This window comes from Bdellovibrio bacteriovorus (genome assembly GCF_001592755.1).
Classification (GTDB): Bacteria; Bdellovibrionota; Bdellovibrionia; order Bdellovibrionales; family Bdellovibrionaceae; genus Bdellovibrio; species Bdellovibrio bacteriovorus_E.
Genome location: NZ_LUKF01000003.1, coordinates 169,567 through 226,481, shown reverse-complemented (window position 1 = coordinate 226,481; position 56,915 = coordinate 169,567). Strand labels below are relative to the sequence as shown.

The following is a 56,915-nucleotide window of genomic DNA, read 5'->3' as shown; positions in this document are numbered from 1 at the left end:
TTCCGTCACTGGGGGAAGCGTTCCCATGACCACGTTCCATTCGACAATCGAAAGGCCCGAGCGTGTCAAACGTGTCGTACCGCCGACGGCGATAATAAGAAGTAAACCAATAATTCCCCAAAAAAGAACACATCTTGCCCTGCGATCCATGCGGAAGCCTAAAAACCTTTAACAAAATAAAAAAAAGTGAAAAATATGAACAATACGAAAGACAGTGGAAGAATCCATTCCTTTTTCGTAAATCCATGAAATAAGTTAAGATCACCATGGCCTTGGTGAAGCTCAGAATGAGAGCGGCCTGAAGGCTGGAAAAGGCTAACATTAGCACCAAGGAGAAAAGTAAAATGACTAATGCAATATAATTCATGATGTGGCTCCATAGAAAAAGACAGGAAAAATCAAAATCCACGCAAGGTCACACATATGCCAAAAAAGCACGCCTGATTCGTAATCTTTAACAGAAAGTTCCGGCAGATCTTGTTTTGGAAAAGATCGTGCGAACAAATAGACCAATAGTCCCACGCCAACAACTACATGAGCGAAATGAAACACCATCGTGAGCCAATAGTATTGCCAGAAATCGTTGGCGACAAAGTCATTACCTCGCGACCATTGTTGACGGAAATCTTGCCACTTATGAAAAAGAAAATAAATTCCCATAAAGGCGGCCAGAAGCAGATGAACACGGGCTCGTGATCTTTTATTTAAATGAAAGTAGCGGATTCCTTCCGCCGCAAAGAAACCGCCTATAAGCAAGCACATGGTGGATACTAATCCATGTGTCAGGCTTAGATTGGCCTGACCATTTAAAAACTCCTCCGAATTTTTACTTTGATAAAGAAGGAACGCACCTAGAATCCCTATGAAAACAATCAGCTCGTTGACAACGATAAGCCACATTAAAACCGAGCCTGGCAGGCGATCTAAGCTGTACTTCCTCATACGACACCCCTTCGTGGTGAGATGAAACCTAACACGGGGATAGACCTGGTTGTTATGAGAAATGTCATAACGGTCTTTGCGCGGAAGGCGTATTTATAGCCGTATGCAAAACCTAATTGAATTACCTGAATACGCCAAAAAGTTAGATGAAAATCATCCTGTTCGAATTTATTTAGATGAAAATCATTATTTAAGAAACATTCTGATGGGGTTGTCTGAAGCCGATCCTGAAAAGGACTTTCCATCTTTTTTTAATTTATTCAATCAAGCCGCCCAGGTGGATATTCGTTACGTTCGGAAAGAAAACCAGCTCTTTCCTTTTCTGGAAAAGAAGGGATGGCTGGGGCCTAGTCACGGGATGTGGAGTTTTCACGACCAAATCCGGCAACAAATTCGCGATATTCGCGCAAAGATAGAAAAGAAAGAAATAAAAGATTTAAAAAACGACGTCGTGCTATTGGTCAGCGAAATGGGTCGCATGATTCAGATCGAAGAATCACGGCTATTCCCCATTTCGCTGGATATCTTAAGTGAAGAAGACTGGAAGATGGCGGCCTTGGGCGAAGAAGAAATCGGATGGATGCATAAAAAATCCCTTTCATCCTCGACGGCAGCAAACGCACCGGAACGGGCTATCATAAACCCCCTGGATGCGGGAACGTTGAAAATGAATGAAGGGTCTTTAAGTTTGGAGCAAATTAATTTGCTTTTACAAACCATGCCCATCGATCTGACCTATGTCGACGAAAATGACAAAGTTCTTTTCTATAACCGCGGAGAAGAAAGAGTTTTTCCTCGAAGCGCTGGTGTGATCGGGCGCGAGGTGGGGTTTTGTCATCCGCCGAAAAGTGTCGGCACGGTCTTAAAAATCTTGGAAGAGTTTAAATCAGGTCGACAGAGCACCGCCGAGTTTTGGATTAACTATCGCGGCCGCACGATTCACATTCGTTACTTTGCTGTGCGCGATGCGAACCAAAAATATCGTGGCGTCATTGAGCTTTCCCAAGACATCACGGATATCAAGAATATTCAGGGCGAAAGACGACTTTTGGAGTGGGAAACTTAGTTTGCACGCTCATTCCTAAGATTTGGGTTCGTTATGATGAATGTCATAACCGTGTTTTAAAGAAAGTGACAAGTTGGCTTCAGAGTCACTTATAAAAGTTGCCGACTAAGAAAGGAAAACCATGTTAACGAAATCAGGTGCGAAAGCCTTCTTCCTATTAGGAACAGGACTTTGTTCATTGGCCTTTGTTCTGTTAACCATTGATACATTTCACCGCATTCCCGCTCAGACCAACGAAGATCAAATTACTGAGTCCGTAAAAAAAGGGAAAGACCTTTGGGAGCATAACAACTGCATGGGTTGTCACACCCTTTTTGGTGAGGGCGCCTACTATGCTCCAGAGCTCACGAAGGTTTATCAGCGAAGGGGAGAAATCTTCATTCGTCAGATGCTGAAAGACCCGCGTGCCATGTATCCGAACGATCGCAAAATGCAACAGTATCATTTTACTGAAGACGAGATCAATTCTTTGGTGGCATTTCTGAAATGGTCTGGAGAAGTGAATTTAAATGGCTTCCCGGCGGATCCTCCATTGGCGCCTAAAAAAACAGAAGGCGTGGGTCCGGCTGATCTCGCGACTCACGTTTTACCGAAACCAGAAATATTCCAACAGATGTGCACGGCTTGCCATACTTTGAGTGGAGCCGGGGGAAGTGTGGGACCGGCCCTTGACGGCATCGGCAATCGTAAGGACACGGCGTGGTTGAAATCTTGGATCAAAGATCCGAAGGCGGTGAAGGCGGATACGACAATGCCGACGCTTCCTTTGACGGATGCACAGTTAGAAGAAGTCGTACAGTTCCTATCCAGTCAGAAATAAAGAAGGTTGTTATGAAATTTAAATCGCAAAAAATTGCCTATTTGTTCTTTGCAACTTGTATGCTCTTATTCAGTTTACAACTTGTCTATGGCTTCATTATGGGATTTGCCCATATGGGGCTGGATGTCTTGCATGATTGGATTCCTTTTCATGCTGCCAGAGCCACGCATACAAATCTTTTGGTGATGTGGCTGTTAGCGGGTTTCATGGGTGCCGCTTATTGGATCGTGCCCGAAGAATCAGACCGAGAAATTATTTTTCCAAAGCTCGCGGTCGTGCAATGGGCCGCTTTAGTGATTGTCGGGGTTACGGCCATCATCGGTTTCCATTTTAACTGGTGGGAAGGGCGTAAGTTTTTAGAGATCCCGCGACCCCTCGATTATTTAGTGGTTGTAGATGTGCTTCTCTTCATTTTCTTAATTGGCGGCACTATATGGAAGTCTAAAAGATATACGACGACCTCGATGGTTCTTTTTTTCGGCCTGTTGATGGCGGCTCTTTTGTATCTGCCCGGAATGATTCCCACGATAAATCAGACTGTCGACTCTTATTGGAGATGGTGGGTCGTACATCTTTGGGTGGAAGGTGTTTGGGAGCTTATCATGGGGGCGATTATGTCCTACCTGTTAATCAAGCTGACAGGTGTCGATCGCGAAGTGATTGAAAAATGGTTGTATGTGATTGTGGGTTTTACGTTTCTATCGGGAATTTTAGGAACGGGTCACCATTACTACTACATTGGTACGCCAAAATATTGGCTGATGATTGGTGGATTGTTCAGTGCCTTAGAGCCGGTCGCGTTTCTGGGAATGGCAATGTATGCCATCGTGATGGCTCGTAAAGGCGGACGCAACAATACCAATCGCATAGCTTTAGCTTGGACCGTGGGAACGGGGGTGATGTCGTTTGTTGGAGCAGGTTTTTTGGGATTTGCCCATACGCTACCTCAAGTAAATATGTACACTCACGGGACGCTGGTCACAGCAATGCATGGCCATTTAGCATTTTGGGGTGCTTATGCGATGTTGATTTTAGCAATCATCGCTTATGCCATGCCGGTGATGACGGGGCGTAAACTTTCCGACTCCGGCATGAACACTTTTGCTTTTTGGACATCGAATATCGGCATGACGGCCATGACGGTCGCGTTCGGTATTGCGGGTGTGACTCAAGTCGTTCTGGAAAGACGCATGGGAATGGATTTCTTGGCCGTACAAAAAGAGGTCGAGGTGCATTTCTTGGGGTTGGTGATGGCAGCGACACTGTTTACGGTCGGTATCATTGCTTATATCTGGAACTTCGTTAAGTTTGGTCTGCCCTCAGATGAGGTGTTAATTGAAAGAAAATAAACTTTTCTATCATCCTCGGGATCGAGAAATTGAATTCTTTGAAAAAGCTTACAAACTTTCTTGGCCTCTTTTGCTTAAGGGGCCAACGGGTTGTGGAAAGTCCCGCTTCGTTCAGTACATGGCAGAAAAAGTCGGACGACCGCTGATAGAAGTAGCTTGTCATGAAGAAACATCCGCCACGGATTTGGTAGGACGATACATCTTAAAAGGCGGGGAGACCTTCTGGCAAGATGGTCCGTTGGTGAAGGCCTTGCGCGATGGCGCCATTCTGTATCTGGATGAAGTGGCCGAGGCGCGTGAGGATATCATCGTGGCCCTTCATCCGGTGTTAGATCATCGTCGCACTCTTTTTATTGATAAAACGCGTGAAACCTTGCATGCCAGTCCCGGCTTTATGATCGTCGCTAGTTACAATCCTCATTATCAAAGTCATTTAAAGGAACTGAAGCCGTCGACGAAGCAAAGATTCATGGCACTTTCATTCGATTATCCCCGAGAAGACGATGAAGTCGAGATTGTGCATAAAGAAAGTGGACTAGAAAAAACTCAAGTTGAAAAGCTGGTTCGTTTTTCCGCAAAAGTTCGAAGCTTGGACCATCTCGATTTGCGAGAAACAGTTTCCACTCGCTTAATCATTGCGGCGGCAGCACTTATCAAAGAAGGAGCCCCGAGAAGAGCGTCGGTGGACTGTGGGATCATTCAAGCCCTTACAGATGAATCTGAAACCGTCGAAGCGCTGCGCGAAGCCGCGGCTCTTTATTTTTAGGTGATTTATGGGATGGGACGAAGGCCTTTTTGGATTCTTCTACAAACGCTATGAATCTTCCGTAGAAGCTCTTAAAGGTCCATCTCTGTCTTTGGAAAATTTGAAATTTCGCTTAGAAATTTTGGCTAGTTTCAATTGGGGACAATCCGTCCAGATCATTTCTGTGGATGACGCCGCTTTTTTCGATGGTCATCGTCTTTATCTGCCTGAAAAAGTCTACTCAAAAAAAGGCAGCTCCGCCTGTGAAACCTACTATCTCTTTTCGACTTTGTTATTAACGGCCCCTATTCATAACTACGAATCCTTAAACGATGTCTTGATTTTTTTGAATTCACGATATCCCGGGTTTGAATCTCTTCAAGATCAAGCGCATCGCTACTTTCCAGAATACTTTGCAGAGGGTGTTTCAAAATCGTCTTTGGGGCCGTGGGGGGGACGCGACTTTACCAAAGAAGACACCAGGGCATTGCCGGTTGAAGGTAGGATGCAAGTTCTTTCCGAAGAAAAAACTTCAGCGCATGAAAGCGTTCGGATGAAGCGAACGCGAAAACTGCAAAAACTTAATGAGTTCAACAACGAACAAGATGAAAATCCTTTGGTCCACGCTTTCGAAAAAGTTTTTACTTTAGATCAATTTAAGGGAGGACGTAAAAAAGTCGATTCCAGCGATGATTTAGACGAACATAAAAATGCTCTGACCGAACTGAAAGTGGACTCAACGGTTCATTCAGAACAATCCAGCCGTGCGTACTTAAGGGTGGACCTGCAAGAAGGGTTGGAAAACATTTCAACTTCGGAGCCGACCCTGAATGCCCAAATTCATCTCTACCCAGAGTGGAATTATCGCCATCACACTTTCAAAAAAGACTGGGTTCAGCTATTTGAATGTGGACCGCAAAAAGAAGGTGAAAAAAGCGTCAATTCGCCGGAAATGAATACGGAAGAAAAGAAAGTGTGCGGCATATTGAAGAATCGATTTGTAATTGATTTGAATCAACGGCTTTTAAAACGCGGCATTGTAGAAGGAAATGAGATCGATATCGATAGACTCGTGGATTTCCAGGTAGATCGTTTCATTGGTGAAACACCTCAGGAAAAAGTCTATCAGAATAAGGAGCTTGCACGAAGTGATAGCGCCATACTGATCTTAGTGGATCGCAGTCTTTCTACTGATTCCTGGGTGGGAGACCATCGGGTTTTGGATATGGAGCTGTCATGTTTAAAGATACTTGCGAACCTGCTACCGGAGTTGCCGGTGACTTGGGGAGCGGCAAGCTTTTATTCGAACACGCGACGAGAGGTGCACTTTGATTGGCTTCGCCCAATGTCGAATAAATCGACTGAATTTGCGGGCCTTGATGATATCCGACCTACAGGCTCGACACGACTAGGGCCGGTGATACGGCACGCGGTAGAGGTCTTCTCGAAGATCAAGTCGAGAAGAAAGATGGTGCTTTTTTTATCTGATTTAAAACCGACTGATTTTGACTTTTATGAAGGAGTTTACGGAGTGAGCGACTTCAGAAAGGCCGTCAGCGAAGCACGGTCAGAAGGAATCGGCTTCCACATGCTGGGTTTTTCATCAGATTCCCTGGATGCGGTAAAAAAATATTTTTCGGTTGATGAGTATGAATGTATCGCCGATCCGACGAAAACCAAAGAAGCCCTTTGGCGTTGGTTGAAAAAGAGGACACTTTAATTCAACAACGCACCGTGCTTCCTGCGATAGAGGTCCTTTATGGAAGCACATTTAGAAGAGCTCAAACGATTCGAACAGTTTCAGGGATTTGGCGACAACGTGGTCCGCTATCTTTGCGAAGGGGGCCGGGTCACATTCAATCAACACCGCGATGTTTTATTTCATTTTGAAGAGCAGGCTCACTATTTTGGAATTGTTTTGAGTGGGGCGTATAAGCTGTGTCGTCCTTCTTTAGGAGGCAGTGATTCGATTGTGCAAGTCGTTCTGCCTGGCGATATCGTGGGTGCTTTAATCATGTGCAATCCGAAGCCGATTTATCCTGTTTCTGTAGTTTCTATGGGACCGTCTCGATTTTTAAAAATACCCAAAGATGTGTATCCCACGGCTTGGCAAATGAATGCGGCCGTCGCTAGTCGTGTGCAAGAATTATTAGGTAGAAGAATGCAGCAGATGCACATGCACAAAGTTTTAATGCGGTCTCATTTATCGGTGCGTTTAGCTCAACTGCTTTTAGATTTAATGGATCAGGTTTCGACCGAAGGTGTGCATAAACTAAAAGTTCCAGTGACTCGTCAAGAAATGGCCGACGTTTTAGGTGTCACCGTAGAATCGGTGATCAGAACGATGAGTCCATGGTCTAAAGAAGGAGTCATTCAAACCACTGAACAGTATATGCAAATTCTTCGTGTGGATGTCTTAGTGAAGATCACCCTCGGGGCGACCTAGCAAACAGTCATCAAAGTTTTAAAAGCTCCTCGGCAATCAGGGTCGGAGCCGTCTTAAGAGGCTCGGTGCAGTGGCCGCTCGCGGTGCAGACTCGGGTCTTTTCACGAAGTATAACGCGACTCCATTTTCCGTCAGCCCCTTCGACCTTCACTTGGTAATAGCGACGTTGCGGATGCAGATAATCGCCGATGCTTTGAGGTTCTTTTAAATATTTTAAAAGTTTTTGAGTTGTGGTTTTGCAATCTGACGTCGAAATCTTCTTTAAGAGTCCTGCTTTCTTAAGATGGCATTCTTTTCCATCAAAAGTAAATTCGAGATAAGATTCCGCTTTTTTGCTAGGTTCAATTTTGCGAACTTCAATCTGAAAAGGAGATTGAGCAAATGAAAGCAACGAAGAGAATAACACAGCTATTACTGTGTGCATGAAAGTCCCTTTGAAAGCTTTGCCGCGTATCCCGGCGCATGGTTGAGTACACAATCCAATGTCGAGTGGCCTGCCGAATGAATAGCGGAAGGGGAGTTAAAGCAAAGTTGCATTGTTAAGTTGGGCATCTCGCTTTCTTTGACCGTAAGCGCGGAAAAAACATCGGCCAGAGCTTCTTCGGTTTTAGAGCCAAAGCAGCTGTCTTTAATGAAGGCATAATCATTGGTGTCAAAGGTTTCTTTTTCCACTTTATTACGCATGCATTGTTTTAATGCCGACGCATTTTTTCCCGCCAACAAGTTATCAATCACCGTATAATTATAGTGTTCAACGGGGTCGTGACCACAAAAGCCTTCATAAGCTCCGTTGGCTGTGGAAAGACTCGTTCCACTTCGTTCGCCAATTTGCAAGCGAACATAGTTGCAAGCGTGTCCCAGTTCGTGGCGGATCGTGTAGTCTAATTCTTGAGTTTCGCCGCGTTTATATTTCCCGAGGCTGATATAACCAGAATATATTTTCCCAGGATTGAAATCGGAATAAGTTGCGCGAACCTGTTTTAGAAATTCTGTTTTCTCAGAGGCGGGTGTGTTTGCAAAGACTCCGGCATAATAGCTTTTCGTATAGTTATCTTCATTCACACTGAAATAGGCTTCTGCGGTGCCTGCGCACGGATCGGGAACATTAGGGTCTTTCTCTGCGACAGGGTCGCTGCAGAATTGAAGAGTCGTGGCTTTAAAGGCTTCAAGACAGTGTTTATCGCTTCCACAGCATTGAGAAGCCGTACGATTTTTTACTTCGTTGAATTTTCGTTCGGTATTCTTCAAGTCTTGTACGGTGGCGACCGAAAAACCATTTTTCAGCATCTCGTTGCGTGAAGGGTTTTGATATTTTTCAGAAGACTTGTCCAGTTCGGCCGGTTTTTCTTCCGCAATTTTTTTCCACCAAGATTTTCCATCATCCCACAGGGCTTTGCAGAGAGGTTGATGGACAGGCTTTTGTTTTTTAGAGATTCTTTGCAGATCGGCGCAGAAGTCTTTTTGAGATCCAGAAAGACCTTCTTGGATTTGCTGAAGAGATTGAGTGGCCTCGTTATCCGGTGTGCAATACGAATGGGCCATTGCTAAGTTCAAAAACACTACCAGTGAAATCATATGTTTTTATTCTAGCAAAGTAAGTGCAAAAGTTAAGTCCAGTCGCTGTCTAAATCAGCCGAAGACATTTATTTGGGACTCCTACTTGTTCCAATGCGAGATAGGACCGCCGACACGTACATTGCGTAAATGATGAAGAGCTTAAGGACCATAAAGTGTGGAACCGTCGCTGAAACGACGATTCCACTAGCAAAGATTTTTTAACCGATTTTAAAAAGGTTCGCGATCCAAGCTACTGAAGAAAGGATTGAACCTAAGTAGCTGCGCGGGTTTGCTGGAACGTAACCGCGTTTTCCCTGGATGTGCGTTTCAAAGTGCAAGTGCGGAGCTGTTCCGATACCTGTGTTGCCTGAAAGAGCGATAAGATCACCTTGCTTCACAGATTGTCCCGCTTTGCTTTTAAAACCAGACAAGTGAGCATACAAGGTTTCAAGTTTATTTCCTGGATGAACGACGATGACGTAGTGGCCATAACCTGAAATTCTTTTTGTACGGCGATTTTTCTCTGTGCGAGTCGCTAGAACTTTTCCATCAAGCACGCTGACTACAGAGGTGCCAGTAGCTGCGCGTAGATCAATTCCTTTATGCAAGCGTTTACGTCTTAGAACTGGGTGATTACGCATACCGTATTCACTTGTTACTGTTAAGCAACCACGTCCGCAATTTTTAATCGGGCTGATGACGGTCTGTACGGCCGCTTTTTCAATCACGCCAAATTCAATTCTTTCGGCACGCAGACGATCGACGTATTTAGATAACGAATTCATCGAGTGCAAACGGCCTTCTTGCATAAATTCATTGAAGGATTTAAGAGCATCTGTACCGTTACTTTCTAAAGCACCCGTGACTCTAAGATCGGATAAAGAAAGACAAAGATCTGTGCGATCCATGATCTCGTCAGAGCGAATGTCTTCATCCATCACGTCAACGATGCGAAAGCCGCAGGCAAAACCCGCGCTATTTTTAGTGATCTCCGTTTTTCCTGGAGGAATAAAAGGAAAGCGGATGCGTTCCGGACTACTAGTAGCATCACTCAATGCAGAGTTTATATTGTGAATATCAATAGATATAATGGATTCTTCCGGCAACTCAATCGCCGAGACCAAGGCACGTTTGCCATCCGCAAGCTCCGAAGCTTGGTAAAGATGAATGGCGAGCTTGTTTTCCAAGTAAAGCGTGTCATTGATTTCTTCAAAGGCCTGCGCCAAACCTGGCGTCGCAGTCATTACTAAAAGACTTCCGAGTAACTGTGACAGAAACTTATTTCGCATACGTTCCTCCGATCCACTTTGGCGGAAATGCGAAGAACAGGCCATGATTTGGAGCCTATGAAAGGCCCCTAAAACGATTAAACAAGAAATCGCTGTCTAAGTTTTAGTGAGTTGGCTTCAAAAAATGTCACTGCGGATGCACGGATCCGCAGTCGGTAATGAAGTCTAATTAGCTTAACGGAGTAGGGGCCGGAGTCGGAAGGGGAATGATATCGGGTTCCCCTGGTACCTGCGGAAAGCTTCCGTCCATCCAGGCCTGTTTTGCTTTCTCGATTTTCTCTTTCGATGAAGAAACATAGTTCCAAAAAATATGTCGAGGCTCGGGAAAAGAGTCTCCGCCTAATACGACAACTTGTGTGTCTTCCATTGCTGTGATCTTTAATGACGAATCATGTTCCAAGATCACGAAGTCATCCGGGGCGATTTCTTTTTCTCCCAAAGAAAGTTTTCCTTTGATGATGAAGAACGCAAGTTCCTGAGAGCCCGGATCAAATTCGAAAGTTCCGCCTTTTTTTAACTGCACATCCATAAAGAAAAGTTTTGAATACACATCGACAGGCGATGTTTTTCCGAAAGCGGAGCCCGCGACCAAGCGCACATCCGCATCACCCACCTGAAAGCGAGGAATGTCAGAGGCAGCATGATGCTTGAATGAAGGCTCGCGGTCTTCTTCCGCTAACGGAAGAGCCACCCAAAATTGCAGAAGGTGCAGGCGATGTGCTTTGCCATGAAGTTCTGGTGGCACGCGCTCAGAGTGCGAAATTCCTTTTCCTGCGGTCATCCAATTCACATCCCCTGGAGCAAGGAGTTGTTTATGTCCGAGGCTATCGTGGTGAAGAACCGCGCCTTCAAGCAAATAACTTAAAGTAGAAAGACCGATGTGGGGATGAGGGCGTACTTCCATGCCTTCTCCCGCAGCGAAATCCGTTGCTGGAAAATAGTCGAAAAAAATAAACGGACCAATCATGCGTTTCTTCGCATAAGGCATCAAGCGATGCACAGTGGGGCCACCGAGAGAGACCAAACGGGGAGCAATCTCCATAAGAATATTATTTTGTGTAGAACTCATATTATGTCCCCTTTCAATCTGTGGAAACTCATGATAGCCTTAACCAATTTAGCATGTGAATGAAAATCTAAGGAGTAGCATGAAAACAAAAAAAGAAATCGTCGATAACTGGCTGCCTCGCTACACGGGTGTGCCTTTGAACGAATTTGGTCAGTACATTTTGCTTACGAACTTTGGCAATTACGTGAAGATGTTCGCGGAAAAGTTCGATGTCCCAGTGCGCGGTCTTGATCGCCCGATGCAATCAGCAACAGCCGAAAACATCACTATCTTGAACTTCGGTATGGGCAGTGCCCTTGCCGCAACGTGTATGGATCTTCTAACTGCGGTGAATCCTAAAGCAGCTCTTTTCTTAGGGAAGTGCGGTGGGTTGAAAAAGAAAAACCAATTGGGTGACTTCATTCTGCCAATCGCTGCGATCCGCGGCGAGGGGACAAGTAATGAATATCTTCCAGAAGAGATCCCTGCTTTGCCATCGTTCCGCTTGCAGAAAGCTGTTTCTTCGATGATCGCAAAACATCAGTGCGACTACTGGACAGGCACAGTTTACACGACGAACCGTCGCGTGTGGGAACACGATGAAAATTTCAAAGATTACTTAACTAAAACACGTGCAATGGCCGTGGATATGGAAACGGCGACGATCTTTGTTACGGGGTTCGTGAACGAAATTCCTCGCGGAGCTTTGTTGTTGGTATCAGACAACCCGATGATTCCCGATGGCGTGAAGACAGAAGAGAGTGATAAAAAAGTCACCGCGAATTTTGTCGACAAGCACCTGAACATTGGTATCGATGCTTTGCGCGAGTTGCGTGATTCCGGCGAATCCGTGAAACACTTGCGCTGGGATTGATTTCAAACAAACTCTTGTTCCAGAAATTTTCAAAGTCATGCAGGTCGACTAGCTTCTAGTTTCTAAACGGAGGCAAACTGCATGACTCGCTGGACGATTCTTTTAATCACTTTAATTTCTGTTTCGACTTCTTGGGCTTCTGATTCTTACGAAGTTCAAGCCACTCCTCGGCCGTTGCCGGATGCTCCTTATGAGCCTGGTCCCGATGATCCTATTCGCAGTGAACCGCCTCGCGAAGAATTTATTCCTTACTCACTGGGCACGGGTGATACAGGACGCTTTGGTTCTAAGGATAGCGAGTTTTATCCGCGTTTTGATTTAGCCCGCGTCGTGAGCCTTCGTTTGGTCGGCTCACGCAATGAAATCGATGTGAAAGAAGTGAAAGTTCTTTACGCTGACAATATGGTAGAGAGAAGTTTGTACACGCTTCAGGGAAATTTACGTTCCGGTGCGATCAAAGAAATCGCTTTGGATGGTCGTCCGATTTACCGCATTGATGTCTCTGCCAAGTCCGAGCGTTTCTGGAAAAAGTTAGGGAGTTACCGAGTAGATATCATCGCTGTTCGATGACAAATGCCCAAAGTTTATGCATGAAAATTCGATAGGAAAATAGAAAAAGGCCTCGGTTTCACAGGGGCCTTTTTCATAAATTCACCTTTTTTCACGCAATTAACATGTTGTGTCATTCTGAAATGTGCGATATAACTGGCACCACTTTAATCACTACAACTGAAGTACATTTTGGGGAGGCTCGCTTTGATCAATCCTGGCACTAACATGCAAGCGGAAGAAATCGACTCTGACTTAGACTTGGACCTTGATAACGAAAAAGAGATGAAGAAAACCTCTGCTTTTGAAGCAGATATGGACGAGGACCTTGAGGCAGAAGCTGCTTTAGCTACTATGGCTGGCAACTTATTGATGGAAGGCGAAGAAGACGATACGAACCTGGATGAAATCGAAAATATCTTAGAATTGCCAGACACTGGTTTCCCTAAGTTCACTTTGGCAAAAAATAAAGCTCGTTTCTTAAGAATGGTGAGCTGGTATCGTGGTAAAGAAGAGTGGATTGAAGTTGCTCCTTTGTCAGGCGTAACAAAACTCTTCAAGCAACAAACGAAAGAGTTGGAAGGCATCCGTTCTTCTAAACTTGATTATGAAATGGAACTTGAAACTGGAACTTTGACTCCGTCACAACGTTCATACCGCCGTGACGAACTTAAGATGTGTAAAGTTCAAGAAAAAATGGCTGTTCACTTGATCTCTAAACTTCAAGTGAAAATCAAATCCGGCCGTAGATAATCCGCAGCTGCGGGTTCACTAAAACAACTTAAATTGTTGTAACCATCAAGCCAAGGGTCTCCACCCTTGGCTTTTTTCTTTTATCGCACAGCACACAGACCCGACAGAACTTCCGGATGATTCTCTTTTAGTTTACAGTTTTAAAGTACTCTTAAAGAAGGAAAGGTAGTTCCTATGAAATCTTCTAAAAAGAAATCCCAATCAAGCGCCGTAGCCATTGATATCGGAATCCCAGAAGCTGACAGAATCAAAATCGCAGACGGTCTTTCAAGACTTCTTGCAGACTCTTACACTCTTTATCTAAAAACGCACAACTTCCACTGGAACGTGACAGGTCCGATGTTCCAAACTTTGCATTTGATGTTTGAAACTCAATACACAGAACTAGCTACAGCTGTAGACTTGATCGCAGAAAGAATCCGCTCATTGGGCGTTCCTGCACCGGGCACTTACAAAGAGTTCGCAAAACTAACAAGCATCGAAGAACCAGACGGAGTTCCTTCAGCAAAAGAAATGATCCGCCAATTGGTAGAAGGCCAAGAAGCGGTAGTAAAAACAGCCCGCTCGATCTTCCCGAAAGTAGAAAAAGCAGGGGACGAAGTGAGCGCGGATCTACTAACTCAACGTATGCAACTTCACGAAAAGAACGCGTGGATGCTAAGAAGCTTGTTGGAAGAGTAGTTCTTTAATTCCGGAATTTTGAAAATAAAAAAGCCCTGGGGAATCCTCAGGGCTTTTTCATTTTTGAATCTAGAGCATATACTTAACACCTAACGCAATGGCTTACCGCCACCGTGGAAGTGATTTTGTTTGCGAAAGATAAAGTACGACGCAGTTGCTTACTGCCACGGTGGCAGTGAAATCGTGAACAAAAAGTGGTGGCGCTATTAAATCAGTAGCCATAGTTCACAAATTTGAAAAGCCAACTTAACAATCCCAACGCCGAAGGCATCTGCTAAAAACAAAAAAACAGCAGCCCCAAAACAAATCTTCAAAACGCAGCCCACTCCCACCAAGATAAAATTTTTGAACAGCCTACAAGGTTAAGACACTTCTTGCGTTATTTAGAAGTTGATTACTAACCGGACCCACGTGGCTGGGAACGAATATAGGGGAGGCCCCGCAAAGGTCGGCCTTCGCCGGCGCATGGATGCGCGAACCGCCAAAGGCGGCGGCGACGAGCCAGGAGGGCGTGCCGACCGCCGCGGAGCCACCCCTATATTCGTTCCCAGCCAACCGAAGCCCCGTTTAGAAATCAAGCCCCAAAATAACCCGGCAGAAAGCCCAGTCTTTCCCCCAACTTAAACTGTCTCAAAAAAAAATCGCACCTGGCCCTAAATTCTCAGCGTGATACGCCGATAGGTACAAAGTGAGTCAATTAGCATTGAATAATGTTTCAAAAGGGGAGGATTTAAATGTCACGCACAGTAATGATCGTGGTGAGCGATAACCAGGAAACGATTGAGAACGCAAAGAAGTACTGGGAAACACACGATGTGACAGTTCAAGCCTATTCATCTTCACAATGGAGAGAAGGTCTTGATAATGCATTTTTCAGACAACAACTAGTAGCTGGCGTTCCTGCTTTGATTTCAGGTAACAGCCCAGTAAATTCTGATGCTGGCGGTAACGTAATCCAGTTCCCAACAGCGACAGCAACTTCATCTAGCGTACAAAAAATGGAAGAGCTTGAAGCTCATGCTATCGAAAACGCTATCGTACAATACAAAGGCAACTTGACTGAAGCTGCGAAAGCTTTGGGTATCGGTCGCGCGACTTTGTATCGTAAAGTAAAACAATATCACATCGATCCTTCAGCAGCTCGTAAGAAGAAAGTGGCTGCTTAAGACCCTTTTGAATTGAAAACCGAAGACCGGGTGTTCACACTCGGTCTTTGTTTTTTCGGGGACCTGTCGGAATGAGTCGTGTTCTTGCCATACTTCTAGCACTCAGCTGCGCCTTCGGAGCGTATCATTTCACTTTGCAAAAAAGTTTCGTGAACCCGTATCCCGTGGTTTGTGATTTGGTTTCGTCAAAAATTTTTCTGGAAGATGATCAAGTCAAAAAATGGAACCGCATCTGCCATCGTCGCAGTCGTTTGGTAACGCCGTACTCACCAAAGAAATTAGTCATCAAAGATATCAATAATGTTTTGGGTTTGCTCAACGTTTCTCATCTCGAGGTCTATGACTCTTCTGAAGTGAAGAGTATCTGGAGAGGAGAAGCCCTAGAAACCGGCATCGAATCCGAGTTCGTTGATAGTGAACTTGTGATTTTCAAACTTCATCCCAAATCTCCGGGAGCTTTAGCAGGCCTAAAAAAAGGGGACGTCATTAAAAGTATCAACCGTGAACAACCCAATCCTTGGGAAGCGGCGACCGAGTCGGGTACTTACTTGATAGAAAGAAAAGAGCAAGAAATTGCTTTTGAAATCAAAGCCGCGAACATCGTTCGCAAAGAAGAAGTCAGCTTCGAAGAACTCAAAAACAAGGCGGCCATGATTCAAATTCCTTCTTTCCGCGCCGATTTTTTCGCCGATGAAAAAATTGTGGAACTTCAGAAGAAACTGCAAGACGTAAATCGTCTGGTTGTGGACCTTCGAGGAAACGCCGGCGGCAACTTTGTCGCAGGCTTAAGATTTCTTTCGCTTGTTATGTGTCAGCCAGAAGAAGTGGGTCGCATTGTTCGACCTCGCTTTCCGCAAAATGTGACGGCAGAGCTTCCCGATGATTTGCGCGATGAAAAGCAGCTTGAAATTTTGGACCGCAGTAAAGAAGTGCTTCTAAAAACTTTCAAGCAAGACACTTGCTTCCGCGGGGACATCAAAGTCTTGGTAGATGGAAAGACAGCTTCAGTAGCCGAGATGGTCGCACAAGCTCTTAAAGAGTTTAAAAAAGCCCCCCTTCTAGGAAGCCCCAGTCGAGGTCAAATGCTCGTGGGCGTTTGGTATCCCTTGAATGAAGTAGGACCCGGTGTGGAGATCTCGATCCCGGAGGCTTTGTATCTCAGCCATAACAAGTACAAAATCGAAGGGCAGGGTGTCGAACTGGACAAGGTCCTCTATTACAACTTGAACGAGATGCAGGCAGGAATAGACTCCTGGGTAAAGCGCGCTCTAGATTGAAACTGGCCTTGGAGTTAGTTTTGCGGGTTGGCAGTTAATTTTTTCGTCTTGAAATGAGATGATCATTTTAATACGTCAAACATCTTTTGTTCGGCTGTTCAGCTCTTTTGCAGTGAGAGAGAATAAGATAGACTTATAGTCGGCACAGTCCTCGCACTAATGAGTAATATCATTTTACGAGGGGAAACATTATGAGGAACGCAAGCGTGATTGAATTTCCAAAATCTCAGTCAGTAAGAAAAAGATTGCAGGATAAAGCTCAAGAACAAAAAGCGGTTCTTGTTCTTTCCATCGCTTCCGTACTCATCATGTCTGTTTTCTTAAATCAGTGGTTGGTCCAAGGACCAGAAACTTTAACCACAAATGGCAACCGTGGTGTCGCTAGTATTGAATCTGCGGCGTTAGCGAAAGACGTCAAGTGGGAACAAGACCTCGCGAAGAAACTGGCTTCTGATAAGAACGCCGTTGCGGGAAGTCTTGCGGTCGCTCCGACTCTTCGTGATGAGTTGATTTTTGGATATTTGGAAGGCCGTTACGGCATGAAGCTCGCTCAAGGTAAAATCGAAAGCCTTGAGTTCATTGATGCTCAAGCCGGGGACCAGCCAATGGCGATTTCTGATAAAGCCGAATTCCTAACAAAGTATTCTGAAGCTTTCGGTATTGGTTTTGACCAAGTCAGTTTGGCGCAAAACTCAGCAGAAGGTCCAGTGTACTCTTTGATCTCCGAGAACAAAGAGATCGTCGGCCGCGCCCAATTCGTGACAGACGAACACGGTCGCGTTTCTGCGATCAATTTTACACAATAATTGCTTTAGTCTTTCCTGTCCCAGGCCGATACGATCCTTATGGTATTTCGCGATCTATCGGCTCCACAGTCTACACCTTCATCGAATGAAAAAACCGCGACACCGATTGCTTCGGTGTCGGATCGTTTTATTGCCCTGGTTTTAGATTTTCTGATCTTTTCGCCCGTAATTAGTTTAATTATCGCGGGTTTGGTTCGTCAGACTAAAACATATTTTCTTTTGGATGCCACGTCGGCCGAGGGAATGATCTCTGCCACGCTAGTCATCGCCGTCGCCATTTTCTTTACGTGTTTGCTGCAGGCAGTTTTCTTATACTATTGGCAGGCGACGCCGGGACAGCTTTTCATGCAGATGCGTGTGGTGTCTTTTCCGCATCCTCAGCAGCGTCTTTCGATAAATCAATGTGCGACCCGCGCTTTCTTGTGGTGCACGGGATTCTTGGTTTTAGCTATTCCTTTTTTAGAAATCGTCAGTCATCCGCTTCGTCGCGCTTTCCATGAAAGAGCTTCCGACACAATGGTCATGACACTGAAACATGTTCCTGATGACGGCCCTCATCCTCTTGAATCCAAATTCATCGCTTCTTGGATGCGCATGAGCTTTTTATTTTTGCTTCTTTTCGGCGTGATTGGTTTCTTTAAAACCTATCATTCGCTGCAAACCGGGGAGTACGCTTCTAAAGAGAATCGCACGGTGGCTTTATGTAAAGAAATTAAAAGCGCCGATTTGACGACGTCTTCTAGAATGGATGCGGCTCTTGTACTTTATCTTTTAAATGAAATCTCTCCAGAGTGCCTTAGCAAAGAGGCCGATGTTTCTTTATGGAGTGATCCGGTGTCTTCCCAAGACTTGGCCTATCTCGCAAAATATTTAACAGCGACAGAATCAGAGCAAGAAAAATATTTTGATAAAATCTGCGAAGACTCTTCTTCGCCAACATGTGCGACCGCTCGCTACATGTTAGAAGATGGCGAGAAAGAAGAGTTGGAACATGCAGATCCAAAGCTCTGGATTACGCAGCTTCTTAAATCCGATGAAAAATACGCAGAACAAGATTTCCTAGCCAGTCTTGCTCTCATCGAAGAGCTGCAAAAAGTGCCGGCGCTCAAGTCCGCTTTAGAAAAACGTTTTGTGCGTTCAGTGTGGGGCCTTAACGAAATGGCCTATGCTCATCCGAAAAAGAAGGGTCGCGTTCCTGCAAGCGCCTCTGACGATTCTTTCATTGAGACTTTCAAAGAAAGATACGAGGTTCCATGATCCTTCCGGCGCCTGAAGATTTTCGAAGTTACACACGTTTCCCACTGACGATCACGCTGGTGGTTTTGAACGTATTTATCTTCTTACTGATTTTTAGTGGCGCGCCGAATTCCGTTTCTTCCGCAAATCTTTTGCAGAAAGACGGTCTGACACTCACGGGCCGACTTTATTATCAATATCTGCAAACTCTGCCAGCAGAACTTCTTTATGAAAAGCCGGCGTGGGTGCATGAAGTGACATCGAACAACACCGAGCAATTGGGTGTTTTAGGGGCCTATGCCCTTCGCGACGCTCGCTATTTAGCCACGGCAGAAACTTGGGCCTATAAGGGTGATGAAATTCAAATCAACCAGTGGCGCTCTGACATTCAGCAATTCCGCAAGAAGTATCAAGAACAGTTGTTGTTCCGCTTTGGATTAAGCTCTTACGAAAAAGGCGCTCTATCCTGGGTGACTTACCAGTTTTCTCACTCGAACTGGATTCATTTAATTTCAAACTTGGCTTTTTTAGCTGTGATCGGAATTGCAGTTGAATCCCTTGTCGGAAGTGGAGCCTTGCTCTTTATATATATGATTGGCGGTATCGCGGGTGGAGCTGGATTCTTATTCTCCGAAGCTCATGGAACAGTGCCGATGGTGGGAGCCAGCGCCTCAATCAGTGCGCTTCTCGCATTTTACTGTGTGGCTGAAACTCGCAAACGCATTCGCTTTCTTTATTTTGTTTCGCCCATGCCGGGGCATTACGGCCCGATCTATTTACCAACTTTGCTCATCATCCCTTTATTTCTGATCGTAGACCTTGCTAATTTCTGGTCGACACCAGAAGGCTTAGGGGGAGGGGTGGCTTATGCTGCTCATCTTGGCGGCACATTCTTAGGCGTTCTGGCGGCGCTTCTTTATCGTTGGAAGGCTCCAACGAATTCGGTTTTAACTCAATCCTGACATTGTAATTAATATATAGCCGTTGACAGTTCTATTACGTATGGGACACATTGGGACCCCTAGAGGCTGTAAATCACCCACAAACGAAATGGTGGACCCGAATGAAGCTATTAAAGCTCATTAAGTCAGTGATTGTTCTTACATTATTATCCGTCAGTGTTGCGAATGCGTCGCAAACAACAGTGATCCCGTACTACGGTGAAGAATTTTACCGTGATCTAAAAGCGGGTATCTCGAATAAAGATCTTCAAACAAGATTAAAAGCCGTTCTAAGAAGCTACCACATTCAACGTGCTGGTGCCTTAGACATGATCGTGAAGAGCTGCCAAGTTGGCCAAGGCAAATGCTACGCTCACAGCGCGATCGGTTACGGTGCTGCGAGAGTTTTCTTATTGGGAAACTACTACCTAGTGAAAGACGGCAATAACGGATACGCAGTTCACGATGTTTATTGTGATAAAGATAAAAGACGTGCTGATTTCCGTGGCACTCCTCCAGCTCCCGGTCGCATCCCTGATAATGGCGTGATCAATGTTGAGCATACTTGGCCCCAAAGCCATTTCACGCGCAGATTCCCAGATGAAGTGCAAAAGTCAGATCTTCATCATCTTTTCCCGACAGATTCACAGTTGAATTCCATCCGCGGTAACAATCCATTTGGTGAAGTGACTCAAGATTTGTTGGACTTAAAGTGCCCCGCATCTCGTTACGGTTTGGGAACGGCGGGTTCAGACGAAGTTTTTGAACCGCCAACGGCACACAAGGGGAACGTAGCGCGTGCTTTATTCTACTTCTCGATCCGTTACGATCTTCCAATTGATCAGCGCGAAGAAGTTGTTCTTCGTAAATGGCATAATGAAGACCCGGTTGATGAAGAAGAGATGAGAAGAAACAACGAAATCTTCAAAGCTCAAGCAAACAGAAATCCGTTCATCGATTTCCCAGAGTTGGCTGACAGAATCGCTGACTTCTAACCTGAACATAATAAATTTTTGAATTGCAAAAGCCCGTCGACGACGGGCTTTTCGTTTTTTGCATTCACTTGTTCGAAGAATTCAATAAATTTCTTAAAAAAACTGAAATTAGACTCTTGCAATGCTGAAATTGTTGTGTTGCAATCATTTCTACGGGAGGGGTGATACCACGGAAGGTCTCGGGGAGCATGATGTTCTCACCTCTATTTTTCTTTTATAAATGAATAACCCACGGTAGAAATACCGTGGGTTTTGTTCTTTTTGGGGTCTATTATGAATCAAGGCACAGCTTTAATGATAGTCGATGCTCAGGTGAATATGTTTGATCCGAAAAGACCCGTTTTTGAAGCCGAACATCTGTTGGAGCGCCTTAAAAAGTTGCTTTCATTAGCTCGTGCTTCCGGAACCCAAGTCGTTTTTGTTCAAAATAGTGGCACCGCTGGAGAACCAGATGAACCACGCACGCCAGGCTGGTTGATTCATCCCGAGTTAGAAATCATCGTCGGTGACCTTATCATTCAAAAAACCGAGTGCAACGTTTACGCTGAAAACGATTTAGAAAAACGCCTAAAACAGATGGGAATTAAAAAGCTCATCATCGCAGGTTTGCAGTCCGAATACTGCGTAGTTACGAATTGTGAAAAGTCGCTCGAGGCAGGGTTTGAAGTGATTCTGGTTTCAGATGCCCACAGCACTTATGATTCGACCACTCAAAAAGCCCCGGAAATCATCGCCAGTATCAACGCGAAACTTCGCGATAAAGTCGATCTGTGGCGGGTGGATGACGTCGCTATCTAAGAACAAAAAAAAAAGGCTTCGTATTTCTACGAAGCCTTTTTAGTTTTTTAGAATGTCTTTAAAAAAACTATTCTTCCGCTGGAGCAAAACCACGACGAAGAGTGTTCTCTGTCACGGCCGCTGGCTCCATGTATTGTTTCAAGTAATCAGGGCCACCGGTTTTTGAACCGATACCCGACATTTTGAAACCACCGAAAGGATGACGATCTACCATCGCACCGGTGATGCCACGGTTGATGTACAAGTTACCCACTTCGAATTCTTCTTTCACGCGTGCGATGTTAGCTGGGCTTCTAGAGAAAACACCACCAGTCAAAGCGTACTCTGTGCTATTGGCGATTTCCAAAGCTTGATCCAAGTTTTTCGCACGGATCACCGCCACCACCGGGCCGAAGATTTCATTTTGCGCTAATTTTGAATCACCAGCGACGTCACCGAAGATTGTTGGTGGAACAAAGAAACCGTTCGTCGGCGCTTGGCCTTTGAACAAGAGTTTCTGCGTTTTTTCGTTTTCGGCAATTGTGTTCATGATGCGCTCATGCGCTTCTTGATCCACCACCGGGCCCATATAGGCTTTTGGATTTTCTGCTGCAAGGACAGAGATCGACTTCGCCGCTTCGACCAAACGATCTGTGAAACGATCGTAAACTTCATCAAGAACGATCACACGGCTTGCTGCTGAACACTTCTGACCGCTAAAGCCGAACGCCGAGTACAAGACGCCGTCCACCGCTTCATCAAGATCCGCGTCGTTATCGATGATCACGGCGTTTTTACCGCCCATTTCGATAATGCATCTCTTCACGTGAGTTTGGCCGGGTTGAACATGAGAAGCTCTGTTTAAAATATGAAGACCGACAGCTTTAGAGCCCGTGAACGCGATAGTCGTCGTGAATTTATGGTTCACAATGTGTTCGCCCACTTCTTCACCGAAACCAGGAAGGAAGTTGATAACGCCCGCCGGGAAGCCCGCTTCTTGAACAAGCTTCATCAAGCCATAAGCGACAACCGAAGATTGCTCGGCTGGTTTCATCACCACGGTATTTCCAGTCACCGCCGCTGCTGTCACCATGCCGGCTAAGATCGCCAACGGGAAGTTCCAAGGAGCAATGACCGCCGTCACACCACGAGATTTATAGATGTAGTGAGAAAGTTCTCCTGGCAATCCACCCACGCGCAATGGTTTTTGCAAGTGGCGCATATCGCGAGCGTAGTAACGACAGAAGTCGATGGCTTCTGCGACGTCACCATCGGCTTCGGCCCATGGTTTACCGACTTCCATAACCTGTGTTGCGATCAATTTGAATTTATCGCGAACCATCAGGTCTGCAAGTTTATCAACCAAAGCCGCGCGCTGTTCGCAAGGAACATTCTTCCAAGTTTTGTAAGCCGCTTGCGCTGCTTGCATCGCTTGTTCAGCGTGCTCAATAGAAGCCATATTGATCTTACCGATCACTTGAGAAGATTCAGAAGGATTGACGCGATCGAAGTTTTTATCTGTGCGAACTTCTTTGTTGTTGATCACAACAGGAACATTCACTGGCAAAGATGCTTTCATCTCTGCCAAGGCTTTTAGCATCTTTTCGCGATCCGCCTTAACAGCGAAATCAAGAAGAGGTTCGTTATAGAACTTACCTGGTTTCTTAGGAATGATTGGCGAAGTCGGAGTCAAACCTTGAGCAGGGTCTTTCAAAAGCTCTGCTGTTGTTTTGTTATCGGCGAATTTTCCGCGCAACCAAGATTCGTTGGAAGAGTTCTCAAGCAAACGGCGAACAAGGTACGCCATGCCTGGAATCAATTCACCCACCGGAGCATACTCACGCATGCGGTAACCCATGTCGACGATGGTTTTTTTGATCGGTTCAGCCATTCCGTAAAGCATTTGGAATTCCAAAGCTTCTTTCGGAATATTCAATTTCTCAGCGTAGATCATACAAGCTGCAATAGTTCTTACGTTGTGAGACGCAAAAGCCGGGCGGATGTATTTGATGTTTTCAAGGAAGTATTTCGCGCACACTTCGTAGTTGGCGTCAGACTCTGCTTTGTTCGTGTAAACAGGAACGGGCCAGCCACGTTGTTCAGCTTCAATAGTTTCGTAATCCCAGTAAGCACCTTTCACCAGACGAACCCAGAATGGCGTGCCGCGAGTTTTTGCGAAGTCTGTCAACATTTTGCAGTCTTCGAATGAGTCACGAAGGTAAGCTTGAATCACGATACCGAAGTATTTGTAATTTTTAAATTCAGGCTCGTTAATAAGCTCGGTGAAGACTTCCAAAGTCAGGTGCTTCACAGAGTATTGTTCCATGTCCAGATTGATGAACACGCCTTTTTGCATTCCCAAACGGAACACAGGGCGCATGCGGTCTTTCAAGATTTGCTTAGTTTCATCCCAAGCTGTGTCTTTGATTTGCGAGTAAAGTGCCGTCATTTTCACAGACACGTTTACTTTCGGCATCGAACCTTCATGATCGCGATCAATCTGCGGAACTTCGTCCCACTTCTCGGCGTCTTTTGCGAGCCAGTTCACAAGCTCTACGTATTTGTTCGTGTATTCTTGCGCTTCTTTTTCAGAAAGAATGGCTTCACCCAAGATGTCGACGGTGAAAGTCATTTTGTTTTTGCGCGCTTTTTTTAGTACTGGCAAAGCTTCATCTGGATTTTCACCCGTGATAAACATTTGCGCCATACCAACAACGTTTTTCTTAATCGCACCGGCCATCAGGCCTGGAGCCAAAGAACCCAATCCCAAACCAACGTTGAAAACAGGAGGTAGCTTTCCACCATCTTCAGCGAAATATTCTTTCAAGTGACGAGCAACTTCATCACCTGAGTTGATTGAAGGAAGCACGTCCACAAAGCGGAACATATTCGTTTTGAATTTTTCATTTTTCATACTCCATTCCATGATGGAGCCGTACCAGAAATCTTTTGAGAAAATGGAAGCCTTGGATTGGCCTTCCATGCGCTTCATAATCTCTTCGCCACGCGCGACGATTTGCGATTGGATGTCGTTCATATTTTTACCTCAATGAGAGGGCCGCATATTCCCTCTGTGTAAGTAAAAACTCAAGTAATTTGCAGGAACAAAGTCGGGGAGATTTGATAGAATTGGACCAAGGCGTCATAGAGTGAAAACGCCTTGGATTTATAGCGAATTAAACGACTTTCCAGCTGTGTTTTATCTTTCCTGGAATCTCGGCTTCCAGCAGATCGCCTTTTTTAAAGGCACCCACCCCTGGAGGCGTCCCTGTAAGAAGTAAATCCCCGGGCATGACGGGGAAATGGGTCCGCACGAACTGCAGCAGTTGTTCGAAGCCAAAAATCATTTGGGAGGTGTTGCCTTGTTGGCGAAGTTCGCCATTTACTTTCAGAATAATATCCAGATTTCTCAGTTCTTCGAGATCTGAAACAGGAAAAAACTCAGAAAGCGGGCAGGCTCCTTTAAAACTTTTTGCCAGAGTCCAAGGCTGACCTTTTGCTTTCAACTGATTTTGTTTTTCACGATCCGTAAGATCTAAAGCGATACAAGCCGCATCGATTTGCAAGTTGTCATCAAACTGCAAAGCGAGTTCTGTTTCGTAGTGCAATTCATTTTTCCAAGAAGGCAGATGAAGGTCTTTCGAAGCCAAGGTGGCGCAGCTGCCAGCTTTCAGAAATAGCAAAGGCTCCGTCGGAACTTCGTTCCCCAATTCTTTTGCGTGTTCAGCATAATTACGACCGACAGCCCAAATATTTTGAATCATAAATGCACCTTTTTAAATTCGATAAATTCAAAGACGCCGTCATTTCTCACTTCAAAGCCGACATATTGACACGGGCTCCAGTGCGAATATTCGGAGTCCGAGAAGTCCTTGTCACTGGGAACAACTCCCAAGGCTTCCACCACTAAATCGTAGTGAGAACATAGAAAAACCACGGCTTTTTTATTTTCCGCTAAACGCTCAAAAAGTTTTTCAATACGTGAGCGAAACTCTGACAGGTTTTCATCGCCTTGCTGTTCTAAAAGCTCATCTGTATTTTGTAAGGGAAGATCAAAGTGCTGAGCCAAAGGGCGGAAGGTGCTATGGGTGCGCTTTTTAGGGGACACCCAAAGTTCCGTTGGCGTCGGCAATTCTTTTTTGAGCACCTTGTCGAGAAGTTTTGACGCCTGGGCATGACCCTCTGCTGTCAAATCCGGATCGCCTGAAAAATCCATAGCTTTTTGTGCATGTCTAAAGAGGTAGATCTTCATCGGGGTGCGCTCTCTTATACTTGAATTTATTGGGTGGCCCTGTTACGTTGCGATTTAGTTTTCCACAAGGTCTGGGAGTTTGTCATGAGTAAAGAGCGTGTTCATCGTTTTGTTTCTAAAGATTTAACTGTGCGTATTGCCGCAGTGAACGCGACTGAAGTTGTGAAGCATATGCAAGACCTCCAGCACACGTATCCATTGGCAACAGTAGCGGTGGGCCGCAGCATGGTCGGCGCCATTTTGATGGCGTCACAGTTGAAGGACGGCCAAATGGTAGGGCTTCTTTTCCGTGGGAACGGAGCTTTGCAAAGCGTCTATGCTGAAGCGTCTTATGATGGTCATGTGCGTGGCTACACTCCGAATCCACAGTATCAACCCCCAAGCTATGACAATGGCTTGAGTCTGAAAGAGGCCATTGGTAACGGCACATTGAGTGTGGCTCGTCATCAGCCTTTTCAAAAGCAACCTTTCCACGGAACGGTGGAATTAGTCAGCGGCGAAATCGGGCAAGACATTGCGCACTACTTGCATCAATCGCATCAGATCCGTTCTTTGGTTTCCTTAGGTGTGTACTTAGATACTTTTGGTAAAGTGCAAGCGGCGGGCGGTGTTTTGATTGAAGTCATGCCGGGCGTGGAAGACTCTGTGGTCGAAAGAATTCAGCAGAACTACGAAGACAAAAAGCCTAACATTTCTAAAATGTTGATGGAAGGCGCGACGCCAGAACAATTGGTGGCTCCATTCATGGATGGAATTCCTTTTGAAGAATTGGAGCATGACAAGTCTTTGGAATATTTCTGCCCCTGCACAAAAGATCGCGTCGTGCGCGCTCTTGAAACTTTGGGTGAAGAAGAGCTTCAAGACATGATCAACAAAAATGAAGAAGCCGATGTCACATGTCAGATCTGTGGCAAGCCGTACAAGGTCTCTGTTCCTGAAATTCAAGATATCAAAAATAGAATTCACAAAGAGTCCATGCACTAATTATAAGTGCGAGCGTAGCCAGCGTTCGCACTCTTGTCCGCAGATTTCCAATCACAAATTCTTAGTTGCAAATTCCTAACTCAGAAATCTTCAAGGGCTGTGCTACCACATCCCTAGGAGACTTCTATGGAAAAATATTTTTTATTAGCAGCTTTGTTGGTGGCTTCTGTTTCGGCTTCTGCTGGAAGCTCAAGCTATGTTTGTAAAAATCAGTCGGGCACGGTGATCATGGATGCGATGGCGGCAGGCTTGGATGGTATTATTAATATCTACTACGAGCGCAACGGAAAGAAGCATCACTATCGTGGTGACGTGGCGATAAAACCCGGTTATGCGAAAGACACTCCGCCGGAAAATTTTCTTTTAGCTCTGCCCACAACAAATATAAAAAAAGTGTCTGAGAAGTGTGAACGTATGCACGTGATTCAAGCCGACGGCACTGAGTGCTACGGGCGAGAAGCATGGAATATCGTGACGGAAGTGAACTATCTGATCAGTGCTTCCAATGGCAATGCCGTCTTTACGGATGATAAGTTAGGAGCGGGTTCGCAAGTGGAAGGTAAAACCGAGCAAGGGTATATTCACGATCGCTTTAGCTGCCTTGATGCGGGAGTCACAACGGCTGGAGGCTGTTTTGCCGAACAAGACAGCCAGCTGATTGAGTGGGTAGAAATTCCCTGTAACTAGTGTCAGTCACTTCTTGGCAGGTGTCTAAGTCTTTGACACCTGCTAGGCCCTGTAGTTGAGGCCATACCGGATTCAAAATTGCTTTTCTTAAAGGTATGAGCAAAACCACTTCCCATATTCTTAAAAACCGCGCCCTGCTTTGGCTGGGGATCTTTTGCGGTATGAGCCTGCTAATAGGAGCTTTAAGTTTTGCTTACGAAGTCCATTCAGCAAAGACATCCGTTGAACGCTATGTTGGAATATGGGAAGACGACATTGCGCGCGCCAAGATCTTTCAAGGCGATCCAAGTCTGCAAAATAAGATTCTAAAGCAGCTTAAAGAAGTTCACGCGGCGGTCGGTACGACGGAAGTTCAAAATCCCGAACAGTTGACCTGCACGTTTTCCACAGATGTGCCGATCACTTACAACTCTTTACCATCGGGAAGCATGCGCGTCTGCTTTAGCTCGGTGGATTTGGCTTTGCGTTCCTTACTGTCCCCCGTATTCATGGTTGGAATCCTCTTAAGTTTCTTCTTCATGGGCTTTGCGATTCGTCGCGAATTTTTAAGTCGTTTGCATGAACAAAAGCTTGAGGCAGAGCTGGCTTTGAATAAAGAAATCGCCAGCATCTCACGCCAGGTCGCCCATGATATTCGTGGCCCCTTAATGGCATTAACAACCTTAAGCCGTCTGTCTCACGAGATGAGCTCTGAAAAGAAAGAGCTTTTAAATCTTGCCGTATCCCGCATCGGCGGCATTGCCGAAGACCTTCTTAATAAAGGCAAAAAACAGGAAAAGGCCCTCTCTGCAGAGTCACGCAAAGCGGATGATTTGTCTTTGGTGACCGAGACACTTTTAAAGGAATATCGATTTTCTCATCCAGATGTGACCTTCACCTTGCATAAACATATTCGCAGTTCCGAGGTCCCGGTCGCTTTAGAAGCGATCAAAGTTCAACGCATTCTAAGCAATCTATTAAATAATTCTTTAGAAGCTTTGCCAGCAGTGGAAGCCTCGATCAACCTGACTTTGTTAGAGCGAGATGAACACTGGCTATTGCAAATCATGGATAATGGCAGTGGTATTCCTGAGGAAGTTCTTCCGAAGCTGATGCAAGAAGGCTTTACGCACGGAAAAGAAAATGGTCATGGCTTAGGTCTTTACGACGCTAAAAAAACTTTAGAGTCCATCGGTGGCGAACTGCAATTGCGCTCAAGACTTGGGGTGGGAACGCAAGTGGTTTTACTGTTCCCTAAAAACCCAGAAGCGCAAGCACAGATCTCTTAATTTTCTAATTGGATTCCCAAAACATTTTCAATGGTTTTATCGTAAACGTCTTTTTTGCGGGGTTTCGCCGCACCAGAATCTTTCTTTCTGATAACACCCATCTCTTTGGGAATAGAAACGTAAAGATCTTGAAGGTCACTGCTTACGCGAAGTTCAAATTTGTATTCTTCGTCACGGCAAGTAGCACTGAAGGTCGCCTGTTCAGGCAGTCCTTCCTGCGGAGTCAGTTGCAGCTCGCTGACATTAAGGGTCGTGATTTTCATATTCAGATTTTTCTCGAAAGAATTATCAATATTTTCAATCGCGCAAGGAAACAGTAAAACGGTCGGATTGCCTTTAGAAACTTGAATCACGGCGGGTAGGGCGGAGTTCTGAGTCGCCGAGTTTTCGATTTTCATATCTGAAACCAGAAGCCCCCAAGGGTTTTCCAAAGTTCGTTCTGCGCTTTGCAACTTTAGGATCGTCGTTATATAGAGCTGGCTTTTCGTTGCTTCATCATTTTTGGCAGCCGCCTCTGTGATCTGCAAATGAGTCGTAGCCTTATATCTTCCGTCCTTCAGTCTTTGCAAAGAGACAAGACGACTTAAGTGCGACAGATTTTTCTGCTGGATCTTTTCGCGCAGGCGACTGACTTCGCGCACACGGGTGTCTGCTAAAGGTCCCACCATCAGTGAAGCCAAAGAGGTCTGTGACTGCCAGAAGTTGTTTGAATCGTAGTTATAGTAGCGATCTAAAAACTGGCGCAAGAAAGTGAGCTTTTCCATTTCGCCGACTTGCGTGTTTTGTAAAACACCTTTCGCGGCATCCATGGTGATCGCGACGACGCGCGGATTATTTTTGATTTGCCAATATTTGTAGCTGACGAAGGACGCCCACAGAAAAGTTATTAGAAGTAACGCCGAAAGGATTTTTACTTTCATTGTTCGCTTTTTTCCAAAGGCAGTATTTCAATCATCTGATCACGATGATATTTTTTATTCGGGCCTTCATCCACCCACTGATCGATTTTGTAAAGCTTGATGCGGGCTTTGCCACTTTGGAAGTACTTTTTATCCGCGGGTCCTTTCGTGTCTTTTAATAAGGTCGCGGGGCCATTTTGGAAAAAGTCCAACTGCGCTTTCATTTTCTCATTTTCTAAGCGCATGACTTCTATGTCTTTTTCATCATTGAAGTAATAATTTGCAGCCACGGCGGTCACGACGCCAAGAATTCCACCCCAATACATCGCATGCAGTTCGGGGCGTTCATCTTCGGGAGCCGTCGCTGCACCGATCACCGCACCAACGCCGATACCAATTCCCGTCGTCGCCAAACGACTTTTCTGATTTGTAGAACAGGCTGAAATAAAAAGAGTGAAAGCAAGCAGCGGCAACAAAGATGATTTCATATAGACAAGTCTAAGTTTAAACATCTTAGACTGCAAACACTGGCTTGCTGGCTTTAGGGCTGGAAATTACTTAAGAAGATGCTGGTACAAGGGAAGATACATGTCGTCGTTCATGGGCACTTCCCAGTCTTCGCGACGTGGATGTTCCGTGAATTCGACATTTGCGCCAGAAAGAAGAGCTAACGGACAGCGCTCATTGGCTTCGCCCATCATCAAAACGGCGGCCGCAGCCAGGCTGTCGGCCACATTGATCTTTGTCATCTTCAAAGGACGACCAAAGATGTCTTCTTGCCCGATCATATTGCGAAGAGGTTGAAAACCAGCCAGCGACAAAGTCACTCCGGTGACCCCCAAGCGTAAAGGTCCAGTTCGAGAGTCTGTTAAAAGAACTCCTAAGTCTTTAAGACCTAAGCGTGCACAAAGTGCAGAACGAATTTTCTCAGCGGAAGCAGAGGGGTCTAAGGGATAAAGGATGTAGTCGCCATTTTCAGAATTGGATTCGTCAATACCGGCGGCAGGTAACATAAGACCGTGCTTGATCGTCAAACTGACGCCGTGACCGATTTCTCCCAGGTAGTGATCCGCTTCACGACGAATCAAAGATTTCTTATCGATGTTATCCAGAGACTCAAAGCGATTTTCGGCAATGCTGACGATCTTGGAAGTGATCGCCAGAATTGTTTTTTCTTTCCATAACAGAGGATCGACGGAACGGATGATGAACTCCACTAAGTCATCGCCTTGATGAAAGACGTCAGTTTGAATCGGGGTGATCATCATCGTTTTAGTCACAGTCTTATCCTAGCTTTTGAATAATAGCGTCGGTGAAGGAAACGGTTGTTCCTTTACCACCAAGATCGCCCGTGCGCGCGTTCACATCAGATAATGCTGCAACGAGAGCTTTCATAATGGCATCGGCTTTTGCATTTTCATGAACATGCTGAAGCATCATGACTGCGGACTGAAGCAAAGCCGTTGGATTGGCTTTGTTTTGTCCCGCGATATCCGGTGCTGATCCATGAACCGCTTCGAAGATCGCGGCTTTTTCACCAATGTTCGCGCCTGGAACAACACCTAATCCGCCGACAAGGCCCGCACAAAGATCACTTAAGATATCTCCGTAAAGATTTTCAGTCACGATCACGTCAAACTGTTGAGGCTTCGTCACAAGTTGCATACAAGCATTATCGACGATCACATCTTTGGTTGTGATCTCTGGATATTGCCAACCGACTTCTTGAGCCACTTTCAAGAAAAGACCGTCGGACATTTTCATGATGTTCGCTTTATGAACGATGGCCATGCGATTGCGACCTGTGCGTTGAGCAAGATCATAAGCGTAACGCGCAATACGCTCAGAACCTTTGCGAGTGATGCGCTTAATACTTTCTGCAGTGTCTTCATCGACCATGCGCTCGATACCGGCATACAAGTCTTCCGTGTTTTCACGAACGATCGTCAAATCCACGTCGTTACAAACACAGTTCACACCAGGCAAAGAGCGAACCGGGCGGACGTTCGCGTAAAGATCGAATTTTTGTCTCATCGTCACATTGATAGATTTGTGACCGCCACCGACGGGAGTTGTCGTTGGACCTTTGATCGCCAGTTTATTTGCATTGATTGAATCCACAGTGTTTTGTGGAAGAAGTTCGCCCAAAGTGTGCAAAGCCACTTCGCCGGCTTGATGTTCTTCATATTCAAAAGGAGCTCTAACGTGTTTAAGAACGCGGATCACCTGAGTCATGATCTCAGGACCAATACCATCACCAGGAATCACTGTGAGTTTAGTCATTACCAGAAGCCTTTCTCTTTGATGGCTTAGGTTTTAACACATCCGCGCGCGGACTGGCAGGGGGAGTTTTTAACTCCCTACCAGGGAAGGTAGGATGTGGAGATAAGATGTGAGGGCCGCCAGGATTTCCCGAATGGGTGAGAGCCCGAAGAGTCTCATTTTGAGACTTGTCTTTCCTATAGAGCAATCGCCGGACCAAGTGTTTCGGAGCCCTTTTGCACCACACTTTGCGGCGAAGGGGTGTCAGCTTTCTTTACATGACCAAAGCTCAAAGAATCCAAAGACTTAGGGGGATTTTTGGCCCTTGTCCAGGAACGAGACACTGCGATTTAAACGACGCCTAAAAATGCAGCAGGTTTGAATAGAGAAGGCAAAGCCTTGTCATTCTAGTGACTTAGATGCCGGCAAAGCGTGGAAGCATTGTGGTCCCATCCTTGTAATAGAAACCTTTCGTGGAGGTCGCTCTCATGTTGAAGTGGCTTGGGACCGCGTTGGTCCTTATTACAGTTATATCGATTCAAGCCTGTGCGCCGAAGTCTCAAGAAGACTGCGGTTTCGTGCAAAACGTGTATGGCGAACGCATCTCTTGGAAAAGCGATGTTCCCGTGACGATGTATATCCACGCGCAAGTTCCTGACTCTATGATTCCAGCAATCTTAAAAGCGGCTGATACTTGGGAAAAAACCGCAGGTCGCAAACTCTTTAATATCATCACAAGCACTCGTTACACGGGTCCGATCAATCCTCACAAGGACAGCGTTAACGTGATCTATTTAATGTCTTCTTGGGAGGACAACCGCGCTTCCGAACAAGGTCGCACAAGTGTTTATTGGATCGGGGATCAAATTAAAGAAGCAGATATCCGTCTAAATGCCGCTGATTTCGGATTTTACTGGAACGGTCAAACTCTGACTAGAGCTGCAAAAGCAGATCGTCAGGGCTCAGCTCCAGTCAATATCGAAGCGCTTGTTTTGCACGAAATGGGACACGTTTTGGGCCTGAAGCACAAAGATGGCGCGGGTTCCGTGATGGCAACGTATTTAGCGAGTGGTGACGATCGCGTGAACTTAGCGGGAGCCGATCAAACGGCTCTCCAGTGCGAATACTAAGGCGCTCAGCATTGTAAAAACTTTATGTAAGATTATTTAAGTTGTTGGATTCGAAAAAAGGTAACTAGACTTTGAATTCTGCGCTTCGTGCAGGGTGAAGGAGAGCAAGATGAGAGTGATCACGTTAGATAAAAACGCAAAGGTTGAATCAACTGTGGATTCTTATTTGGGCTCGATGGAAGAATTGTCTCCCATGGTTCACAAGTCTTACCATGAACTTGCGGATACTCCTGTTATCGAAAAAGATTCTTTGGCACAACTTCACGCCAACATCGAAACTTTGACGGATCTTCAAGCGCGTTTGTCTTTCCTTATGCGCGAAGTTCGCTACCTAATGAAAGTGTAGTGAGACTGTTTCTCTCCACCATCGGTGGAAAAATTACGAACTACGAACTTGTGTTAGATGACAGACTCGTAATTAAAAGATCTAATCCTGTTTATGGGAAAAGATCTCGGTGAATTCCGAACTTATATTCAAAGTCATTTCGAAAAATGGGGATTCACGAAAGCTGAATCCGAGATCGGCATCCTAATTCTTCGTGGACTGAGTCTTCGTGAAATCGCCACCCAGCGTGGCACTTCAGAGACGACGACACGTCAACAAGCTCTCAGTCTTTACAAAAAAGCATCGGTCGATGGTCGCCATCAACTTTCCGCATTCTTTTTGGAACAATTGTTAGGTTCGGGTGGGATTAAGCCTTCCGGTCGAAACGGCTGATAGTCCCTTTAGGAATTTGAAACACAACCCAATCGCCTTCGCGCTGACGGGTCATGCCTTCAGTGATAACAGGCTTATCGAACACAAACTCTTCCCGGAAGGTTTGAAAGTTCGAGCTGCTTACTTTCTTGCCGCTGGCTTCATCTTCAAACTTGTCTTTGAAAGAACGTTGCCCCGTGATCGTCGCTTTGTCATTTTGGATAGAAACTTTCACGGCATCTTTTTCGTGTTCCGGAACATAGGCCCTTAAAGTATAGAAATCAGAACTTTCGCTTAGCTGGCTTCCGCGGTCTTCCACTTTGTAGAAAGGATCGCTTTCTTTGTTTGAGTATTGAGTCGCCGCTTTTACAAAATCTTTGCGAGCTTCACCCAATTGGCGCACATAGCGCTGCGTCTGAATGTCCAAAGCTTCGCGTTGGGCATCTTCATTTTTCAAATACACACTTTGAAATCTTTCATTCTGAGTTTTCAGTGTGTCTTCGTTCGCTTTTTTATTATGCATGATGCGTTCAGCGTACTGCTGATTCACGCGTTCTTCTTTTGAAGCCCATTGCTTTTGCTGCTGATCGTAACGTTTGGCAGAGAAGTCATTCAAACGAGTCAGTTTCTTTTGTTGCTGTTCCTGTTCAAACGCGATCTTTTCGTCGCCACGTTTTTGGGTTTGCGCAATTTCTTTTTCATTGCGGGTGCGCACGCGCTCTTGAGCGTATTTTCCGCGCTCCATTTCGTTGTTTAGAACAGCGTCGTTTTGTTCTCGCTGGCGATCCAGGCGCTTTTCGCTGAAGTCATTGATCTGCTGCATGTCGTGATTATATTTTTGTTTTGCACGCGCGATATCTTCGCCACTGCGAGTGCGAACATCTTCAATACGAGCTTGTGAAGAGTTTTCGATTTCCTTCACTTTTTCACGAGCACTGGTCTGCGCTTCGGCGACAGCGATTTGACGTTTTTGACGAGTCTCTGAAAGTTTTTCGTCATAGCCTTTTTGTAAAGACTGAGTGCGAGCGTTGTAGTTCTCCGTCAAACGTTGGCGTTCTTGGGACGCTTCTTCAGCAAGTTCTTTTTGACGATTGCGGATGTGATTCACTGCTGCTTCGTTTTGCTCACTGAGGGCACTTTTCTTTTCAGAATAGTGATCTTTGATATCTTCGAGTTGAGCTTCACCTTGTTTAACGATCTGCTTTTTTTTGCGTGCGTAGTCCGCTTGAAGGTCATTCAATTCGGCTTGTTGGGCTTTGCGCTGTGAACTGTCGATAGAAGACATGCTCACAGTGTATCAAATCAAGACGCATCCATTAAGGTGCAGGATTTTCTTCAGCGGGAATCTGGCCTTTGGGGTTGGGGCAAAGCGCTTGGAAGTCGCCGGTACGGCCATAACAGCGCCACGTATCGATGTAAGTGACCTGCTCATCAGGAGCCACGGTGTAGTAATAGCGATACTGTTCGGGATCGAGGGTGCTTTTAACCAGACGGAAGTCTGTAGCGGGTTTCGTGGGATCTGTGGATACTTTTGAGATCTTCAGCAGAAATACGCGGTACTCAGCCTGAGACAGGCTGGGGCTTAAAAATAAAAAGAAAGCCGATAAGAAAACTCGATATTTCACAAGTCTTCCTATCGGCTTTGCGGTGGGAAACTTTATCAAACTGTCTTTCACCAACCTTACGGTGTCGTGAATTCAATAACCTCACTCAGCGATTTTCCTAAGTCTTCCGAGATACTGACCGCTTGTGCCGTGTAAGTGGTTTGGGATTTTAATCCCGTGACTTGCACAAAGTGGTTGGTTCGTAAGACGTTGTCGGAGTTCGTTAGAATCACTTCTTGAGTTTCTTTATTAATCAATTTCACTTGCGACGTGGCGGCGATGTCAGTGCTCCAGCTAAGCTGCACGCCTTGAGTGATAATCTCTGCCACTTTGAACTTTGTTATCAGTGGATTTGTACCTTCGACACAAGGATTGTAGGCTTCATTTTTGGGAATGAAGAAGTTTTCCTTCTGAACAACCTTCCAGCCACGAGCTAACAAGTCGTTGTAAGCTTGCTGCGGAACAGATCCTTTGTTCGGATCAAAGAAGTGCTCATTGCCGGTCTGACCACAAGCCTCATCTTTTCCGGCGACGGAGGCTTTTCTCCAAAGCAGAACATTTGAGATGTGATAACGGGGACCTTGATAATAAGTGAGTTCCAGAGGCACGGTTTTATCGCGATTCATCGAAATGATTTGCGAAGCGCAGCCCATGCGCGTGGGATGTTCACCGTCGTTATCAATCACGGTGGTTTTTAAAGGACTTTCTAAAGTGCCAGAAAGAATTTTTAGTTTAGATCCGTCATCAGAAAGCAGGGCCAATTCATAGTCGCCCTCTTCGTCGGTTGCAGAAAGTTTTAAGATCGTTTCAAACTTCACACCGAAATTTTCGATCAGCATCGAGCCGGCATCATCTTTTAAAACATCATGTGTTTGCGTCGCAAATCCTTCATGGAACATGCGAGTCGGAACATTGAGATCCGCAAAGAAAAGCTTCTGATCTGATTTTTTAGCAAAGGTCACATAGTCTTCAGATTTATTTAGTAAAGGCATTCCCGGAGCCAAATAATAGAGACTTGCCTTAATACCTTGCTGAAGACTATCGGCAGGAATGCCACCAAAAGGATCGCACACGGTCTTATCCAGAGGATTGGCGTTGACGTCGACTTTCGACATCTTCAATGCGGTCCCACTGCTTTGTGCAGAAACCGAGTTCGCTTCCAATCCGTTTTTCAATCCACAAGATGCAATTCCAAGCTGAAGAGAAACGAGTGCAAGTGTGGTTTGCAATCTCATTGTCATCCCTCCGTGCGAGATGAACCCAGAATACCATTGCGCCAACGCTTTGCATTATTTTTCAAGAATGATGTCGATTTAGAACTCCAAGAGTTCGACAGAAATTAAAACATCGCGATTTTCAGAGGGAAGTCCGTCCAAACTGTCGAAGTTTTCGTCGGGGAAAGGCAGCCGAAAAGGTACCTGCTTCCCTTTGTGTTAAAAAGGGCGCAGGTAATTACCTGCTACCTTTTAGTGTTTGTGTTCGTTATTCGCGCGGACGGTGTTTTCGACGATGTGGAAGTAAGCTCTGACTAGCATTTGGTAGGATTCAGAGTCTAAGGCTTGAAGGTAAGCCATCTTCTCGAAGTATGTTTTTTTTGCGATCAATTCGGTCATGACGTCTTGGACTTTTTTCATCTTGTCGAAGCTGTAAAAGTCTTTGTCGTCTTTCACTTCTTTCAGGACATCCGCGATTTCTTTGTTGTCAAAAAGAACGTGAACACCCATGGCTGAATGAGATAGCAATGCTTCCATTCTTTCCAAACTTGTCTCTTCTATATTGACCAAGCGCGCCTCCTTGCGACGTCTTACTTCCGATGGTGAGGAATAAATCATTCCGTTGCAAGACCAAAAATGAGACTATGACGAACCTCGTCGATCTCACTTTTTTTTAAGTTGTTGGGGATCGTAAATGTTCTGATAATAGAACGTGTGAAGGATGCGAAAGAATATGGCAAAAACTAAATCCCGTGCGAAGAAGAAAACAACAAGTGCCTCTGAAAAAGAGTACATTATCGTCGATGAAGCGGCGGGACTTATTTTTGACTCCGAGGAAGATCTTTACGGCTATTTCCAGTCAGCTATCGATAAACTCGAATCAGAGTACCAATCTTTACGAAGTCCTGACGATTATAATGACGAAGAACAAATTGGCCGAGAGCATTATCTTGAGGCGACGTTGGACGAGCCAGACGAAGTTTGGTTAGACGATAAGACTCTGGAAGAGTTCCCGGTGTATCACTTCATCAAAAATATCGAGCAAGGTGATGAGGCATTTAAGTATGTCGCAGTGGCCTATGTGTCGTCTGAAGACGAATATCCGACGTTTGTTTTTATTCACTTCCCCACAAAAGACAGTCGCGTATGGCAGAACTACCAGCGTGGCGAGATGGCCTACGACAAAAACTTTGAAAGTGTTGCTGAAGGCGCCATCGAAGGCGATGCACTAGGTGAGGGTGATCCATTGGCGATGGGTCTTTATATGGCCATGCTGAAAGTGCGTGGGGAAAAGGACATCGCTCAAGACAAGTTTCCAGAGTTTGCCGCTCTTCGCGAAGAGACGATCGAAAGCGCAGATGAAATCTGGCGCAAGAACGATCTTGATGGAAACGTTCTAGTGAGCTTTATCAAAGAATTCCCGGATCACGAGACGGTCAAAGACTTGACTTATATCGCGGTCACTCAAGAAGACGAAGAGTCGAACGTGCATTCGCTTTTATTCTCGTTCCCAACGACGGATCGCACTTTGGTGGACCGTTATCGCCAGGGCGAAAATCTTCAGGCGGACGAAGTCTCTCAAGAAAGTGCTCACTAGCGGCGGCAAATCGCATAACTCTGCGTTGCTGCGTCGGCGGCGTACGGACGTACGCCTTTCTCCTTGCGCCTTGATTTATGCGATTTTCCACTCGCTAGTTTTATGCAGGATTAAAAAAAGAAGAAAGCGTACCTTTTGGGTACGCTTTTTTTTGCTTTTGAAGGTGAGGGGGATCACCCTTTTGAAGCTTCTTCTTTTTTCTTATTAGAAGCAGTAGTTGTTAGCCATCGATACGAACTGAGATGTTGTGTAACCTTGGTTCAAGTAGCTTGCGAAAGGGTGCAAGTTTTTAAGGACACCAGCGCGAGCTGTTCCTGTTGATTCCAAAGCGTAGTCCGCAGGGTTTGCGTAGAACGCTGGAAGAAGGATGTCTAGAGCGTTCAATGATTTGTTTGTGCTTAAGTCATAGTTTGTCACTTTAAGAACATCGTATTCACCTTGAGTGTCTTTTAGATCAACCAAGATATTTACAGCGCTGAAGAAAGTTTGTGGATCCGTAACACCTAAAGCAGAAGCTACAGTTGCAACATCAGACCATCTCATAGTTTTCATCCAACCAGTCAAAGCTTGACCTGTTGTTGGGTGAACGATGATGAATTGAAGTGGAGTGTTATCCAATTGAGTGCTGCCTGAAGAGTTTGCCAACCACTTCCACATAGAGATGTATGAAGAATCGCTTTTGAAAGTCGCAGGCAATGAAGTCAAGCGAGCGTAGACAAAGTCCATGCGAACATAGTTGCTATTGTCAGTGTATGCTTTTAGTTTTGCAGTGATGTCGTTAGCAGAACGTTGGTTGCAGTAAGCTACAGACTTCGTTGAAGATGAAGTGCCTGTATCTACCACGCGGCTAGAAAAATCCGAAGATCCCGCAGTGTTTGAAGATCCGCAAGCTGTTAATAGTGCAGTTGCAGTCAGTACCAGGATCGTTGTTAGAAGTTGTTTTGAATTTTTCATATAGCCCCCTATGCCATAGTACTAAAGCAATGGTGGTGCCATATTTCACTCTGAAACAAAGTTGATTTCGACGTGTTTTCAATGACTTGCAGAACGCAGGCTTCTCACAGTGAAACGATCTCAAAGTGGTCCGTCAAACTTATAGGGGAGTGCCGCACTTGGAGTGTCACTTTTGCGTAAGCGTTCTCAGGCTGAGACGAAACGAAAGTCTGCGCTTAAAGACTTTCTGCATTTTTCTGAGAGCTTTCGTCGTCTGTGAATTCTTCTCTTTGAAAGACCGGACCGTAAGGAGCAATAAGCTCTCGGGTCCACCAGACGCCGTCTTTACGAAGTTCGGCAAAGCTCGAAAACTTATATTCATAGCGAAGAAAACGAAGGGCTTTGGGAGGCTGTCCTTTAAAAGGGTCTTTCTCAAAAAGCATCAACACATCTTGAGAACCTTCGAAAATACGTGTGAGCAGATTTTGCAGCCACAAGTTTTCGTTGAAAGACTCTAAAGCTGCAAACCACATCTGCCAATCTAGGCGTGGCTGGTGAGGAGCCACAATCGTGGGAAATTTTTTAAGAGAAGTGGGCTTGTGTTTAAATTCATAAGTTTCCCAATGAACTCCATCATTGCTTCCTTCTAAAACAAGCTCGGGTCGCACGCGAGTCATCACTGCGAAAAGCCCGTACGGATTGCAAATTCGGAACGGATAGAAAAAGCGCATGTAAGGAAGCATGAAGTCCCACATCTTCGATTTTTCTGCCAAACTTTTGGCAATCCAAAATAAGGAAGAGGGAACAACAAGAATAAGTGGTACCAATGCCATGACTGTGGACACCGGAGTATTCTCGACCCAATTAATCTTAAATCCCCATGTTGAATCGGGAAGTACTCCTAAGCAAAGGCCGATAGTTAAAATATTAAAGAAGCCATAGTTGCCAGTAAGGATGATAAGAATCTGCAACGTGATTAGAAGAATAACGGCGGCTGTTTGCAGAGGGCCGGGATAGAAAATAAAAAATGGCGTGACGAGTTCGATAAAGAACATGGCCATGGTGCAAAAGCGCAGAACACCCGAAGGCAATTTATGAACAAAGTAGGCTAGCGGGGTCGGTAGCGGTTGTGTCCAGAAGTGGAAAGAAAGCGCCGACAGATCTTTCCAATAGGGATCTTTATTTGCCAGCTTTACTACTCCCGAAAGGAACATCAGCTTGAAAAGCAGAAAGAGCACCATGAAGTATACAATGGGATGCAGAATGTGCGCTCCTAAAGGCAGCCACTCCCAAGCAAACGGTGCAAAGAAAAGTCCTAAAAATCCAAACTCTAAAAGCAGACTGTCCCACTGGTAACTGAGAAAGAGCTGTCCGGCGCTAACAAACGAAAGATAACAGACAAAGCAAATAAGAAACATAATGCTTTGACTGAATCCTAAGAATGCCAGCGAAGCCGCCGTCATGCCGATGAAACAAACCGCTTTCAAAGCCAGATCCGAAGAGGCAAACCAGAACACCGACGGCACGTGGTAAAATCTTTCGGCGCGCATCTCTTTATCTAAAAGATTCAAAAGATGGTCGATCGACAGAATGCCCTGGCGTCCATAAAGGCCTAAAAGCTGAGGCAGAAGCGAAAGAAAGGCGATGAAATAACAAAGACTCAACGTCTTAGAAAATATCCAGCTAGAGATGTTGTAGTCTGTTAATAACATAGAACCTTTAATTAAGCTTCGCCGATTTCAACCCAGGTAATACCGTCGCCACCACTTTCTGGTGAACCGGCTTTCCATTTTTTCACATAGATGGAACGTGATAAGTAAGTGCGAACCGCTTTTTTAAGGGCTTCAGTGCCATGGCCATGAATGACTTTCAAACGGTCTTCACGCGAAGTCGCCGCTTTATCTAAAGCCACTTCCAGTTCTGACAAAGCATCTTCCACTGTTTTTCCGCGCAAATCCAAAGTGCGATCTTCATCGGCTAAAGCCACCGTGAAAGAAGAACTTTGACGAACCAATTGCGATGTCGGGTTTTGCGGTTTTCCAGGAGGTTTTAAATCCTGCCAGTGAAGTTGCAAACGCACAGAACCTGAAAGAACCAAGACTTCGCCTTTGTTATTCGGCGTGCTTTGTACAATACCATCCGAACTTAAAGTCGGAACATAGACTTTGGATCCTGGCGGGAATTTTTTTGCAAACTCTTCCGCGTTTTCCGGAGCCCCTGGAGTTGTAACCGGTTTTGCTTTAACGATTTCAGGTAGCTTGTATTTGATTTCTTGCAAAGCCGTGTGGCGTTTGAAAGTTTCTGTGACTTTCGCCTGAGCAATGGCTTCTTCGACTTTACGCTCGGCTTTTTTCAAAGTTCTTTGCAGCCACTCTTCTTTATCTTTATTGAACTGCTCTAACAAGCCTTCGTACTTGCGTTTTGTTTCTAAGGCCTTGTTCGTTTCTTTTCTTAGATGATCTTGCAGAATGCTGATATCTGATTTGAGCTGTTCGATTTGCTCTAAGCCCTCTAGGCGCGCACGAGTCGCGGGCGCTAGAACTTCCAAAGCTCTTTGTACGATGGCTTGCGATACACCCACGCGTTTCGCAGTTTGAATAGCCAAAGAATCGCCTGGAATACCCGCGATAAATTGATAAGTCGGGCGACCCGTTTTAGGATCGTACTCTAAGCTGCCATTCAGAACGCGCGTTTCTTCGTCCCATCCGGATTTCAAAGGCCCTAAGTGCGAAGTGATAACGGCAAAGACGTTGTTTGAAGAAAAGCTTTCAATAAAGCTTCTTGCCAGGGCACTTCCTTCTTCTGGATCAGTGGATCCGCAGATCTCATCGATCAGAATAAGATTTTCACGGCCTTTCATAGCCGCTGCTTTGCTTAAGATTTTTAAGTGAGCCGCAAATGTACTTAATTCTTCATCAACACTTTGCGCGTCTCCAATACCGATAAGAATATCTTTAAAGAATGGAAGCTTCGAAGTTTCGCTGGCACAAATAGGAAGACCACAACGGGCCATTTGTGCTGCAAGACCGATGGATTTCAAAAGAACTGTTTTACCGCCGGCATTGGGACCACTTAGAAGTAAGATCCCTTTTTTGCCCTCAAGAAGGACCGAGTTTGAAACTACTTTCTTGCCGGAAAGCTGTAAAAGCGGGTGACGAGCTTCAATCAATTCTAAAGAGTCGATAGAAAACTCAATCGGGTGTGCTTCCACCAAAGTCGCAAACTGCGCTTGAGAAAAACGCACGTCGGCGTCTTCCAGAAGTTCGCGTGTGATTTCAATTTCACTGGCTTTAGACGAAAGATATCTTGAAAGCTCGGTCAAAAGTCTTTCGATCTCATCTTCAATTTCGACTTCAATTTGGCGCAGACGATTGTTCGTCGGAATCACGGTTTCGGGTTCCATGAACACAGTTTGTTTTGTCTGTGAAGAGCCGTGAATAACTCCCGGTAAGTGATGTTGCATGCCGCTGCGAACAGGCAAGACCCAGCGACCATCGCGAGTCGTCACGTACTTATCTTGAAGTACGTTTTCCATGTTGTGAGCTTTAACCAAGCGATCCAGCGTCGTTTGCACTTCGCGAGCCAGACGTTCTTTTTCTTTGTAAAGACGGTACAGAGTTTCACTGGCGTCAGCGCGAATTTCTCCGCCCGGAGTCAGAATTTGATCGATTGCGGATAAAGGCTCATCGGCTTTCATCACGCTGCTGGCTAATTTCTGTGCCCAGTTGTTTTCAACCGTGTTTAAAGCTTCTTTCAAAGCCAAGGCTTCTAAGCAGAAACTGCGCACGTCTTTGATTTCTAAAGTTTTTAAAACGGCGTGCTTTTTTAGGCGGGTGATCCAGGTGGAATAAAGATCCAAGCTTTGCATGAACGGGCGGATACCTTGGTTCAAAACTTCTGTGGCATCGGCGATTTCTTGAAAGCTTTGGTAAGCTTGTTCTTTTGAAGCCAGTGGTTTTGTTTCCATCACGGCTTCACGGCCGGCTTCACTCGTCGCGTGCGAACGAATCTTTTCTAAAATTTCTATCCAATCAAGAACGACGAGATCTTGCATGAAGAGCTCCTGTAATAATCAAAGTCAGTAGGGCGGCAATCAAAAGAACCCAGTCGAAGTGGCCCCACTTTGTGTAGAAAGTCACCGGCGCATTCTTCAAATACTTTATCACGAACTGACCGCTCCATTCCTTATGAAGAGGTGATTTTTGTAGAACATCACCATTTGCAAGGACGGCCGTACTAATTCCGGTATTTGTTGAACGCACCAAAGGTCGGCGCACTTCAATTCCGCGCGCCAAAGTCATATAAAGATGTTGGTAAGGCTCGGCATGATCTCCGAACCAAGAGTCATTTGTGACATTCACCAAAATGTCAGAGCCTTTTTTCGCTAAGCCGCGAGAGAATTCAGGATAAAGTCCCTCGTAGCAAATCTGCCCACCCCAGTGAATCTCTTCGCCGCGGAAGTTCCAAGTCATGACTTCGGGACCGTTGCCGCGACCGAAGTTAGAAACGAATGGCAGAAGTTTGAGTAGGAACGGGAAGCGCTCACTCAAAGGCAGATATTCCCCGAAAGCCAGAAGTTCAGTTTTGCGGTAAGGATGATCTAAGTTATTAGTCTGAGCATCGACAAGGAAAAGGCCGTTGTAAGTCGACGTATCCACTTTTTCATCGGTCTTTTCATCTTTGGAGTAAGCTCCCGTGATCAAAGGTTTTCCGAACTGAATCAGGCCGGCCTTTAAGATTTCCGTGTGTTTGCGGCCCAGAAGGTGTTGATCCAGGTAGTCAGGAAATGCTGTCTCGGGCCAAACAAAAATATCCGTGTCGGGGAACTTTTGGTGAGCTTCGGCGGTCAGGCTCACAAACTTATTAGTGATAGCTTCTTGGTAGCCTTTGCCTTGTTCGGCATAAACTTTTTCAAGATTTCCGATATTGGCTTGAACGATCGTCGCTTTGATTTCTCGATCAAAGCGGTTCCAGTTTTTTCCATGGAAGTGACCGATGCCCACTAATGCGGCAAATGACAAAGACAGAAAACTTAATTGGGTCAGAGCTTTTTTGACGAAATTTTGCTTTAGCCAAATGTAACCCACCCAGGCATTGAAAAGTAAAACGACGGAGGATAGACCTAAGAAGCCAATGAGGTCCGCCAGGTGATAAGTCGGAATTTTCGCCCAGAACAGAGTATAACCAAGATTCCAGTCAAAAATCACCGGCCACACGCGCTCGAGCAACGATTGCAAAATCGCGATGATGAAAAGGCTCGGGCCCGCGCCCAGCTTGAATTTCAGGCGCAACCACGTCCCGATCGCCACCGCGACAGGAATGTAAAGATGCATGAACGCACAAAAAAGCAGCAGCGCTACGACAGAAACTGACCAGGGAATTTGCCCGAACTCGTGAGCGGTGTAGGCAATCCAATAAAAGCCAATCATGCTGAGCACGAACTGTGTAATCCACGCGGCCCAGAATGAATTCTTCACGGATTTACTATCTTCGACAGCGTAAAGCCAAAGCGGAGTGTAGCAAAAGATTAAAGCCCAAGGAGGAAAGGGAATGTAGCTTGTGCCTACAAGAATTCCCGAGAGAATCGCCCAACGAAATTCGTAGGCTTTCTGCTTGAAAAATTGAATCGTTCTCTTCATCATGGTATTAGTAACACAAAGAGTGAGTGAGTCCACTGTGAATTTATCAACGAAATTGAAAATCCGATGTCCATCTTGCGCGAAACTTTATGAGGTTTCTTGCGACGATATTCATTCGGAAACGCCACTATTTCAGTGCATTTCTTGCGAGACAAGATTCAGTTTCGAATATCCTCCTACAGATCTTCAGAATGTGGCCTGCTTTGCGGTTTCAATGACAGCCACTGAGGCTCCCAAAGAAGAAGAAGTGGCCCCTGTGGCTGCTGCCCAGCATCATCCGTTGGAGACATATTCGGCAGAACCGGGTTCTCACGAAATGAAATCTTGCCCGAAGTGTGGCGCCTTGAACGGCCGTCGCGCGAAAGAGTGTTACTCTTGCCATGTTCTTTTTGAACGTCTCGAAGGTTTGCCTAAAGATCCAAGCTTGAAGGCACAACCAAGTCTTGTTCGTAAGTGGAAGAACTTGGTTGAAAACTTTGAAAATGAGCAGCTTCACGATGAGTTCATCCGTGCTTGTCATGAATTGGATGCTCTTCGCTTTGCAACTTTGAAGTATGAAGAGCTGAAAGCCGCGCAAGGCGGGGATCCGCAATGTGATCAGATGATCGCGCGAATCAACAGCCTGATGATGGTCGGTTTGTCTCAGAAGCCTGTGGCAACTGTTGGTAAAGCTCCAGCAGCAGCTCGCCCGAAATGGCAAAAGTACATGTACTGGGGACCGTTCGGCCTTAGTGCTTTCTTAATTCTTTTAGGAATGATCAATCTTGGTCACCGCAACTTGATCGGTGTCGGTGTAGCGTTGGCATTTATGTCAGCGGGATTGATGATCATGATTCGCGGAAAGATTTCTCTTTCCGACTTCGTCGACTAATTTAGCAGGGAAGGGTTAGAACCCTTCCGAACCTTGTTTCGTACCTAGCTTTGATGGACGAGATTTTGGACCGATGGCATCGATCAAGGATCTGCCGAATTGGCTCATCTCTTTCGCTGTGGGATCAATGCCGTTTTCAAGATCACGATTTCGTTTTTCATTTGGGTCCGCAGTGAAGAGCTTCATGTTTTGCGTATTCACGGCCACCACACCCGTTGCAGAAACACCCTGATCTAGAATCGTCAGTGCTTTATAAAGATTCAACTGACGAGAAGTTCTGGTTTTTGAAGCGAGCTGTGATTGGGCATCGCCAGTAGCTAAAATGTACTTCTTCACATCTTCCGCTTTAAATGATTGCTTGTGAGCCATCGTCAAAGCTGCAGCACCTGTCACAAACGCGGTGGCTTGCGAAGTTCCAGTCATATACCCGTAAGCATTACCCGGAAGACAAGAAAGAATATTCTGTCCTGGAGCTGCAATGTCGACAGTCTCAATCCCATAGTTTGAAGACGCCAACACTTGCGTTGATGGGTCAATCGCCGTCACCGAAATGATGTTCTTCAATTTATAATCGGCCGGGTAGTAGTGGAATTGGTCCGAGTTCGAACGCTCATTTCCTGCCGCCGCGACAAAAAGAATTCCCTTTTTCTCGGCTTCGGCAACAGCGTCATACTCTTCTTGAGAGAACTCCGTCCCACCACCAGAATAATTGATGATGTGGGCCCCCATTTTTACGGCGTAGCGAATAGAAGCCACCGTGTTTTTCAAGTTGTCGGTGCCGGGAACTTTCGGATCGTAATACTTAAGAATCATCAAGCTGACTTCCGGAGAAATCCCCGTGATACCTTTGTTGTTCCCAGCTTCCGCACCAATGATTCCGGCAATGTGAGTCCCGTGACCGTGGTTGTCGTCGAGTTTGTTATTGTTAGAAACAAAGTTCCAACCATAAACGTCGTCAACAAAACCGTTACCGTCATCATCGATACCGTTGGTTGCCTTATCGCGACCTTGAGCATCTAAACCTGTTTCGCCCGGATTTTTCCAAAGGTTTCCTTTTAAGTCCTCATGCTTGATATCAATACCCGTATCGATCACAGCCACCACGATATCGCGGCTGCCTTTAGTGACCGACCACGCGCGAGCGGCATCGGATTTTTTTAAACCCCAAGCTTGGCTGATCGCGGGATCGTTGAACAGTGCGCTCGGCTCGTCTTCAACTTTGTCAGTTTTAGACGTGATGAAAGAGTTTTCAAAAAGACGATCGCTGTCCTTTTTGCTGGAACTCTGTGTGCGGGAAGGGGAGTTTTCTTCAATGGAATAAAGGTAGAAACCCAATCCACCAAAGAACAATAAACCGACACAACATGCTGCAATCCACACTTTGCGAGAAAACATGAATGTTCCCCTTTCTAGACTAAAACTTATCGGAGATTTCCAGTCGGGGCATAAGGGAACCTTGGTCCTGTATCAATTTAAGACATATCCATAGATAATGAAGTCATCGCAAGGGCTTAGCTTTGAAAGCGTATTGATCGTGGCTTGATAAGCCTTCTCAGGTTAAAGGGCTTATGTCTGATTCCGAAGAGGTGAATATGAAAAAGCTTATCATCATTTCTTTAGTGGCGTTGGCAGGTTGCAGTCAAAAGGTGGGCTCTGGAGAGCTGGATTTAGGAAGTCTTTCTGAAGACATCACTTATCATTCCCAAACCGAAAGCACGCAAACCGCGGGAAGTTTCAGCTATGTACAGATTGAGCTCAAGGTCGATGGCACCTTCACTCAATCCGAAGCGGAATGGACGTCGCCTACTGTCGGTAAGAAATGCACCTTAACGGGAACTTGGACTGCGCCAGTCGCAGATCCTACGAGCGAAGTGGGGAATGAGTTGGTTCTTAACGTCACCCATGTAAATGGCGGCGCATTAGGTACTCCAGTAGAAAAACGTTACGAGTTGAAAGAGTTGACGGCAGACACTTTGAAAGTCGTTTACACCGCCGGCGCGGATGAAGTGGACATGACGAATGTGAATTACGTGACTTATCCGGAATACAGTTCCGCTGCGACGGGAAGTTTTACGGATGATACTTTTTGTAATCGTTAATTAATTGTTGGATCTAGAAATAAAAAATCCCGAGCTTTCGACTCGGGATTTTTATTTTTAAAGCTGCTGACTGATGCTTTCTTCTTTCACAATGTCTTTCTTCTTATTCGATTTCAAAGAAAGAAGTTCTTCGGGGAACGGTGTTCCTGAAGCCGTGTTTAAAAGTCTTTGATAGAAGATATAATTTCTCATCACCAATTTGATGTAAGCGCGAGTTTCTTCGTAAGGAACTTCTTCGATAAATTCAACAGAGTCTTCGCGGAAGCGGGTTTTCAACCAGCCGCGGATCGCGCTGTCATTGGCGTTGTAACCTGACACCGCCAAGATGAATTGATCGTCGTACTTTTTCATTAGCGACTTTAATTCAAAGGCTCCCAGAGGGATGTTGATCTCTGGTTTAAACAAGTCATTGGCTTCGGAATACTCCAACGAATTTCTTTTCGCCAATTGTTTAGCGACGCTTGGCAGAAGTTGCATCAAGCCGAAGGCATCGACCGAGCTGCGCGCTTCTGGATTAAAGGCAGATTCCTGACGGATGATCGCATAGATGAACGCCTGAGGCGTTCCGCTTTTATCAGAAGCTTGCGCGATGATGTCCGAGAACGGCTGTGGAAATAAAAGATCGGGATGATCGTTCAAGAGACGATCTTTAACAGAAGAATCCAATGCACCAATCGCAGAAAAGAGCGGCAGGTAAAGGCCTGTGCGCGCATAGCCAGAAGAAATCGCAAGCCAAGTTTCTTCGGAAGTCACTTTCTTCTTTTTTAAATCTTCAACCGCGATGTTCAGAACTTTTTCGGCAAAAGGTTTTTCGTCGACAGAAATCAACCATTCCGTCGTTAAACGCATTTGCGGATCAAGTTCTGAAACTCCGAGAAGGCTTAAGCCTTGAAGTTCTTTGTTGTCGATCTTAAGTGGCGTGAAGCTCTGTTTAAGTTCACGAACGGCCAAAACGCCGTAGTAACCTAGTGGATCTTCTTTAATCAAACCTTGAAGTTCATTTTGAGCGTCGGAATTTTTACCCAGCTTTTCTAAGGAACGAGCCAACCAGAAACGAGCACGTGATTTGTCGGCAGGGTCTTTCACAAGATCGCGCATTTGTTCAAAGCTTGTCTTCGCTTCTTCCCATTTCTCCAGCTTGTAGTAGTTCCAAGATTTCAACCACGCGATTTTATCGCGAAGGCCTGGTAAGCTGACCGGTTGTTGGTAGCTGGCCTCGAAATATTCAATGGCCTTTGTGAAATTGCCTTTTTCTTCGTCAATACGTCCTTGGATAAAATAAACTTCATCCATCGGATAGATTCCACGAAGCAGACGGTGAGTTTCGTTTAGAACTTTCACCGCTTGCGAAGTTTGATCTTCTGTCCAAAGCGTTTTAGCAAAAAGAACTTGGGCATCGTGATAGCGCGCAATCGCACGGCGATCTTTTTTATTTTTTTGGAATTGCTTTTTAGACCAATTCACAAGGTCAGCCGTCGCGTTGATATAATCCGAACGCTGTTGCGCTACCTTGTAAGTCTGACGAATGTTTTTCAATGTTTGGAAATACTCATCCGGCCCTGTTTGTTCTGACGCCAAGATTTTTTTGTAAGTCTTTAGCGCGTGATCGAACTCACGATGAAAGCGATAGTCTGAAGCGACGTTGCTTAAATCTTTTTCCAAAGGCAGGGGATTTAGACGTGGAGAGTTTTTGTAAAGCGCCGTTTGAATCTGCTCAATGTCTTCTTTGGATTCAGACTTCTGAGCCGCAAGAAGAGCTTTCAAGTAAAATTCTTCTTTGTTCTTCTTGTTGTTATCAAGGCGAGCTTTTTCAACATAGGCTGCCATATCGTCGCGCAAATCCGAAGTTTCTAAAGCCTCTTTAAGTTTAATATCAACCATCAGATCGCGATACCAAGGCACCGTGCTGCTAGGAAGCTCGGCTAAGGCTTTGTCGTTCACACAAGTTTCGTAAGCACGAAGCAACGCCAGATCATGAAGGGGAAAGTCGTTTTCTGAAGACAATGACTTAAAGCCCTCACAAGCCTCTTTAGGGGCCGTGGTCTTTTTAGCCATCGCCAACGTGTAGGTCTTCCACCAGCGAATATTATCTTCCTTAGCGCCCACTTCTAATTTTTCTAAATCAGAAACTGGAGCATTCTTCCATTTGCTAATGAAATTAGGAACGGGTGGAGTTAAGCGTTTGTCGATACGCGTGTCTAAACGCGATGTCGTTGCACAACCTAAGATGACGGAAAAAAAAGAGAAGGCGAGAATTATTTTCGGCATAACCCGTTTAGGTTATGCCGAATTGTGGAATTTAACAACCCTGACTCAGACGAAATATCAGGTTATTTAACAAAACGCGCCGCTTAGATACGGCCCGTTTGAAGAGCTTGGATGCGAACTTCAAGAGGCGGATGCGTCATGAACAATTTCGCAATTCCACCTTTGTCGCGATTTGAAATCATCAAAGTCGCAGTCTGACCTTCCTCTGGAGGAATAGGCAGATCATAAACTGAACGCAACTTTTGCAAAGCCGCAATCATATTCTCGCGAGAAGAGTACTTCGCACCACCGGCGTCCGCACGGAACTCACGACGACGAGAGAAGTAATTCACGACGATAGATCCCAATAATGTGAACGCGATGTCGCCTAGGATTGTCACCGCAAAGCGAACAATCTCACGGTAGCGCTCTTCCACGTTGGAAGCGACCAGGTTTGCCAAGATACGAGAGAAGAACATCGCAAAGGCATTCACGATACCTTGGATCAAAGTCATTGTGACCATGTCTCCGTTTGCGATATGCGCCACTTCGTGGGCAAGAACTCCATCAAGTTCTTTTTCATTCATTCTTTGCAAAAGACCTGTAGAGACCGCAACCAGAGAGTTGGACTTTGAAGGTCCTGTCGCAAATGCGTTGATGTCGACAGATTCGTAGATACCGACTTCAGGCATTTTTGAAAGTTGCGCACGACGAGCAAAGTCGTGGACTTTATTTACCAAGGCACGAAGTTCTGGATTTTGGTTGTTAGGTTCGATGATTTTCACACCATGGAACATTTTCGCCATCCACTTTGACATAAGCAAAGAGATGAAGGCGCCGCCCATACCCCAAACCAAACAGAATGCCATCAAGAATGGGATGTAAGAGTTAAGACCTGCAAGACCAAGGAATCGGCTCACAAGAGACCAAACGATTCCGATCGTCACCATGACAAGGACGTTTGTTAGAACAAATAAACCGATACGTTTTAAAAATGCCATTTATGCACTCCTTCTAGAGTCACCATTAATAATGATAACTCTAAAAGGAATGTCAATGCCATCACATCACGTCGTGACAGGTTGTTTTTGATTCTTTTGACCAGTGCCGTTAGGGGTGGTGCTAAAATGGAACTTCAAAATATCCTTTTCTAGTTCCACATTGACACGTCCTCCGTCGACAAGGCGTCCAAAAAGTAATTCGTCGACCAAGGCTTTTTTCAGATGCTCATCCACGGCACGCGCTAAAGGACGAGCGCCGTAAACTTTGTCGTAGCCTTTTTTCATTAGCCACTTAATTACTTCTTGAGAAACATTCAGTTCCACTTTTTTCTCGAGAAGAAGCATTTTCAGTTCGTCCACGAATTTTTGTGTGATCTTCGTAACCATGTCTTCAGAAAGATCACGGAAGGAAACAACCGCGTCCAAACGATTGATGAATTCTGGAGAAAACGCTTTTTTAATGGCATCCATAGAAAGCGAACTGCGATTTTCTTCAACCATGCCAATCGTCCCGCGCGAAGTTTCTAAAGCTCCGGCGTTAGAAGTCATGACAAGGATGACGTTTTTAAAGTCAGCGACACGTCCATTGCTGTCGGTGAGGCGACCGGCATCCATGACTTGCAAAAGAATATTGGTCACGTCGGTGTGAGCTTTTTCAATCTCATCTAACAAGAAAACTCCATAAGGATTTTTCGTCACGGCCTCAGTTAAAAGACCGCCTTCTTCGTAACCCACATATCCCGGAGGCGCACCGACTAAGCGAGCAACCGCATGTTTTTCCATGTACTCAGACATATCAAAGCGCTCAAAGTGAACGCCCAGAATTTGCGCGAGCTGACGACATACTTCGGTTTTACCGACACCTGTAGGGCCAGTGAATAGGAAGCTGCCAATAGGTTTATTAGGTCGACCCAAACCACTGCGAGAAAACTTGATACTTGAAACCAAACGATCGATGGCTTCGTCTTGACCGAAGATCAAAGCTTTTAATTTTTTATCAAGATCACGCAACTGCGTTTTTTCACTCGAAGAAATACTTGCGATCGGAAGACCCGTCATCTTCGCGATTGTTTCTTCAACTTCAGGAGCGTCAATCTTCACGTCTTCCGCATGTTCGAATTTTAAGCGGAAGTGGGCTCCCGCTTCATCTAAGACATCAATCGCTTTATCTGGCAGAAGTTTTCCGTGAATATGCTTCTGCGATAATTCTACAGCCGCACGCAAAGCTTCTTCTGTATATTGGACCTCGTGGAATTCTTCATAAGATTTACGAAGACCACGAAGGATTTTAACTGCATCTTCATTCGAAGGTTCGTTGATATCGATTTTTTGGAAACGTCTATTCAGCGCGCGATCTTTTTCAAAGTACTGACGGTATTCCACGTGAGTGGTGGAGCCAATACAGCTGATGTCGCCACTTGCAAGAGCCGGCTTTAACAAGTTGGAAGCATCCATTGAGCCCCCACTAGTTGCGCCAGCCCCAACGATGGTGTGAATCTCGTCGATAAATAGAATAGCGCCGGGACGTTTTGCGATGTCTTTCACGACAGCTTTCAAGCGTCCCTCGAAGTCACCGCGGAATTTTGTTCCTGCAAGCAAGCCACCTAAATCTAAAGAATAGATCACGGCGTTTTTAAGTTTTTCCGGAACATTTCCTTGCACGATTTTTTGCGCAAGTCCCTCGGCCACGGCTGTTTTACCTACGCCGGGTTCGCCGATCAGCAATGGATTGTTTTTCGTGCGACGACAGAGAACTTGAATGGTTCTTTCGATCACGTCTTCACGACCAATCAAAGGATCTAATTTTCCAAGTTTGGCTTTGTCATTTAAATTCACGCAGAAACTTTCAAGCGGAGAGCTGCGACCTTCTTCGTAAGATTCGCCTTGATACTCGCTTGAACGGGGAGCTGCAGAAGGAGGAATGTCGTGTTCCTTTCCGTCTTTTGTGATCCCATGGGAAATATAATTGATGATGTCAAATTGAGTAAGGCCTTGTCGCGCCAGAGCGAAAGTGGCGTGAGAATCTTGCTCGTAAAAAAGGGAAACAAGCAGACTGCCTTCGCTAATTTGATTGCGGCCAGCGCTCTTCATTTGGATGGCAGCACGTTGAATAAGACGGTGACAGGCGAGTGTGAATTCGGGAGTCCAGGAATCAAAACCACCATACGATGACAACTGGTCATCGGTGATTTGAGGAATTCCTGATTTCAGATGATCGCGCAAGTCCTGACGAAGTTTTTGCACGTTGACGGCGCAAGCTTCAAGGATCTCAACCATCAAAGGAGATTCAGTTAGCACCAACAAGATGTGTTCTAACGTCACGAATTCGTGATGGTGGCGTTTGGCGAGTTCAGTTGCTTCGGCGAGCTTCCGCTCAAGTTCGCGGCTCATCATGCTTCCTCCTCCAGTGTACTTTTTAGGGGATACTGATTGAGTTGCGCGAACTGATTGACTTGCATCACCTTCATTTCCGCAATCTCCAAGGAGTAGACCCCGGCGACACCTGCACCCTTCTTATGTACATCTAACATGATTTGCGTCGCTTGCTCCTCTGTTTTCGCAAAAAAACGACGCAATACAAGAACCACAAAATCCATCGGCGTGTAATCATCATTAAGAAGAATTACTTTATACATCTTCGGAGTGTCTAGTTTTGGGACGAGCTGGACGCCAGCCTCTCCCTCCGGACTCGAGAATGGATAATTGCTGCCGTTATTATTATTGTCGTTGTTTCCCATACTCATAAGTCTACTACCTCACGACTCAATTTGAGCACTCTTTAAGACTTGGCAAGTCGGGGGTCTTAAGAAAGCTATTCGTTAGTCGAGACTAGCTCTGAAAATGATGATGCAAACTCGGAGCGATTTATGGTGTCTGATTCGAGACAGTCACTTGCAATAAGCATATTCTTTTGACACACTTATGTGGGTAAGCAGAATTAAAGAACCATGGAGGTCTTAATGTTGTTCTCTTCTAAGAATTCTCAACGCGGTTTCTCGCTCGTTGAGTTGATGGTTGTGGTGGCAATCATCGGTATCCTCGCTGCAATCGCAGTTCCATCTGTAAATAAATATATGGCGAAAGCTCGTCAGTCTGAAGCTAAGACGAATTTGTCTTCATTGTATACGGCTGAGAAAGCTTTTTATTCTGAGTATAATACATACGACAGCCGTTTCGCGGCGGTTGGTTATACGCCTGAGGGTTCGCTTCGTTATAATGTTGGGTTTACTGCGGCGGGTAAGCAAGCGGGAGCTGCGGAAGGGTATACGTCAACACCAGCCAATGCTTCTATTTCAGCGCTTGGATATTGTGGTACTACCGCAGGGACATTCCAAAATGGTTGTACAATGTTAAACGGCGCGGGCGGTAGTACTATCGCTCCTGCTATCAATGATAACATGTGTGATGCGAGTCCCAGCGGAGTTGCAGCAGGGTGCCTTACTACGGCAACTACTTTCCAAGCAGCAGCAGTGGCTGTGATTCAAACTGACGGTGGTAATGATGAATGGGCTATCGACAGTTCAAAAGTTATTCGAAATACTTTGATTGGTATTCGATAGTTAATGAAGACTGCCGTTGAATCTTCTTTTGATTTCAACTTTAAAATCCCCAGTATCTTACTGGGGATTTTTGCTTTGGTGGTCATTGTCTTTTCCCAGTTCTTCGCGGCAAGTTCGTTAAAAAAGGAACGCGCGTTGATAGCGCCTCCGCCAAATCTTCAGCATTTTTCGTTTGGTTATAGTGAAGCTATGGCAGATCTTTTTTGGATTCGCTCTCTTCAAGACTTCGATTATTGTGATCAGCAAATCGCACAAAATGTATGTCGAAATAATTCATGGCTTTACAGCATGCTCGATACCATCACGAATCTAGCACCCAAATTTCGCATTCCCTATGCGGCCGGAGCATTGGCTTTAACCGTGATCATCACAGACGTTGATGGTGCGACAAAGATATTCGAAAAAGGCGTTAAAGAATTCCCAAACGATTGGCGCATCTCTTACCGCGCAGCTTATCACTACTTGTATGAAGTGAAAGATAACAAGCGCGCCGCAGAATTATTAATTCAAGCTGGTAAAAACGGCGCTCCTCCCTGGGTGTTCACCTTAGCAGGCCGACTGTACTCCGACTCCGGAAACACGGAACTCGCCGAAGCTCTTCTACAAGAAATGAAAGACACCCAACAAGATCCCACGCTGATTAAGCGTCTTCAGGACAAAATTGATTCGATGAAAGCCTCTTCTAAGTAAGAAGCATTGCGTCCAATGGCTTTTTAAAGCCGAACTCGCATAGAAAACTCAAGCAAGCATTGACGGATCCTCATTCGTCACCATATTTTGATTTGCACAGCACATTCAATAATTTAGGACACGAAAAACGAAAATGGCTCAAAGAGACTACTACGAAATTTTAGGCGTTGCCCGTGAAGCAGACCAAGACACGATTAAAAAAGCTTATCGTAAATTGGCGATGCAATTCCATCCTGATAAAAATCCAGGCAATAAAGAAGCCGAAGATAAATTTAAAGAGGCTGCCGGAGCTTACGAAGTTCTCAGTGATCCAGATAAACGCGCAAAATACGATCGCTTCGGTCACGACGCATTCACAGGTCGTGGCGGTGGTGGAGCTGGCTTCACCGATGTTGAAGACATCTTCTCTCACTTCGGTGATATTTTCGGAGACTTCTTCGGTGGAGGCATGGGCGGACAACAACGCCAACGCCGCGACAGAAATTCTCCACGCCGTGGCTCTGATTTAAGATACGTCACTGAAGTCACATTGAAAGATGTGATCACAGGTTTAGAAAAAGAAATCGAATTCGACACCGACAAAAACTGCGACGAGTGCAAAGGCACCGGCGCAGAAAAAGGTTCACAAGTCACAACATGTACAATGTGCGGAGGCTCAGGCCAAGTCGTGCGCTCGCAAGGTTTCTTCGCGATGGCTTCCACGTGCCCACAATGTCAGGGACAAGGAACCACAATCAAAAATCCTTGTAAGTCCTGCAAAGGCAAAGGCCGCGTCGCTGAACACCGCAAAATCCGCTTAAACATCCCTGCTGGTGTCGACACAGGCACAAGACTTCGTGTAGCCACAGAAGGTGAGGGCGGTTACATGGGCGGCCCTCCAGGAGATCTGTATGTAGAAATCCGCGTGAAGCCCCACAACCACTTCGAGCGTCGCGGTGATGACTTGGTCGCAGAGCTCTCAGTTCCGTACGTACAAATGCTACTAGGCGCAGAAATCGAAGTCCCAACGGTCACGTCAAAAGCGACGGTGGAAGTTCCAAAGGGTTCTCACCCAGGTGATACCGTGAAACTTCAAGGCGAAGGCCTTCCATCCCTGCGCGGAAACCGCCGTGGTGATATCTACTTCCACATCAATGTGCAGTTGCCTGATAAGCTAAACAAAGACGAAGAAAAACTTCTTCGCGAAATCGCAAAAGCCCGCGGGTTGAAAGTAACTCCAGAAGGCGGCGGATTCTTCGGAAGAAAAAAATAGGAAATTTGAAAGGGCCGAACGAATGTTCGGCTCTTTTTTTGTCTGAAAATGAAATATATCTGGCACTGCCATCGTGGCAGTGAAAAAATAAGTTAGATCAGAATTGTCCGCACTTCCACCGCGGAAGTCACCTCGGGATGAAAAATTATCTTTGTAAGTCCACCTCAGAGTAGTTGCTATAATTCACGTTCATATCCAAGGTGGCTTTTCCTGCGGGGGAACGAGTCCCCAGGATGACATCGATCTCCCTACTACTCATAAGAGTAACGTCTTTTGAAATTTCACCTTCTTGATTCGCCTTATCGTAATAAGTTTTGGCCTTCATCGCATAATCTTTATCTCCATGAAGCGAAGCACGTATTCGATATACCGCCGCCATAGACACCAGACATTTTCCGCAGGCTGGATAGTATGAAAGACCTTTACCGATATAGGCTTCGACATCTCGAAGAAGTTTTTCGCCGGCTTCGCTTTTTAAATCGGCGGCCGTGGTTTGCCGGCCATTTTTATAATATTCTAACGCTTTTCCCCTGTATGCCTCGGCGAGCGATTTTTTTGCCATTCCATATGGATTTTCTTTCATGATTGTTTCGCCCAATTGGATGGCTTCATCGTAGCGTTTGAGGTTACTCAACATCGACATTAGGTTTCCTTGGGTCCACGTATTTTCGGGATATAAAGAAATAGCTTGTTTGTAATAGGCAATTCCTTT

56 protein-coding genes (2 of these 56 only partly in view) are annotated in these 56,915 nt (G+C 45.5%); 29 read left to right on the top strand and 27 right to left on the bottom strand.

The features are described 5' to 3' along the window. Both AZI85_RS04995 and AZI85_RS04990 read right to left on the bottom strand, forming a co-directional pair. Positions 1–150: the beginning of a COX15/CtaA family protein gene (locus AZI85_RS04995; protein ID WP_063243043.1), read on the bottom strand. Its footprint begins 861 nt before the window's first position; the window shows 150 of its 1,011 coding nt (coding positions 1–150); the start codon lies at positions 148–150; its stop codon lies off the left edge, out of view. Between the two features lie 213 nt (positions 151–363). Continuing rightward, entirely contained in the window at positions 364–942 is a 579-nt protein-coding gene (locus AZI85_RS04990; RefSeq protein WP_063243042.1) for a cytochrome c oxidase subunit 3, read from the bottom strand. Positions 943–1,045: 103 nt separating this feature from the next. Here AZI85_RS04990 and AZI85_RS04985 point away from each other — a divergent pair, with 103 nt between their 5' ends. The 6 genes from AZI85_RS04985 (at position 1,046) to AZI85_RS04960 (ending at position 7,368) form a co-directional block, all read left to right on the top strand. Beyond that, positions 1,046–2,008 carry a PAS domain-containing protein gene (locus AZI85_RS04985; RefSeq protein WP_063243041.1) on the top strand — a complete coding sequence of 321 codons (963 nt, stop codon included), beginning with the start codon at positions 1,046–1,048 and terminating at the stop codon, positions 2,006–2,008. Positions 2,009–2,129: 121 nt separating this feature from the next. Then, on the top strand, positions 2,130–2,828 hold the full coding sequence (locus AZI85_RS04980; RefSeq protein WP_063243040.1) for a c-type cytochrome: 699 nt from the start codon (positions 2,130–2,132) through the stop codon (positions 2,826–2,828). Between the two features lie 11 nt (positions 2,829–2,839). Beyond that, complete coding sequence (locus AZI85_RS04975) at positions 2,840–4,177, top strand: cbb3-type cytochrome c oxidase subunit I (protein WP_063243039.1); 1,338 nt, start codon at positions 2,840–2,842, stop codon at positions 4,175–4,177. Next, positions 4,164–4,943: a CbbQ/NirQ/NorQ/GpvN family protein gene (locus AZI85_RS04970; protein WP_063243038.1), complete on the top strand. Its 780-nt coding sequence runs from the start codon at positions 4,164–4,166 to the stop codon at positions 4,941–4,943. Before AZI85_RS04975 ends, AZI85_RS04970 begins: the two co-directional genes overlap by 14 nt. A 316-nt stretch (positions 4,944–5,259) precedes the next feature. Continuing rightward, positions 5,260–6,642 carry a nitric oxide reductase activation protein NorD gene (locus AZI85_RS04965; protein WP_172795298.1) on the top strand — a complete coding sequence of 461 codons (1,383 nt, stop codon included), beginning with the start codon at positions 5,260–5,262 and terminating at the stop codon, positions 6,640–6,642. A 39-nt stretch (positions 6,643–6,681) separates the two neighbouring features. Beyond that, the gene (locus AZI85_RS04960; RefSeq protein WP_063243036.1) at positions 6,682–7,368 is read left to right on the top strand and encodes a Crp/Fnr family transcriptional regulator; all 687 of its coding nucleotides are present in this window, start codon (positions 6,682–6,684) and stop codon (positions 7,366–7,368) included. A gap of 10 nt (positions 7,369–7,378) precedes the next feature. On the opposite strand, the gene AZI85_RS04955 is transcribed toward AZI85_RS04960, so the two are convergent. From AZI85_RS04955 to AZI85_RS04940, 4 genes are all read right to left on the bottom strand, one after another. Beyond that, the gene (locus AZI85_RS04955) at positions 7,379–7,792 is read right to left on the bottom strand and encodes a hypothetical protein (protein ID WP_063243035.1); all 414 of its coding nucleotides are present in this window, start codon (positions 7,790–7,792) and stop codon (positions 7,379–7,381) included. Then, positions 7,780–8,943, bottom strand: coding sequence for a hypothetical protein (locus AZI85_RS04950; protein ID WP_063243034.1), 1,164 nt, complete (start codon positions 8,941–8,943; stop codon positions 7,780–7,782). The genes AZI85_RS04955 and AZI85_RS04950 overlap by 13 nt, the downstream gene beginning before the upstream one ends. Positions 8,944–9,143: 200 nt before the next feature. Next, positions 9,144–10,214 (bottom strand): M23 family metallopeptidase, encoded by a 1,071-nt coding sequence (locus AZI85_RS04945; RefSeq protein ID WP_063243033.1) that lies wholly within the window; start codon positions 10,212–10,214, stop codon positions 9,144–9,146. 169 nt (positions 10,215–10,383) lie between these two features. Beyond that, complete coding sequence (locus AZI85_RS04940) at positions 10,384–11,283, bottom strand: pirin family protein (RefSeq protein ID WP_063243032.1); 900 nt, start codon at positions 11,281–11,283, stop codon at positions 10,384–10,386. 79 nt (positions 11,284–11,362) lie between these two features. Between AZI85_RS04940 and AZI85_RS04935 the strand changes: the two genes are divergently transcribed. From AZI85_RS04935 to AZI85_RS04885, 11 genes are all read left to right on the top strand, one after another. Beyond that, on the top strand, positions 11,363–12,136 hold the full coding sequence (locus AZI85_RS04935) for an AMP nucleosidase (protein WP_063243031.1): 774 nt from the start codon (positions 11,363–11,365) through the stop codon (positions 12,134–12,136). An 81-nt stretch (positions 12,137–12,217) separates the two neighbouring features. Continuing rightward, on the top strand, positions 12,218–12,706 hold the full coding sequence (locus AZI85_RS04930; RefSeq protein ID WP_063243030.1) for a hypothetical protein: 489 nt from the start codon (positions 12,218–12,220) through the stop codon (positions 12,704–12,706). Positions 12,707–12,892: 186 nt separating this feature from the next. Further along, on the top strand, positions 12,893–13,438 hold the full coding sequence (locus tag AZI85_RS04925; RefSeq protein ID WP_253696931.1) for a hypothetical protein: 546 nt from the start codon (positions 12,893–12,895) through the stop codon (positions 13,436–13,438). A gap of 174 nt (positions 13,439–13,612) precedes the next feature. After that, entirely contained in the window at positions 13,613–14,119 is a 507-nt protein-coding gene (locus AZI85_RS04920; protein WP_063209162.1) for a Dps family protein, read from the top strand. Between the two features lie 734 nt (positions 14,120–14,853). Further along, the gene (locus AZI85_RS04915) at positions 14,854–15,285 is read left to right on the top strand and encodes a helix-turn-helix domain-containing protein (protein ID WP_063209163.1); all 432 of its coding nucleotides are present in this window, start codon (positions 14,854–14,856) and stop codon (positions 15,283–15,285) included. A gap of 71 nt (positions 15,286–15,356) precedes the next feature. After that, positions 15,357–16,562 carry a S41 family peptidase gene (locus AZI85_RS04910; RefSeq protein ID WP_063243029.1) on the top strand — a complete coding sequence of 402 codons (1,206 nt, stop codon included), beginning with the start codon at positions 15,357–15,359 and terminating at the stop codon, positions 16,560–16,562. A 191-nt stretch (positions 16,563–16,753) separates the two neighbouring features. Further along, positions 16,754–17,368: a hypothetical protein gene (locus tag AZI85_RS04905; protein ID WP_063243028.1), complete on the top strand. Its 615-nt coding sequence runs from the start codon at positions 16,754–16,756 to the stop codon at positions 17,366–17,368. 39 nt (positions 17,369–17,407) lie between these two features. Further along, positions 17,408–18,625 (top strand): RDD family protein, encoded by a 1,218-nt coding sequence (locus tag AZI85_RS04900; RefSeq protein WP_063243027.1) that lies wholly within the window; start codon positions 17,408–17,410, stop codon positions 18,623–18,625. Continuing rightward, the gene (locus AZI85_RS04895; RefSeq protein WP_063243026.1) at positions 18,622–19,566 is read left to right on the top strand and encodes a rhomboid family intramembrane serine protease; all 945 of its coding nucleotides are present in this window, start codon (positions 18,622–18,624) and stop codon (positions 19,564–19,566) included. The genes AZI85_RS04900 and AZI85_RS04895 overlap by 4 nt, the downstream gene beginning before the upstream one ends. 101 nt (positions 19,567–19,667) lie before the next feature. Then, positions 19,668–20,540, top strand: coding sequence for an endonuclease I family protein (locus tag AZI85_RS04890; RefSeq protein WP_063243025.1), 873 nt, complete (start codon positions 19,668–19,670; stop codon positions 20,538–20,540). 273 nt (positions 20,541–20,813) lie between these two features. Beyond that, positions 20,814–21,338, top strand: coding sequence for an isochorismatase family protein (locus tag AZI85_RS04885; RefSeq protein ID WP_063243024.1), 525 nt, complete (start codon positions 20,814–20,816; stop codon positions 21,336–21,338). A 67-nt stretch (positions 21,339–21,405) separates the two neighbouring features. On the opposite strand, the gene pruA is transcribed toward AZI85_RS04885, so the two are convergent. The 3 genes from pruA to AZI85_RS04870 all read right to left on the bottom strand — a co-directional run bounded on the left by pruA (position 21,406) and on the right by AZI85_RS04870 (position 25,569). Further along, positions 21,406–24,354: an L-glutamate gamma-semialdehyde dehydrogenase gene (gene pruA, locus AZI85_RS04880; protein ID WP_063243023.1), complete on the bottom strand. Its 2,949-nt coding sequence runs from the start codon at positions 24,352–24,354 to the stop codon at positions 21,406–21,408. A 139-nt stretch (positions 24,355–24,493) separates the two neighbouring features. Next, the gene (locus AZI85_RS04875) at positions 24,494–25,081 is read right to left on the bottom strand and encodes a fumarylacetoacetate hydrolase family protein (protein ID WP_063243022.1); all 588 of its coding nucleotides are present in this window, start codon (positions 25,079–25,081) and stop codon (positions 24,494–24,496) included. Further along, a complete protein-coding gene (locus AZI85_RS04870) occupies positions 25,078–25,569 on the bottom strand; it encodes a phosphoglycerate mutase family protein (protein ID WP_063243021.1) in 492 nt (163 codons plus the stop codon). Before AZI85_RS04870 ends, AZI85_RS04875 begins: the two co-directional genes overlap by 4 nt. Positions 25,570–25,653: 84 nt before the next feature. On the opposite strand from AZI85_RS04870, the gene AZI85_RS04865 reads away from it, so the two are divergent. From AZI85_RS04865 to AZI85_RS04855, 3 genes are all read left to right on the top strand, one after another. After that, on the top strand, positions 25,654–26,553 hold the full coding sequence (locus AZI85_RS04865) for an Hsp33 family molecular chaperone HslO (RefSeq protein WP_063243020.1): 900 nt from the start codon (positions 25,654–25,656) through the stop codon (positions 26,551–26,553). Positions 26,554–26,679: 126 nt separating this feature from the next. Beyond that, complete coding sequence (locus AZI85_RS04860) at positions 26,680–27,240, top strand: hypothetical protein (RefSeq protein ID WP_063243019.1); 561 nt, start codon at positions 26,680–26,682, stop codon at positions 27,238–27,240. A 95-nt stretch (positions 27,241–27,335) separates the two neighbouring features. Further along, positions 27,336–28,508 carry a sensor histidine kinase gene (locus AZI85_RS04855; protein ID WP_063243018.1) on the top strand — a complete coding sequence of 391 codons (1,173 nt, stop codon included), beginning with the start codon at positions 27,336–27,338 and terminating at the stop codon, positions 28,506–28,508. Here the strand turns inward: AZI85_RS04855 and AZI85_RS04850 are convergent. Genes AZI85_RS04850 through AZI85_RS04835 form a run of 4 tightly spaced genes read right to left on the bottom strand, consistent with a single transcriptional unit; the run spans position 28,505 to position 31,690 of the window. Beyond that, on the bottom strand, positions 28,505–29,428 hold the full coding sequence (locus AZI85_RS04850; RefSeq protein ID WP_063243017.1) for a hypothetical protein: 924 nt from the start codon (positions 29,426–29,428) through the stop codon (positions 28,505–28,507). The genes AZI85_RS04855 and AZI85_RS04850 overlap by 4 nt on opposite strands. Then, complete coding sequence (locus AZI85_RS04845) at positions 29,425–29,919, bottom strand: hypothetical protein (RefSeq protein WP_253720849.1); 495 nt, start codon at positions 29,917–29,919, stop codon at positions 29,425–29,427. Before AZI85_RS04845 ends, AZI85_RS04850 begins: the two co-directional genes overlap by 4 nt. 42 nt (positions 29,920–29,961) lie before the next feature. Further along, complete coding sequence (locus AZI85_RS04840; protein WP_253720848.1) at positions 29,962–30,687, bottom strand: coenzyme F420-0:L-glutamate ligase; 726 nt, start codon at positions 30,685–30,687, stop codon at positions 29,962–29,964. Between the two features lie 4 nt (positions 30,688–30,691). Then, on the bottom strand, positions 30,692–31,690 hold the full coding sequence (locus AZI85_RS04835; protein ID WP_063243016.1) for an isocitrate/isopropylmalate dehydrogenase family protein: 999 nt from the start codon (positions 31,688–31,690) through the stop codon (positions 30,692–30,694). 467 nt (positions 31,691–32,157) lie between these two features. On the opposite strand from AZI85_RS04835, the gene AZI85_RS04830 reads away from it, so the two are divergent. The 3 genes from AZI85_RS04830 (at position 32,158) to AZI85_RS04820 (ending at position 33,517) form a co-directional block, all read left to right on the top strand. Beyond that, on the top strand, positions 32,158–32,799 hold the full coding sequence (locus AZI85_RS04830) for a matrixin family metalloprotease (RefSeq protein WP_063243015.1): 642 nt from the start codon (positions 32,158–32,160) through the stop codon (positions 32,797–32,799). Between the two features lie 109 nt (positions 32,800–32,908). After that, positions 32,909–33,145 carry a hypothetical protein gene (locus AZI85_RS04825; RefSeq protein ID WP_063243014.1) on the top strand — a complete coding sequence of 79 codons (237 nt, stop codon included), beginning with the start codon at positions 32,909–32,911 and terminating at the stop codon, positions 33,143–33,145. A gap of 93 nt (positions 33,146–33,238) precedes the next feature. Further along, positions 33,239–33,517, top strand: a complete 279-nt coding sequence (locus AZI85_RS04820; protein ID WP_063243013.1) for a helix-turn-helix transcriptional regulator — start codon at positions 33,239–33,241, stop codon at positions 33,515–33,517. Here AZI85_RS04820 and AZI85_RS04815 read toward each other — a convergent pair. From AZI85_RS04815 to AZI85_RS04800, 4 genes are all read right to left on the bottom strand, one after another. Continuing rightward, positions 33,492–34,781, bottom strand: a complete 1,290-nt coding sequence (locus AZI85_RS04815; protein WP_063243012.1) for a hypothetical protein — start codon at positions 34,779–34,781, stop codon at positions 33,492–33,494. The genes AZI85_RS04820 and AZI85_RS04815 overlap by 26 nt on opposite strands. Before the next feature lie 31 nt (positions 34,782–34,812). Then, complete coding sequence (locus tag AZI85_RS04810) at positions 34,813–35,121, bottom strand: hypothetical protein (RefSeq protein ID WP_063243079.1); 309 nt, start codon at positions 35,119–35,121, stop codon at positions 34,813–34,815. A gap of 56 nt (positions 35,122–35,177) precedes the next feature. Beyond that, positions 35,178–36,335 (bottom strand): hypothetical protein, encoded by a 1,158-nt coding sequence (locus AZI85_RS04805; protein WP_063243011.1) that lies wholly within the window; start codon positions 36,333–36,335, stop codon positions 35,178–35,180. Positions 36,336–36,566: 231 nt separating this feature from the next. After that, positions 36,567–36,884 carry a hypothetical protein gene (locus tag AZI85_RS04800; RefSeq protein WP_253696937.1) on the bottom strand — a complete coding sequence of 106 codons (318 nt, stop codon included), beginning with the start codon at positions 36,882–36,884 and terminating at the stop codon, positions 36,567–36,569. A gap of 163 nt (positions 36,885–37,047) precedes the next feature. Between AZI85_RS04800 and AZI85_RS04795 the strand changes: the two genes are divergently transcribed. After that, positions 37,048–37,911, top strand: a complete 864-nt coding sequence (locus AZI85_RS04795; RefSeq protein WP_253720847.1) for a PBECR2 nuclease fold domain-containing protein — start codon at positions 37,048–37,050, stop codon at positions 37,909–37,911. 204 nt (positions 37,912–38,115) lie between these two features. Here AZI85_RS04795 and AZI85_RS04790 read toward each other — a convergent pair whose 3' ends face one another. The 4 genes from AZI85_RS04790 to lnt all read right to left on the bottom strand — a co-directional run bounded on the left by AZI85_RS04790 (position 38,116) and on the right by lnt (position 44,486). Then, a complete protein-coding gene (locus AZI85_RS04790; RefSeq protein ID WP_063243009.1) occupies positions 38,116–38,865 on the bottom strand; it encodes a hypothetical protein in 750 nt (249 codons plus the stop codon). A 215-nt stretch (positions 38,866–39,080) separates the two neighbouring features. After that, entirely contained in the window at positions 39,081–40,556 is a 1,476-nt protein-coding gene (locus AZI85_RS04785; protein WP_063243008.1) for a lipase maturation factor family protein, read from the bottom strand. 11 nt (positions 40,557–40,567) lie between these two features. Then, positions 40,568–42,898: an endonuclease MutS2 gene (locus tag AZI85_RS04780; protein WP_063243007.1), complete on the bottom strand. Its 2,331-nt coding sequence runs from the start codon at positions 42,896–42,898 to the stop codon at positions 40,568–40,570. Continuing rightward, positions 42,876–44,486, bottom strand: coding sequence for an apolipoprotein N-acyltransferase (gene lnt, locus AZI85_RS04775; protein ID WP_253720846.1), 1,611 nt, complete (start codon positions 44,484–44,486; stop codon positions 42,876–42,878). The genes AZI85_RS04780 and lnt overlap by 23 nt, the downstream gene beginning before the upstream one ends. A gap of 211 nt (positions 44,487–44,697) precedes the next feature. On the opposite strand from lnt, the gene AZI85_RS04770 reads away from it, so the two are divergent. Then, on the top strand, positions 44,698–45,354 hold the full coding sequence (locus tag AZI85_RS04770) for a hypothetical protein (RefSeq protein ID WP_172795297.1): 657 nt from the start codon (positions 44,698–44,700) through the stop codon (positions 45,352–45,354). Between the two features lie 15 nt (positions 45,355–45,369). Here AZI85_RS04770 and AZI85_RS04765 read toward each other — a convergent pair whose 3' ends face one another. Further along, positions 45,370–46,749 carry a S8 family peptidase gene (locus AZI85_RS04765; RefSeq protein ID WP_063243004.1) on the bottom strand — a complete coding sequence of 460 codons (1,380 nt, stop codon included), beginning with the start codon at positions 46,747–46,749 and terminating at the stop codon, positions 45,370–45,372. Between the two features lie 197 nt (positions 46,750–46,946). Between AZI85_RS04765 and AZI85_RS04760 the strand changes: the two genes are divergently transcribed. Next, positions 46,947–47,453: a hypothetical protein gene (locus AZI85_RS04760; RefSeq protein WP_155723928.1), complete on the top strand. Its 507-nt coding sequence runs from the start codon at positions 46,947–46,949 to the stop codon at positions 47,451–47,453. 57 nt (positions 47,454–47,510) lie between these two features. Here the strand turns inward: AZI85_RS04760 and AZI85_RS04755 are convergent, their stop codons facing one another. The 4 genes from AZI85_RS04755 to clpS form a co-directional block, all read right to left on the bottom strand. Next, positions 47,511–49,721, bottom strand: a complete 2,211-nt coding sequence (locus AZI85_RS04755; protein WP_063243002.1) for a lytic transglycosylase domain-containing protein — start codon at positions 49,719–49,721, stop codon at positions 47,511–47,513. Between the two features lie 83 nt (positions 49,722–49,804). Next, entirely contained in the window at positions 49,805–50,701 is an 897-nt protein-coding gene (gene htpX, locus AZI85_RS04750) for a protease HtpX (protein WP_063209230.1), read from the bottom strand. Positions 50,702–50,767: 66 nt separating this feature from the next. Continuing rightward, complete coding sequence (gene clpA, locus AZI85_RS04745) at positions 50,768–53,095, bottom strand: ATP-dependent Clp protease ATP-binding subunit ClpA (RefSeq protein ID WP_063243001.1); 2,328 nt, start codon at positions 53,093–53,095, stop codon at positions 50,768–50,770. Next, positions 53,092–53,445, bottom strand: a complete 354-nt coding sequence (gene clpS / locus AZI85_RS04740) for an ATP-dependent Clp protease adapter ClpS (RefSeq protein ID WP_253720845.1) — start codon at positions 53,443–53,445, stop codon at positions 53,092–53,094. The genes clpA and clpS overlap by 4 nt, the downstream gene beginning before the upstream one ends. Positions 53,446–53,661: 216 nt before the next feature. Between clpS and AZI85_RS17930 the strand changes: the two genes are divergently transcribed. The 3 genes from AZI85_RS17930 to dnaJ all read left to right on the top strand — a co-directional run bounded on the left by AZI85_RS17930 (position 53,662) and on the right by dnaJ (position 56,203). Continuing rightward, positions 53,662–54,261 (top strand): type IV pilin protein, encoded by a 600-nt coding sequence (locus AZI85_RS17930; RefSeq protein ID WP_063243000.1) that lies wholly within the window; start codon positions 53,662–53,664, stop codon positions 54,259–54,261. A gap of 3 nt (positions 54,262–54,264) precedes the next feature. After that, positions 54,265–54,951, top strand: coding sequence for a hypothetical protein (locus tag AZI85_RS04730; RefSeq protein WP_253720844.1), 687 nt, complete (start codon positions 54,265–54,267; stop codon positions 54,949–54,951). Positions 54,952–55,084: 133 nt separating this feature from the next. Next, positions 55,085–56,203 carry a molecular chaperone DnaJ gene (gene dnaJ, locus AZI85_RS04725; protein WP_063242999.1) on the top strand — a complete coding sequence of 373 codons (1,119 nt, stop codon included), beginning with the start codon at positions 55,085–55,087 and terminating at the stop codon, positions 56,201–56,203. 145 nt (positions 56,204–56,348) lie between these two features. Here the strand turns inward: dnaJ and AZI85_RS04720 are convergent, their stop codons facing one another. Continuing rightward, positions 56,349–56,915 carry the 3' portion of a DUF3857 domain-containing protein gene (locus AZI85_RS04720; protein WP_063242998.1) on the bottom strand. 2,439 nt of this gene lie beyond the right edge of the window, so 567 of the gene's 3,006 nt are visible here — the last part of the coding sequence; the start codon falls outside the window, past its right edge — the gene reads right to left on this strand; the stop codon is at positions 56,349–56,351.

What these genes read in the sequence shown, in the direction of transcription:
- pruA (WP_063243023.1), bottom strand. Translation starts at nt 24,354, where the DNA reads ATGAACGACATCCAATCGCAAATCGTCGCGCGTGGCGAAGAGATTATG.
- AZI85_RS04960 (WP_063243036.1), top strand. Translation starts at nt 6,682, where the DNA reads ATGGAAGCACATTTAGAAGAGCTCAAACGATTCGAACAGTTTCAGGGA.
- AZI85_RS04820 (WP_063243013.1), top strand. Translation starts at nt 33,239, where the DNA reads ATGGGAAAAGATCTCGGTGAATTCCGAACTTATATTCAAAGTCATTTC.
- AZI85_RS04845 (WP_253720849.1), bottom strand. Translation starts at nt 29,919, where the DNA reads ATGTTTAAACTTAGACTTGTCTATATGAAATCATCTTTGTTGCCGCTG.
- AZI85_RS04895 (WP_063243026.1), top strand. Translation starts at nt 18,622, where the DNA reads ATGATCCTTCCGGCGCCTGAAGATTTTCGAAGTTACACACGTTTCCCA.
- AZI85_RS04950 (WP_063243034.1), bottom strand. Translation starts at nt 8,943, where the DNA reads ATGATTTCACTGGTAGTGTTTTTGAACTTAGCAATGGCCCATTCGTAT.
- AZI85_RS04805 (WP_063243011.1), bottom strand. Translation starts at nt 36,335, where the DNA reads ATGAGATTGCAAACCACACTTGCACTCGTTTCTCTTCAGCTTGGAATT.
- AZI85_RS04975 (WP_063243039.1), top strand. Translation starts at nt 2,840, where the DNA reads ATGAAATTTAAATCGCAAAAAATTGCCTATTTGTTCTTTGCAACTTGT.
- AZI85_RS04825 (WP_063243014.1), top strand. Translation starts at nt 32,909, where the DNA reads ATGAGAGTGATCACGTTAGATAAAAACGCAAAGGTTGAATCAACTGTG.
- AZI85_RS04865 (WP_063243020.1), top strand. Translation starts at nt 25,654, where the DNA reads ATGAGTAAAGAGCGTGTTCATCGTTTTGTTTCTAAAGATTTAACTGTG.
- AZI85_RS04730 (WP_253720844.1), top strand. Translation starts at nt 54,265, where the DNA reads ATGAAGACTGCCGTTGAATCTTCTTTTGATTTCAACTTTAAAATCCCC.
- AZI85_RS04920 (WP_063209162.1), top strand. Translation starts at nt 13,613, where the DNA reads ATGAAATCTTCTAAAAAGAAATCCCAATCAAGCGCCGTAGCCATTGAT.
- AZI85_RS04765 (WP_063243004.1), bottom strand. Translation starts at nt 46,749, where the DNA reads ATGTTTTCTCGCAAAGTGTGGATTGCAGCATGTTGTGTCGGTTTATTG.
- AZI85_RS04890 (WP_063243025.1), top strand. Translation starts at nt 19,668, where the DNA reads ATGAAGCTATTAAAGCTCATTAAGTCAGTGATTGTTCTTACATTATTA.
- AZI85_RS04905 (WP_063243028.1), top strand. Translation starts at nt 16,754, where the DNA reads ATGAGGAACGCAAGCGTGATTGAATTTCCAAAATCTCAGTCAGTAAGA.
- AZI85_RS04900 (WP_063243027.1), top strand. Translation starts at nt 17,408, where the DNA reads ATGGTATTTCGCGATCTATCGGCTCCACAGTCTACACCTTCATCGAAT.
- AZI85_RS04860 (WP_063243019.1), top strand. Translation starts at nt 26,680, where the DNA reads ATGGAAAAATATTTTTTATTAGCAGCTTTGTTGGTGGCTTCTGTTTCG.
- clpS (WP_253720845.1), bottom strand. Translation starts at nt 53,445, where the DNA reads ATGAGTATGGGAAACAACGACAATAATAATAACGGCAGCAATTATCCA.
- AZI85_RS04930 (WP_063243030.1), top strand. Translation starts at nt 12,218, where the DNA reads ATGACTCGCTGGACGATTCTTTTAATCACTTTAATTTCTGTTTCGACT.
- lnt (WP_253720846.1), bottom strand. Translation starts at nt 44,486, where the DNA reads ATGATGAAGAGAACGATTCAATTTTTCAAGCAGAAAGCCTACGAATTT.
- AZI85_RS04760 (WP_155723928.1), top strand. Translation starts at nt 46,947, where the DNA reads ATGAAAAAGCTTATCATCATTTCTTTAGTGGCGTTGGCAGGTTGCAGT.
- clpA (WP_063243001.1), bottom strand. Translation starts at nt 53,095, where the DNA reads ATGATGAGCCGCGAACTTGAGCGGAAGCTCGCCGAAGCAACTGAACTC.
- AZI85_RS04815 (WP_063243012.1), bottom strand. Translation starts at nt 34,781, where the DNA reads ATGTCTTCTATCGACAGTTCACAGCGCAAAGCCCAACAAGCCGAATTG.
- AZI85_RS04795 (WP_253720847.1), top strand. Translation starts at nt 37,048, where the DNA reads ATGGCAAAAACTAAATCCCGTGCGAAGAAGAAAACAACAAGTGCCTCT.
- AZI85_RS04910 (WP_063243029.1), top strand. Translation starts at nt 15,357, where the DNA reads ATGAGTCGTGTTCTTGCCATACTTCTAGCACTCAGCTGCGCCTTCGGA.
- AZI85_RS17930 (WP_063243000.1), top strand. Translation starts at nt 53,662, where the DNA reads ATGTTGTTCTCTTCTAAGAATTCTCAACGCGGTTTCTCGCTCGTTGAG.
- AZI85_RS04780 (WP_063243007.1), bottom strand. Translation starts at nt 42,898, where the DNA reads ATGCAAGATCTCGTCGTTCTTGATTGGATAGAAATTTTAGAAAAGATT.
- AZI85_RS04785 (WP_063243008.1), bottom strand. Translation starts at nt 40,556, where the DNA reads ATGTTATTAACAGACTACAACATCTCTAGCTGGATATTTTCTAAGACG.
- AZI85_RS04885 (WP_063243024.1), top strand. Translation starts at nt 20,814, where the DNA reads ATGAATCAAGGCACAGCTTTAATGATAGTCGATGCTCAGGTGAATATG.
- AZI85_RS04835 (WP_063243016.1), bottom strand. Translation starts at nt 31,690, where the DNA reads ATGACTAAACTCACAGTGATTCCTGGTGATGGTATTGGTCCTGAGATC.
- AZI85_RS04955 (WP_063243035.1), bottom strand. Translation starts at nt 7,792, where the DNA reads ATGCACACAGTAATAGCTGTGTTATTCTCTTCGTTGCTTTCATTTGCT.
- AZI85_RS04985 (WP_063243041.1), top strand. Translation starts at nt 1,046, where the DNA reads ATGCAAAACCTAATTGAATTACCTGAATACGCCAAAAAGTTAGATGAA.
- AZI85_RS04755 (WP_063243002.1), bottom strand. Translation starts at nt 49,721, where the DNA reads ATGCCGAAAATAATTCTCGCCTTCTCTTTTTTTTCCGTCATCTTAGGT.
- htpX (WP_063209230.1), bottom strand. Translation starts at nt 50,701, where the DNA reads ATGGCATTTTTAAAACGTATCGGTTTATTTGTTCTAACAAACGTCCTT.
- AZI85_RS04990 (WP_063243042.1), bottom strand. Translation starts at nt 942, where the DNA reads ATGAGGAAGTACAGCTTAGATCGCCTGCCAGGCTCGGTTTTAATGTGG.
- AZI85_RS04935 (WP_063243031.1), top strand. Translation starts at nt 11,363, where the DNA reads ATGAAAACAAAAAAAGAAATCGTCGATAACTGGCTGCCTCGCTACACG.
- AZI85_RS04770 (WP_172795297.1), top strand. Translation starts at nt 44,698, where the DNA reads ATGACAGCCACTGAGGCTCCCAAAGAAGAAGAAGTGGCCCCTGTGGCT.
- AZI85_RS04945 (WP_063243033.1), bottom strand. Translation starts at nt 10,214, where the DNA reads ATGCGAAATAAGTTTCTGTCACAGTTACTCGGAAGTCTTTTAGTAATG.
- AZI85_RS04915 (WP_063209163.1), top strand. Translation starts at nt 14,854, where the DNA reads ATGTCACGCACAGTAATGATCGTGGTGAGCGATAACCAGGAAACGATT.
- AZI85_RS04790 (WP_063243009.1), bottom strand. Translation starts at nt 38,865, where the DNA reads ATGAAAAATTCAAAACAACTTCTAACAACGATCCTGGTACTGACTGCA.
- AZI85_RS04940 (WP_063243032.1), bottom strand. Translation starts at nt 11,283, where the DNA reads ATGAGTTCTACACAAAATAATATTCTTATGGAGATTGCTCCCCGTTTG.
- AZI85_RS04870 (WP_063243021.1), bottom strand. Translation starts at nt 25,569, where the DNA reads ATGAAGATCTACCTCTTTAGACATGCACAAAAAGCTATGGATTTTTCA.
- AZI85_RS04830 (WP_063243015.1), top strand. Translation starts at nt 32,158, where the DNA reads ATGTTGAAGTGGCTTGGGACCGCGTTGGTCCTTATTACAGTTATATCG.
- AZI85_RS04850 (WP_063243017.1), bottom strand. Translation starts at nt 29,428, where the DNA reads ATGAAAGTAAAAATCCTTTCGGCGTTACTTCTAATAACTTTTCTGTGG.
- dnaJ (WP_063242999.1), top strand. Translation starts at nt 55,085, where the DNA reads ATGGCTCAAAGAGACTACTACGAAATTTTAGGCGTTGCCCGTGAAGCA.
- AZI85_RS04855 (WP_063243018.1), top strand. Translation starts at nt 27,336, where the DNA reads ATGAGCAAAACCACTTCCCATATTCTTAAAAACCGCGCCCTGCTTTGG.
- AZI85_RS04980 (WP_063243040.1), top strand. Translation starts at nt 2,130, where the DNA reads ATGTTAACGAAATCAGGTGCGAAAGCCTTCTTCCTATTAGGAACAGGA.
- AZI85_RS04875 (WP_063243022.1), bottom strand. Translation starts at nt 25,081, where the DNA reads ATGATTCAAAATATTTGGGCTGTCGGTCGTAATTATGCTGAACACGCA.